Below are 44,446 nucleotides of genomic sequence, written 5' to 3'. Positions count from 1 at the left end.
CGCCGCGCCGTCCGGTGCCCCCGGTGCCGCCCGGCCAGCGCAACGGCCGGCAGTCGCCGAACTATCAGCGGTAGCTATCCTCTGGGCATGTCCCGCCCTGTCGCCCTGATCACCGGGCCGACCTCCGGAATCGGCGAGGGTTTTGCGCATCGCTACGCCGCCGACGGCTACGACCTGGTGCTGGTGGCCCGCGACACCGCCCGACTGGACCGGTTGGCCGCCGATCTGCAGCAGCGCCACGGCACCGCGGTCGAGACCATCACCGCCGACCTGTCGTCGGCCGCCGACCGGGACGCGGTCGCCGAGCGGCTGCGCGCCGGGGTGCGCGTCCTGGTCAACAACGCCGGATTCGGCACCGCCGGGGAGTTCTGGTCCGCGCCCTATGAACAGCTGCAGGCGCAGCTCGACGTCAACGTCACCGCGGTCATGGCCCTCACGCACGCGGCGTTGCCGTCGATGGTCGCAGCCGGTACGGGCACCGTGCTGAACGTCGCCAGCGTCGCGGGGCTGCTGCCCGGCCGCGGCTCGACGTACTCGGCGTCCAAGGCGTGGGTGGTGTCGTTCTCCGAGGGGCTGGCCAACGGGCTGGGCGGCACGGGTGTCGGTGTGCACGCACTCTGCCCGGGGTTCGTGCGCACCGAGTTCCATGCCCGCGCCGGCATCGACATGGCCGGCACGTCCTCGTTCCTGTGGCTCGAGGTCGACGACGTGGTCGCCGAGACGATGTCCGACATGGCCAAGGGGAAGGTCGTGATCATCCCCGGCCTGCAGTACAAGGCGCTGACCACCGGCGGACGCATGGTGCCGCGCACCCTGGTGCGTGCGCTGACCCGAACCGTGGGCAAGGGCCGTGGCCGGACCTGAGACGCCGTGCGACTGATCGCGCTCCTGGTGGTCCTGGTGCTGACCGCCACCTCCTGCTCGAGTGACGACGACCGTCCTGACGTGTATTCGGCGCTGACCGCGACGATAGGCGAATCGCTGGCCGTCCTCGGCTGGAACATCTCGGTGACCGACCTGCGTTTCGACGCCGACTACGTGCTCGTCGACATCGATGCCGCGCCGGCGCAGCAGGGCGCACCCCACACCGCGCCGAAAGACATCCGCTTCGGCCTGTACGGGGCGCTCGACCATCCCGTCGAGGCCAACGTGATCGGCGGCTGTGACGACGTGACAACCCTTGCGCTGCAACCGGTCTCGCCGCAGGACCAGGATCGGATGTCGGGCACCGTGTGCATCGGGCCGTTCCGCGACCAGAGCCAGGTGCGCGGGGTGTACGCCTACTCGCCACGCGACCGCATCGCCGGGTCGACGGTCGCCTACCCCGTCGCGTTCCCCGTCGGGCTTCCGGAGATCAACGCCAACGACACCGGGCTGGACCTGACGACCACCAGCCTGGACGCGTTCCGCGCCGACGGCGCCGCGCTGAACCCGACCGCCCTCGGCGATCCCGAGGCGTTCAGCGGCAAGGGCTACATGCTGATCGGGCTCGACGTCAGTGGCCTGGCCGCGCGATACCGCGACGACGCCGCCGCCCGCGGCGGCCCGCTGATGGTGGTGGCCGCGCCGACGGTGCAGGGCCGGGGCCTCAGCCACGCCTGCGACGTCTACGGCGCGTCGGTGCTGGTGCTGCCCGAGGCGTCGCGCGACGGGGTGCACGTGCGGGCGTCGTTGTGCACCCAGGGTGAGATCAACCAGGCGCTGCTGTACGCGACGGTGTCGGTGGTGGGCACCCACGCCGCGCTGTGGACGCGCTGATGAGCGAACCGCCCGGCCCCACCGAATGGGGCGAGGGGCCCGGCGTCGGTCCGTGGCCGGGTCCGCTGCCCGACGACCCCCGTTACGACGCGAACCTGTTGCGCGACGGCGACACCCGCAACGTCGTCGACGCGTACCGGTACTGGACGCGGGAGGCGATCGTCGCCGACATCGACGCCCGCAGGCATCCGCTGCACATCGCGATCGAGAACTTCGGCAACGACGCCAACATCGGTGCCGTGGTCCGCACGGCGAACGCGTTCGCCGTGCACACCGTGCACATCGTCGGCCGGCGGCGCTGGAACCGGCGCGGCGCCATGGTGACCGATCGCTATCAGCGTCTGCGCCACCACGACAGCACCGCCGCGCTGCTCGACGCCGCCGCGCAGGACGGGTTGACGCCGGTGGCCGTCGACAACGTCCCCGGTGCGGTGCGCATCGAAGAGGTCACGCTGCCGCGGGCGGCCCTGCTGATCTTCGGCCAGGAGGGGCCTGGGATCACCGATGACGCGAAAAGCGGTGCGGCGCTGACAGTCTCAATCGCGCAGTTCGGCTCCACACGCAGCATCAACGCGGCGGTCGCCGCGGGGATCGCGATGCACACCTGGGTCCGGCAGCATGCCGACCTCGGCCGGGCCTGGTGACTTCAACAGAATCCACACGCCCACCGCCGAGGTGAGCAACAGCAGTGCCCCGACGCCGGAGGCGATCGAGAGCCCGTGGGTGAACGCGGTGCGCGCCGCGTCGATCAGGCCGTCGGCTTGCGCCGGCGGTAGGTCCCGAGCCGCCTCGAGCGCGTGCGGCAGCGAGTCGCGGGCTTGCGCGGCGGCGGCGGCCGGGATGGCGGGAGACAGGGTCACGGTGCGGTAGACCGCGGTCACGATGGAGCCCAGTACCGCGATGCCCAACGCCATGCCGAGTTCGTACGCCGTCTCCGAGACCGCCGCTGCCGCACCGGCGCGCTCCTTCGGAACGCTGGCCAGGATCACGTCGCTGGCGACGGTGAACGCCAGGCCCAACCCGATGCCGACGACGAACAGTGCGATGCCCAGCGGCAGATACGGCGCGATCGGGGTGAACACCAGCAGCGACACCATCATCCCCGCCATCGCGACGCCGACCAGCGCGAGTCCGGCGGTCAGGACCGCCCGGTGCGAGACGTAGCGCACGAGCACACCGGCGAGCACGCCGAACACCGTCGCCGTCAGCGCGGCGGGCAATTCGGCCAGCCCGGCCTTCAGCGGACCGTAACCGTGCACGAGCTGGAAGTACTGCGACAGGAAGAACACCAGCCCGGACAGGCCGAGCACCGACAGGAGGTTGCCCGCGACGACGCCGGAGAATCTCGGGTTCGCGAACAGCCGGACGTCGATCAGCGGGTGCGGCAACCGCAGCTGCCGGCGCACGAAGGCCACCAGCGCGGCAGCGCCCAGCACGCCCGCCGCCACCACGTCGCCGCCGAGCCCCTCGGAGAGACTGGTGAAGCCCTCCTTGATCGCGTAGACAACGCCGATCATGCCGACCATCGACAGCGCCACACTCGGCAGATCCCACGGGCCCGGCTCCGGATCGCGGTGCTCCGGCAGCAGCAGCACGCCGCCGACCACCAGGACCACCATCACCGGGATGTTGATCAGGAACACCGAACCCCACCAGAAGTGTTCGAGCAGCACGCCGCCGACGAGCGGTCCCAGCGCAGCGCCCGCGGAGAACGTCGCGGCCCAGATGCCCACTGCGATACTGCGTTCGCGCTGATCGGCGAACAGCCCGCGGATTAGCGCCAGCGTCGCAGGCGCCAGCGTCGCGCCGGCCATGCCGAGCAGGACTCGGGTGCCGATCAGCATCGGCGCGGTGGCCGAATAGGCCGAGAGCGCGGAGAACGCGGCGAATGCTGTTGCGCCGCAGAGCAGTAGCCTCTTATGGCCGATGCGGTCGCCGAGGCTGCCCATGCTGATCAGCAGTGCGGCCAGGACGAAGGAGTAGATGTCGCCGATCCAGAGGATCTGCGTTCCCGTCGCGTCGAGGTCGGCGCTGATGAATGGTGTGGCGAGGGCGAGCACGGTGCCGTCGATGCCGATCAGCAGCACGGCGAGAGTGAGGACGCCGAGAGCGAGCCAGCGGCGAATCATGAGGTACGTACTCCGTTCAACAGAAGGTCGATGATCAGTCGGGTGCCGTCGCGGGCGGCGACGCGGCCGGCGCGGATGGACCAGTCGGTGGCGGCGACGAGGCTGTAGAAGGACTCGGTGAGCCAGGCGGCGGGAAGATCGGGTCGGAACAGTCCGTCACGCTGCCCGCGCAGGAAGAGCTGGCTGATCGCGCCGTCGACCTCATCCCACACCTCGATGCAGGCGGTCACGTCGTCCTGGCTCTGGCTGTACAACAGTGCGAGGTAGGGGGCGATCGGTTCGCACGCCGTCACGAGCCGGCGCAACGCGTCGTCGGCAGGGCCGTCGTCCAGACGGACGGCGGCCAGCACCTCGGTCATCTCGGTGATGGCGAGCTCTTCGAGCGCGGTCATCAACGCGGCGCGACCGGAGAACTGCCGGTGCAAGGTCGCGCGGCTGACGCCGACCGCCGAGGCGATCTCGTCCTGCGTCGCGTTCGGCCGCCGGCCGAGATAGTCGGCGGCGGCGCGCAGCAGATCTTCGCGCGTTGACATGAGACGACTATAGCTCACGTGAGACAAATTTGTCTCATGGCTTTTGGGGGAGCCCGTGAGGCAGGATCGACCCATGGATCAGATGTGGGCCAACCGCGCCGCCAGCGCCGAGGCCGCGATCACCCGCCGTCATCTCCGCAAGGTCTGGGGGTTGCCGGGCACACAGCTCGGCGTCGTGGCATGGCCGGCGACAGGCGGCCAGCGGCGCTTCGGTAAGTGGCACTACTGGTGGCAGGCCCATCTGATCGACAACCTCGTCGACGCGCAGGTGCGCGACCCGCAGCCGGACCGGCTGACCCGCATCGCCCGCCAGATTCGCGGCCAGCGGCTGCGCAACATCGGCCGCTGGACCAACGACTACTACGACGACATGGCGTGGCTGGCGCTGGCGCTGGAGCGCGCCGCCCGGCTCGCCGACGTGGCGCGACCGAAAGCGCTCGACACCCTCGCCGACCAGTTCCTCACCGCGTGGGTGCCCGAGGACGGCGGCGGCATCCCGTGGCGCAAACAGGACCAGTTCTTCAACGCCCCCGCCAACGGTCCGGCAGGCATCTTCCTGGCCCGAATCGAGGGGAGACTGCGACGCGCCCAGCAGATGGCCGACTGGATCGACGAGACCCTGATCGATCCCGAGACGCACCTGGTCTTCGACGGCATCCAGGGCGGCTCGATGGTGCGCGCCCAGTACACCTACTGCCAGGGCGTGGTGCTGGGGCTGGAGACCGAACTGGCCGCCCGCACCCAGGATCCGCGGCACGCCGAACGCGTGCATCGGCTGGTGGCTGCGGTGGCCGACCACATGGCCCCCGACGGTGTGCTCAAGGGCGCGGGCGGCGGCGACGGCGGGTTGTTCCACGGCATCCTCGCGCGCTACCTGGCGCTGGTGGCGACCGACCTGCCCGGCGACTCGCCGGAAGACGAGGCGGCTCGTTCGACCGCCGGATCGCTGGTGCTCTCCTCTGCGGAGGCGGCCTGGGAGAACCGGGCGACGGTCGAGGACCTGCCTCTGTTCAGCGCGTTCGTGGAGCGCGAGGCGCAGCTGCCGACGGCCACCTCGGGTGACGCCCAGTTCGTCGCCGGCGCGGTGAACTCCTCGGAGATCCCGGAGCGCGATCTGTCGGTCCAGCTGGCAGGGTGGATGCTGATGGAAGCAGCCCACACCGTCGCCGGAGCGCCGTGACCGAACCCGCCACCCAGTCGCGCGGTTTCCCGCTGCGGCCCTCGCGGCTCAGCCGCGGCTCCACCACCAACAAGACCACCGACAACACCGCCGCGGCGCTGCTGCTGTTCGCGACCGTCATCGCGATCCTGTGGGCGAATTCGCCCTGGGCCGAGGCGTATTCGGCGCTGCTGCACACCGAGGTCGGCTTCACGGTCGGCTCCTTCCACGCCGAGATGTCGGTGCAGCACCTGGTCAACGACGCGCTGATGACGTTCTTCTTCTTCATCGTCGGACTCGAGGTGACCCGCGAATTCACCATCGGCGAACTCACCGACCGGTCGCGCGCCGCGGTGCCCGTCGTCGCCGCGATCGCCGGGCTCGTGCTGCCCGCGGTCGTGTTCCTCGCGCTCAATCCGTCGGGGGAGAACGCCGCGGCCTGGGGTGTGGTGATCTCGACCGACACCGCGTTCCTCGTCGGCGCGCTGGCGATCATCAAGCCGGTGTTCCCCGCCCGGGTGCGGTTGTTCCTGCTGACCCTGGCCGTCGTCGACGACGTCGGCGCGCTCGGCGTGATCGCGCTGTTCTACTCCGACGAGATCCAGTGGGTCCCGCTGCTGGTGGCCGCGGCGCTGCTGGCCGCGCTGGCCGCCGTCCGCTACCTGCCGAAGGGGCATGGGCCGGCGTACGCGGTGCTGGGCGTCGCACTCTGGATCGCGCTCTACCTGGGTGGCGTGCACCCGACCCTGGCCGGCGTGGCCGTCGCGCTGCTGATCCCGGTGTTCACCCCGGAGCGCCAGCCGGTGGAACGGGCGGTCGAACAGATTCGCGCGTTCCGGCAGTCGCCGAACTCGCTGTACGCCCGTGCCGCCAGCCGCTCGCTGCAGGAATCGATCTCGATCAACGAGCGGCTGCAGACCGCGGTCGGACCCGTCGTGTCGTTCGGCATCCTGCCGCTGTTCGCGCTGGTGAACGCCGGAGTGAAGCTGGACGCGGCGAGCGTGGGTGCGGCGCTGAGGTCACCGTTGACGTGGGGCATCGTCGCCGGCCTGGTCATCGGCAAGTTCATCGGCATCACGGGCGCGACGTGGTTCATGCGCCGCACCGGGCTGGGTGTGCTGGCGCCGGGCCTGACGCTGCGACGGATCATGGGCGGGGCGGCCCTGTCCGGCATCGGCTTCACGATCTCGCTGTTCATCGTCGACATCGCGATCGAAGACCCGGGCCGCCAGGACCAGGCGCGCATCGGCGTGCTGACCGCGTCGGTGCTGGCCTTCGTGTTCGGCTGGGCGATCTTCCGGATCACCGATTGGCTCAGCCCGCCCGAACCCGTCGGCCTGCACCTGCTGCGTCCCGTGGACCCGGAGCGGGATCACCTGCGTGGCCGGCCCGACGCGCCGCTGACGCTGGTCGAGTACGGCGACTTCGAGTGTCCGTTCTGCAGCCGCGCCACCGGCGCGATCGACGAGGTGCGCGAGCACTTCGGCGACGAGTTGCGCTACGTGTGGCGGCATTTCCCGCTCGAGCGCGCGCACCCGAGGGCGTTCGACGCGGCCCGGGCGAGCGAGGCGGCGGCGCAGCAGGGCCTGTTCTGGGAGATGTCGCGGCATCTCTTCGCGCATCAGGACCATCTCGACTGGTCTGACATCTACCGCTACGCGGTGGCGGCGGGCTGCGACATCGAGCAGTTCGACAACGACGTGCGACTGCATTCGTCGAAGGTGCTGCACCGGGTGACCGACGACGCCGAGGACGCCGAGGCGATGGACCTGAACGCAACGCCGACGCTGTTCGTCAACGGTGTCCGGCACAAGGGACCGTGGGATGCTGCGAGCTTGATCCGCGCGCTGGAAGGCGGTCGCACCTCACGGCTTTGAATGACGGTATTAGCACCGTCGAGTACTCGGTAGTGCAGCTCGCGCCAGAGTCGCTTGCCGCGCAGGTCTTGCGGGTCGGATATTTCGGGGCAGGGCGCGCGTACTCGTCCGCGTTTCTGGACCGAATGCGGGCAAAGTCGACGTTTACCCCCGGGGTTATCCGGGTTTGTCGACGCTCACAGCGTCGGAAAAACCGGGCCATCTGACGCACGTGTCCCGCACCCGAACTACCGGTCCTGGAGGGTCGGGAGGGGGGCCCCGGATGTTTTGCTAGTAGTTGCTGCCGCAACATTCATAGCAAGCTGAACGGGTTTGCTAAAAATACTCCAGCTGTCTGACGCTGTGCGTATGCTGTCATTCGTATGTCAGTGCGTGGGGGGATGAAATGAAGCATCTGGTGCATGGCCTGAGCGTGTTGCTATTTGGCACCGGGCTAAGCCTGGCGCCGGTAGCGTCGGCTGGTCCGTATTGCGATTTCTTCGACATAGCCGGGCTCTGTGATGTGCGCGACGCGGTGAAGGCGTGTTCGGATTACCCGGATGCATGCCAGCAGTACTTCACGCCGAAGCCAACACCGGCGCCGACGTGGCCGTACGAAGGCCAGTAGTAATGTCGCGAATCCTGTTGAGTGCGCTGGCTTTCTGCGCCGCTGTAATAGTGGCGCCGCCTGCGGATGCGCAGCCGGGCTGTTTCACTGACACGGTGCGTCGGGGGATCTTTGGTCTGCAGTCGCTGACACGCACGATGTGCGATGGGCCGGTGCTGCCGGACGGTTCCTGGACGCGGCACCGGGTGATCGGCATCCCGGCGCATTACCAGAACGCACACTCCAGCTGCTCGCACAGCACGTACTCGAGCAACTGCACGTATTACGAGGCCGGGTGGGTCGCCGAGGATGTGTTCGAAGAGGACGTGTACCCGGTTCGGCCAGAGACGGTTTTGCCAGATGAGCCCGGGCACATTCTTTGAAGTTTACCGGCGAGGCCATAGTCGGTCATCGGCGGTCGAGAACCGGTGGTGGGGATACCTGCCTGGGGTCTTCGGGCCGACTTTTCACATCACGACGCGCCGAGCCAACACGGCTTTGCTACCTGTTCGCCTAACGTCTCGTATGCAGCGCGCGACTCCGCTGCTGCGAAGCCAAGATCACTAGGGAAAAATGACGACGCCACCGCCACCATCTACGCCAGCAGGGTGGTATCCAGATCCCTCGGACACTTCGGGGCTGCGTTACTGGGACGGCGCACAGTGGACCGAACACCGGTCCACAAAGCCGGCGGCGGCAACAACCTCACCGCTGACGCCACCTCTGCTGCCGTCGTCCAACACGGCCCAGACGAAAACCTCTTCGTTCTCCCTAACTCAAAATCAAAAGATCGGATGGGGGCTGGTAGCAGCATTCATCGCGCTAGTGGTCATAACGAATATTGTTGACAGCGGAGACGATTCAGACAAGGGGTCGACACGACCCAGTGCGACGGCAACGACGGAGCGAGCACCTTCGGCTGCAGCAGTACCGACTATCCCTGCTGCTACGGCCCCAAGTCCGACCCCGACCGGCCCGGTGGCCCCCGAAGGGGTCGTTTTCCGCACCGAACCTGGAACGACCGGCGAAGTGGTGTTCGCTGACTTCGACATCCCTGACGCGGTGTTCATGTATCTCACCAAGTTCGGTGCACGATCGACGACTAAGGAAATACTGCAGTACGCCCGCACTGAGTACCCGCAGGCCAGCAGGGTCGTCGTTGAGGGTCGTTTTCCCACAAAGGATGTCTATGGGAACACCGAGAACAGCGTCGTGCTGAATGTGTTTTACACCCGGGACACACTCGACAAAATCAACTTCGCCGGCATCGACAACGATCAAATCTGGACCGTTCGCGACGGCGGCACAATCCACCCGGAGCTCCAGTAACTACGGGGGTGGCCGAACGGCCGCAATCAATTCGGCGCCGGAGCTATTCTGCGTCGCGACGAGGGGGGTTTGGTCGTGTCCAGTGCTCGACCAGGAGGCTCGAACGGCGAGGTGTCGCGGAACGACGCGGTCGATCCGTCCGCGCCGCAGCACTATTCCACAGTTCCAATGGCTCCGGCGTGGGCTGCAGAACCCTCATCCTTACCGCCACCTGTAATACCGCCCAACTGGTATCCCGATCCGACATCGCCGGGGATCCTGCGTTACTGGGACGGTGTGCAGTGGACTGAACATCGGCACGCGGCTACCCCTCAGGCCACCGCGACGGTAGTCAACAATGTTTCGGTGAGAGGTGGCGGCGACTCACTTGTCGGTCTTCACCTGGTCCTCACCCTCCTCACGTGCGGGTTATGGCTGCCCGTTTGGCTCCTAATCGAGGTCATCAGGGCCATCAGCAAGTGACGCTCGTGCGGCGGGCCCCGGTTTGATAAGTCAGGCGGCGTCGTAGCCGCGGATCACTGCAACCGGTTAGAGGAACCCGTTGCCGACGCGGGCGACGGCCAGCGCGTCGTTGTAGGACCCGGAGTGCTCCGACCGGGTCTCCTCGGCGTCCCTGCCGAGGACGGTCACGACGGGGCCCTCTGGGGATATCCAAGAACAGCGTCGACCGCCGGCTTCGCTTTTCCGCCACGATGCGGCGTGTCGAGTCACGAGTGGCCGGTCGCGGTCATCAAGCTGCAGACGCTGCGGTATGCCAACCCGGCACCGAGGAGGCCGGCCAAGTGAGCGAGAGTGCCGTTCAATTCTGCTAGCTCGGCCGAACTGCCGGAGGCAGCGTGCCAAACGCGGTGGAGCCGCTCGGAGTCGCTCAGAGTCCGACTGAACCCCGACCGTCTCGCCTGCATGTTTCGAAGCGATTCCACCTGTTGCCGCGAGACTCCCAGGGCGGACAGTTCTGAGCAGGCTCTTAGCCCCGTTCCGGGGACGTCGTAGCGTCAGTGACGCGGGACAGTAAGTCAACGATCAAGGCTCGCACCTAAGCGTCCTCTCACACGGGGTAGAACAAGCCGTCGGTTTAGGACGTCGGCGTCATCGCGCTCGAGCAGCGCTGATCCCGAACACGACGAGTGCCCCGGCGATCGCGGTCAGCGCGAGCCCGGCCACGGTGACCGCCTCCCGGAACTCCGTCGTCTGACTCGCCGTCCAATGCGCGGCGGTGATCGTGCCCGTGAACATCGCGGCCAGGATCGTCCCGCTGACGGCGATACCGACGCCGGACGTCACCTCGCTGGACGTGTCGACCAGGGCCGTGCCGATCGTCGTCCGGTTCTCGGGCAGCCCGCGCAACACGTTCACCGCGGCGACGACCCCGACCACCCGCAGGCCCGCCGCGACGAGCACCAGTGCGGCCGCGACGAACGGATAGCCGAAGCGGCCCAGCACGGCATAGACCGCGAGCCCGAGCACGACCGCCGATGCGCTGAGCCACGCGGCACGTTCCGGCCCGACCCGCTTCACGAACGGGTTGACGCCGAAGCTGCCCGCGATCAGCACCGCGACCTGCGGCAGCATCCCGATCGCGGCGAGCGCCGGCGGCCAGCCCCAGTCGAGCTGGAGCTGCAGCGTGACCAGGTAGCCGAGCCCCGCGATCGCCAGCCCGGCTGCGGCCTTGAACGCCAGCCCGCTCGCCACCAGCGGGTGCGCCACGAGCTGTAACGAGATCAGCGGGAAGCGTGCGGTCCGCTCTCGCACGACGAACGCCACGAACCCGGCCAGCGCCAGGCCTGCCGTCGTCCACGGCAGCCACGCGCGGGCGCCGTCCTCGACGAACAGCGACGGCGCCACCAGCGCGCACGCGATCGCGACCGTGCCGAGAACGCCTCCCGCGACGTCCAGCGGGTCGCGATGCAGCTCCTCGGGTCGGTCGGCAGTGATACCGACGCGCACGCCCACGATCGCGAGCAGCGCGATCGGCACGTTGACCAGCAGCAGCACCTGCCACGGCGCGACCTCGATGACGAACCCGCCGACCGTCGGGCCGATCGCGAGACCGACCAGCCCCACGGTCGAGATCAGCGTGATCGCCCGCATGCGGAGGGTGTCCTCGTCAAACAGCCGAAAGGCCAGCGCCATCGCGCCCGGTGTCGTCATCGCCGCCGCGACGCCGGTCAGCACGCGCACGGCGATGAGCTGTTCGGCCGTCGTCACGAACGCGGTCGCCAGGCTCGCGGCGGCGAGCAGGGCGAGGCCGAGCAGCATCACGCGACGCCGTCCGACACGGTCGGCGACCGCGCCGAGCGCCAGCATCAGCGCGCCGAACACGACGGCGTAGGCGCCCGTCACCCATTGCAATGCGGTGGTGGAGGCGTGCAGGTCGCGGCCGATCGTGGGCAGCGCGACGGTCAGGATCGAGTTGTCGAGCATCTCGAAGAGGAACACGGCCGACAGGCCCAGAAGGGCGGGCCAGGCCTGGGTGAGCGAGCGAGGAGAGACAATGCTCGGAGTCGTCATGTCACGAAGCTAAGTGACTAAACTAAGTGAGTCAACACAGTGAGGTGCAATGCCCAGGACCTCGGAGCGCGGCGGGCCGATGACGCGCCGCAAGATCTCGGATGTCGCGACCCGGATGTTCCTCGATCGCGGGTTCGACGAGGTGACGGTCGCGCAGGTCGCCAAGGAGGCTGGCGTCTCGAGCGTGACGGTGTTCAAGCACTTCCCGCGCAAGGAGGACCTTCTCTTCGACCGAGTCGACGACGCCGTCGAGATCCTTCGTGCGGCAGTGCGGGACCGCGTGGCGGGCAGCGATGTGCTGACGTCGCTGCGCGACGCGGCGGTCCGTCTCGTCGACGAGCGGCATGCGCTCTCCGGCGTCAAAGACGGATCGATCCCGTTCTATCGGACCGTCGCCGGATCACCGGTGTTGATCGCGCGCCTGCGGGAGATCGCGGCTGAACTCGTGCGGGCGCTGCGGGACGCGCTCGACGCGGACCCCGCCTTCGCGGGAGACCCGGACCTGTTCGCCGCGCTCGTCATCGCCGGATACTCCACGGTCCTGACCGAAACCGCACGGCGCGTCATCGACGCAGGTTCACCGGATCCCCTCGTCGAGGATCATCGCCAACGCCTAAGCGGGCTCTTCGATGCGCTGCAGAACGGGCTCGGCCAGTTCTGAACGGCAGGTGCGGGCCAGCTCGTCGAGCCGGATGTCCAGCACCGCGGCGAGCGCCGCGACGGTGGTGAACGCCGGGGTCGCGAGCCGACCGGTCTCGATCTTGCGCAGCGTCTCCGGGGAGATCGCCGCCGCGCGCGCGACGTCGGCGGCCTTGCGGGCCCCGCGGGCGGCGCGCAGGTAGGCGCCGAGGCGAGCGCCGGCTGCCCGCTGCTGCGGGGTCAGGGGGGAACGCACCATGGGCCAAGGATAAGCCCGGTCTAGAGTGGTATTTCTATACCGGTTTGAGGAAGGGTTGTCGATGGTCGAGTTGAAGACGGCAGCAGAGGTCGACGCCATGGCCGTCACGGGAGCGTTCATCGCGGAACTCCTCGACGACCTGGCCCGTCGCGCACAGGCCGGCGTCAACTTGCTCGACCTCGAGCAGCGGGCGCGTGAGCTGATCGGCGAGCGCGGTGCGCAATCCTGCTATTGGGATTACGACCCGTCCTTCGGCCGCGGGCCCTTCCGTAACGTGATCTGCCTGTCCGTCAATGACGCTGTGCTGCACGGACTTCCGCACGACTACGTGCTGCGCGACGGCGATCTGCTCAGCATGGACATCGCGGTGTCGATCGACGGGTGGGTCGCCGACTCGGCGCGCAGCATCATCGTCGGCACCCCACGCCCGGAAGACCAGCGGATCATCGAGGCCACCGAGCACGCGCTGGCCGCGGGCATCGGCGCGGCGCGTCCGGGCAACCGCCTGGGCGACATCTCGGCGGCCATCGGCGCGGTGTGCGCCGAGTACGGCTACCGGGTGAACACCGACTTCGGCGGCCACGGCCTGGGCCGCACGATGCACGAGGACCCGCACGTGTCGAACGTCGGACGCGCGGGCCGCGGGATGGTGCTGCGGCCGGGTCTGACACTGGCATTGGAGCCCTGGCTGGCCCTGGGCACGAACAGGATCGTCTACGACCCGGACGGGTGGACCATCCGCTCAGCCGACCGCTCCCGCGCGGCCCACAGCGAGCACACGATCGCGATCACGGATGGTGCGGCTCGGGTGCTGACGGCCCTGCCTGCTCGTCGGCGTCCATCGGCGGAGTCGGAATGCCGGCCGCCTTCGCAGCCTTCCGTCGCTTGTACCACTCCCAGATCATCGGGGTGATCGACGCGACCGCGATCAGGATGAAGATCGGCTCGAGGAGCTTCTGCACCACCTCGAACTGGCCGAGTCCGTAGCCCATCAGCGTCAGGCCCACGCCCCAGACCACGGCACCGAGCACGTTGAACGCGGTGAACAGGCCGTAGCTCATCTTCGCCGCACCCGCGGTGATGGGCGCCAGCGTGCGCACGATCGGCACGAACCGGGCGATCACGATCGCAAACGGTCCGCGCTGCTCGAAGAACAGGTGCGCCTCGTCGAGGTAGCGCTGCTTGAGCACCCGCGCGTTCGGCTTGAACATCGCGGTGCCCAGGCTGCGGCCGATCCAATACCCGACCTGGCCGCCGAGTACGGCGGCGATCGGGATGAACAGCAGCAGCTGCCACAGATGGAAGTTGGCGTCGACCGCTTCGCCGCGCGCGGCCGTACCCGCCGCCAGCATGCCGGCCACGAACAGCAGCGTGTCGCCCGGCAGGACCGGGAACAGCACACCGGACTCGACGAAGACGACGACGAGAATGCCGACGAGCGCCCAGGTGCCGAAGTAACCGATGAGGTTGATCGGGTCCAGGAAATCGGGCATCAGCGCGAGATTGTCGACGACCACGGCCACAAGGGTACCGGCGGCATAGGGTGAGGCATGCCCATGCACAAGGCTGTCCAGGTTCCCGAAGCCAACGCTGCGCTGACCGTCGTCGACGTCGACACCCCGTCGCCGTCGGCGGGTCACGTCCGGATCGACGTGGCCGCATGCGGCGTCTGCGGTACCGATCGTGAGTTCCATGCCGGGCACTTCCCGGGTTTGCAGTGGCCGCTGACGCTGGGCCACGAGATCGCCGGCTCCATCGCCGAGGTCGGCGACGGCGTCGAGGACTTCGCCGCCGGTGACCGCGTCGCGGTCGGCTGGTTCGGCGGCAACTGCAACCGCTGCATCCCGTGTCGGCAGGGGCACTTCATGCAGTGCGTGCGCATGGAGGTGCCGAGCTGGCACTACCCCGGCGGCTACGCGGAGTCGGTGACCGTGCCGGCCACCGCGCTGGCCCGCATCCCCGACGGGTTGTCGTTCGTCGAGGCGGCGCCGATGGGCTGCGCCGGGGTGACGACGTTCAATGGGTTACGCCAGACGCGCGCGAAAGCCGGCGACGTCGTCGCGATCCTCGGGGTGGGCGGCCTGGGCCACCTCGGCGTGCAGTTCGCGCGGGCGATGGGCTTCGAGACCGTCGCGATCGCGCGGGGTACCGGCAAGGCCGAGGAAGCCACGAAGCTCGGCGCGCATCACTACATCGATTCCACCGCCCAGGACGTCGCGGCCGAACTGCAGAAGCTCGGCGGGGCCGCGGTCGTTCTGGCGACGGCCAACAACGCCGAGGCGATGGCGGCCACCGTCGGCGGCCTGCGCCCCGCGGGCGAGCTGGTGGCAGTCGGCGTCACGCCGGAGAACCTGCCGATCAGCCCGCTGGACCTGATCAACTCCGGGCTCTCGGTGAGCGGCCACCCGTCGGGCACCTCCCGCGACGTCGAGGAGACCCTGCATTTCGCGGTGCTCAGCGGCGTGCGGGCGATGGTCGAGGAGCGGCCGTTGGCCGAGGCCGCCGAGGCGTTCCAGGCGATGGATTCGGGCAAGGCCCGCTATCGCATGGTTCTGACCGTGTGAGCGTCCACCGCACCTGAGATACTCCAACCACCCCAGCTGAGAGGAACAGTCATGCCCATCGCCACGCCCGAGGTCTACGCCGAAATGCTGAGCCGGGCCAAGGAGCACTCGTTCGCGTTCCCGGCGATCAACTGCGTCGGCTCGGAGAGCATCAACGCCGCGATCAAGGGCTTCGCCGACGCCGGCTCCGATGGCATCATCCAGTTCTCCACCGGCGGAACGGAATTCGCGTCGGGACTCGGTGTGAAGGACATGGTCACGGGTGCGGTGGCGCTGGCCGAGTTCGCGCACGTGATCGCCGACAAGTACGACATCACCGTCGCGCTGCACACCGACCACTGCCCCAAGGACAAGCTCGACGGGCTGGTCCGTCCGCTGCTCGCGATCTCTGCCGAGCGCGTCGCCAAGGGCCAGAATCCGCTGTTCCAGTCGCACATGTGGGACGGCTCCGCGGTGCCGATCGACGAGAACCTTGAGATCGCGCAGGAGCTGCTCAAGCAGGCCGCCGCCGCCAAGATCATCCTGGAGATCGAGATCGGCGTGGTCGGCGGCGAAGAGGACGGCGTCGAGGCCGAGATCAACGAGAAGCTCTACACCTCGCCCGAGGATTTCGAGAAGACCATCTCTGCGCTGGGCGCAGGCGAGCACGGCAAGTACCTGCTGGCCGCCACGTTCGGCAACGTGCACGGCGTCTACAAGCCGGGCAACGTCGTGCTCAAGCCTGAGGTGCTGGCCGAGGGGCAGAAGGTCGCGGCAGCCAAGCTCGGCCTGCCCGAGGGCTCCAAGCCGTTCGACTTCGTCTTCCACGGCGGCTCGGGCTCGCTGAAGTCGGAGATCGAGGATTCCCTGAAGTACGGCGTGGTGAAGATGAACGTCGACACCGACACCCAGTACGCGTTCACCCGGCCCATCGTCGGGCACATGTTCAGCAACTACGACGGTGTGCTCAAGGTGGACGGCGAGGTCGGCAACAAGAAGGTCTACGACCCGCGCAGCTACTTCAAGAAGGCCGAGGCGTCGATGGCCGAGCGCGTGGTCGAGGCGTGCAATGACCTGCACAGCGCAGGCCGGAGTGTGACCGCGGGCTGAACGAAGAGAAGCCCGCAATCAGATACCGCGGGCTAGCTGGTGGGGGCCTGGCAGATCTTCCACTGCTCGTCGGTGAACTCCAGGTCGAAGCTGCGCGTGGAGCGGGTCTGCGGCGCGTAGGCCATGAACGTGGTCACGTTCGCCTCGGCGTGCTCGCCGTTGACGACGACCTGATCGATGCTGGCGACGACGGGGTACTGCTTGGCCGCGGCGACGCGGGCGTGGGTCTGCTCCCACGCCTTGTCGTTGTAGGCGACGTAGCTGTCGCGGGTGCTGCCGCAGGTGATGCTGCGCAGCGCCGCCAGGTCGCCGTTCTGCACCGCGACGTCGAAGTCGGAGATGGTGGCGCGGACCTTGTCCTCCTGGGAGGCGGCCGGCGACGACCCGCGGGTGAGCAGGATGGTGCCGAGGATCGCGACGGCCGCGAGCGCGGCGATCACCAGCACGATCGCGATCACCCAGCCCCAGCTGCGCTTCTTGCCCGGCGGCTTGGGGGCGTCGTCGCGGGCCGGAATCTTTTGCGGCGCAACGTTTTGCGTGGCGAAGGCCTCGGTCTCGGCGGTGCCGCCGGTGCCGAAGACCTCGGTGGCCGGCTCGTGCGGCCGGTTGATGATCTGGGTGGACCCGGCGTCGAAGCCTGACGGTGCGGTGAACCGCCGCTCGCCTTCCGGCGGATCGGTGGGTTGTGTCGACGGGTCGGCCGGCGCGAACACCTCGGTGGCGGGCTCGTCCTGCGGGTGGGCTGCTTCGTCCGGTTGATCCGGGCCAGTGGGGTTCGACATCGGTGCTGCGGTCCTCCTGACGGCTACGGGCGAAGCTTATCCATCCGCGGTGACGATCGGATAACCCTGCACGGCACAATGGGGCCATGACTCGGATGGGCGATCTTCTCGGACCGGAACCTGTACTGCTGCCTGGCGATCCCGACGCCGAAGCCGAGCTCGACGCCGGGGAGAGCCCGGCGATCGTCGCCGCCGCGCATCCGTCGGCGTCGGTTGCGTGGGCCCAGCTGGCCGAGGATGCGCTCGACGCCGATCAGGCGATCACCGCGTACGCCTACGCGCGCACCGGTTATCACCGCGGCCTGGATCAGTTGCGCCGCAACGGCTGGAAGGGCTTCGGGCCGGTGCCCTTCGCCCACGAGCCCAACCGCGGCTTCCTGCGCTGCGTGGCGGCGCTGGCCCGCGCGGCCGATGCGATCGGTGAGGAGCCGGAGTTCCAGCGCTGCCTGGACCTGCTCGACGACTGCGATCCGGCAGCACGCGCCGAACTCGGCCTGGCTTAGATCCACAGCGCGGCGATCGTCTGAGACGACGCCCGTTCGACGGCCAGTACGTCCGGACGCAGGCGCTCCGCCGCCTCCCGCTGCTTTCGCGGTCCCGCCTCGGCGGCCTCGAGCACGTCGAGCATGTCCAGCGTGGCCCGCTGAAGGTCCCGCCGCGCGGTACGCGCGGAGAGGCTCTCCGCGTCGCCCGCTGCGGCGAACGGTTCGGCGAGAGCCAGCGCAGATTGGGTGGCCGTCAGCGCATCCGCGAGCCGCTGGGTCTCTTGTCGGCGCGCGAGCGCGAGGTACACCGCCAGCCCGATGGCGCAGCCGATCATCGTGTCGACGCCGCGGGTCAGCAGCAGGTGCCCGACCTGCCCGGGGGCCAGCGGGTGGCTGGCGGTGCCGATGGTCAGCGCGGTCGAGGTGATGAACACCGAGGCGAGCAGGTAGTTGCGGACCACCAGCATCTCGATCGCGAAGTTCAGCAGCGCGAGCACCGCGGCCAGCAGCCAGCCCTGCGGATGGATCACGATGATCGCCGCGGCCAGCGCCAGTCCGATCCAGGTGCCGACCAGCCGCTCGGCGCCGCGGCGCATTGCGTGCCAGAGCGGTGCGCCCTGGTGCAGGATCAGCACCGCGGCGGCCATCGCCCAGTACGCCCGGTCGATACCGAGCCCGACGGCGGCGAACCCCGCCAGCGGCACCCCGATCGCGACCCGGACCATCACCCGGCGTGTCTGCGAGCCGGTGCGCAGCGCGTCGCGCAGGAGACGCCACGCGGGCACGGGCGCGGGAGCACGTTGACCGGGGTCGCGGTGTGCGACCGCATCGGGGTCGGCGTCGAGTCGTCCGAGAGCGCGTGCCACATCGGCGGTGTCGGCGTCGGCGCGGGCGAACAGCACGTGCACGGCATGGGTGGCGGCGCGCAGTCGCTGCAGTTCGTGGCTCGCCGACGCGGCCGGCTGCTGGTCGATCAGGGCTGTCCACGCCTGATGGAGCGCGTGTGCCGCCTGACGCCGGGAGCTCTCCTCGGCCGGCCCGCCGATCGCGTCGAGGTAGCCCGCGACCCGTTCGGCGGCCGCCTGTACCGCCGCGCGTTCGGGGCGTCGGAATCCGGTGACCGCGCCGACCATCTGGACCGCCCAGGCGATGGCGCCGCCGGCGAGCACGAGTCCGCCGATCTGCCAGGGCTCCAGCCGGGACGCCGAGACGCCGATCCCGGCGGCGCAGGCGACGACGAACACGTACGCCCCCGGCGGCCCCACCCGCAGCGCACTGCACAGCCACACCGCGATCACCGCGACGGCGGAGACGGTCAGCACGCCGGCCCACGCCACGTCGGCCGCCCAGGAGCCGGCCGCGACGGCCAGTGCCAGCGCGAGTGCGACGACGGCGAGTTGGACAGCGCGACTGAGGTAGGGCCGGCCCACCCCGAACCGGGACGTGAAGGCCCCGAGGGTGGCGATCAGGCCGGCGCCGAGGTCGCCCGCGGCCACGCCGACGAGGACGGGGATGGCGGTGCTGACCGCAGCGCGCAGCGCGACGGGCAGCCGGGCGGGGCTACCGGTTCTGGCTTTCGCACTCGCAGTCGGCGGCCGAATCCGGCGGCTCGACCTGCACGGTCGCGTGGTCGAGCCCGCGCGCGGTGAGCACGGCGCGCGCGTCGTCGAGGACCAGCGCCGAGTTGCGCCGGCTGGTCAGGTGGGCGGTCACCATGTCCTTGCCGGGCACCAGCGTCCAGACGTGCAGATCGTGGACCTCGGTCACGCCCTCCACCGCGCACAGTGCGGAGCGGAGTTCGTCGACGTCGATGTGGCTGGGCGAGCTCTCCGAGAGGATGCGCAGCGCGGCGCGGGCCAATGCGATCGCCCGGGGCAGTACCCACAGTGCGACGAGCACCGCGACGACGACGTCGGCGTAGGGCCACCGGGTGGTGACGGTGACGATGCCCGCGATCAGGACGCCGATGCTGCCGACGGTGTCGGCGACGACCTCCATGTAGGCGCCCTTGACCGCGAGGCTGCTCTCCGACTGCGACCGCAGCAGGAGCACGACCAGCGCGTTGGCGAGCAGTCCGGCGAGCGCGACGACGATCATCGGCACACCGGGCACGTCCGGCGCACCCCCGAGCCGCTCGAACGCCTCGTACAGGATGAACCCGGCGACGCCGATCAGCAGCACCGCGTTGGCGACCGCGGTGAACACTTCGGCACGGTGCCATCCGTAGGTCCGCGACGGGGAGGTGCTGCCGCGCTTGGCCAGCAGCACCGCGGTCAGCCCCATGAACATCGCGACGAGGTCGGTGAGCATGTGGCCGGCGTCGGCCAGCAGCGCGATCGAGTTGATGGCGAGCGCGGTGCCCAGTTCCACGGCGAAGAACACCGTCAGGATCGCCGCGGCGATCACCATCCGCGAGACGCGCGCATCGCCCCCGTGGCTGTGGTCGTGTCCCGCACCCATGCCGGCGAATATATGCGTACTAACGCATATATGGCAAGACGCTACTGCCAGGCCGACCAGAACCGCGTCAGCTCGCCGCCCACGGCCGACAAGTACGCCGGCACTCCGGACAGCTCGAACAGCGCGTAGACCCCGGAGAAGAACCACTGGTTCACGCCCGGGGCGAAGAGCAGCAGGATCAGCAGCAGGAAGCCCCACTGCTTGGCCGGCGCCACCGCCCGCTGCGTCTGGGGGCTCAGGTGCGGCTCGAGCGCTCCGTAGCCGTCGAGCCCGGGGATCGGCAGGATGTTCAACAGGAACGCGGTGATCTGCAGGAACCCGAGGAACGCGACCCCGGCCCAGAACACCGAGTGCCCGGGGTCGTAGAACAGCCGGGTCGCCGTCAGCAGCACGATCGCGCACACGACGTTCGCCGCCGGCCCGGCCAGGCTGATCACCGTGCGCTGCCACGCGCCCATCCAGCCGGTCCGCAGGTACACCGCGCCGCCGGGTAGCCCGATCCCGCCGAGCGCGATGAACAGCACCGGCAGGCCCAGCGACAGCAGCGGATGCGAGTACTTCAGCGGGTTGAGCTTCAGATAGCCGCGCGCCTCGACGTCGCGGTCACCGAACCGCCACGCCGAGTAGGCATGCCCGAATTCGTGCAGGCACAGCGAGATCAGCCAGCCGAAGATCACGAACACGAACACCCCGAGATAGGCCATCGGCCCGACTTCGGCGGCCGACAGCCACGCCGCCACCCCGCCGGCGGCCGTCACGGCGATCAGGACGAGGAACAGGGGGCTCGGCCGTACCGACTGGCGCAGCGGGCCCCCGCCTCTGATCACGCTCACGCACCCACGCTACCTGCGGCCGACGCGCAACCAGCCCTGCGTGTGGCGGTAGAACGTGGAGCGTCGCACCGGCCGCGGCCCGGGAGCGCCGTCGCGCACCACCTGCGCGCCGGTGGTGCCCAGTTGCGCGGCCCGGCCGGCCACCCACCGCCGCGGCCGCCACCGCCCGGTCTCCACCGCCGCGCGCAACCCCGGCAGCTGCCGGGTCGGCTCCACACGCACCCCGGTCACCTCACCGTCGAACAGCACGGTGTCGTCGACGACGGCCTCGCCGTGCAGGGTGCGCTCGCCCTCGGGCGGCCGCCACAGCGCGGCGCCGACGACGACGGAGCCGGTCTCGTCCCTGATCAGGGGGACCCGGGTGGCCGGGGCGTGCACCGCCCGGCGGGCGCCGAACGCGCGGCGGACGTGAGCCACCTCGACGTCGAGACGATCGGCACGCAGCAGCGCCTTCAGCACGGCCGCCAGGTCGGCCTCGGCGCCGACCACGACGACGCGGCGCCACGTCCCGACCTGGTCCAGATCGGTGCCCGGAAGCTCGCGCAGCGGGCGCGGCACCCGGGCGCCGCCGGGGTTGCACACCGCGACAGACGGGGGTACAGCGCGCGATCGGATAAGGTAGCTCACCGGCTGCACACACTATGCACAGCATTCGAGCGGGAGAGGCGCGGCATGCCGGCAATCGTCCTCATCGGCGCCCAGTGGGGCGACGAGGGCAAAGGTAAGGCCACCGACCTGCTCGGTGGACGGGTTCAATGGGTGGTGCGCTACCAGGGCGGCAACAACGCCGGCCACACGGTGGTGCTTCCGACGGGGGAGAACTTCGCCCTGCACCTCATTCCGTCGGGCATTCTGACGCCCGGCGTGACCAACGTGATCGGCAACGGCGTCGTCGTCGACCCGGGCGTGCTGCTGACCGAGCTGCGCGGACTCGAAGACCGCGGCGTGGACACCGATCGGCTGCTCCTGTCGGCCGACGCGCACCTGCTGATGCCCTATCACGTGGCCATCGACAAGGTCGTGGAGCGCTACGCAGGAAGCAAGAAGATCGGCACCACCGGCCGCGGTATCGGCCCGTGCTACCAGGACAAGATCGCCCGGCAGGGCATCCGCGTCGCCGACGTGCTGGACCCGAATCTGCTGGCCGAAAAGATCGAGGGCGCACTGGAATTCAAGAACCAGGTGCTGGTCAAGATCTACAACCGCAAGGCGCTCGACGCCGGCGAGGTGGTCGACAACCTGCTGGCCCAGGCCGAGGGTTTCCGGCATCGCATCGCCGACACCCGCCTCCTGCTCAACACCGCACTCGAGCAGGGTGAGACCGTGCTGCTCGAGGGATCGCAGGGCACGCTGCTCGACGTCGACCACGGCACGTATCCCTTTGTCACGTCGTCGAATCCGACGTCCGGGGGAGCGGCCGTCGGTTCGGGAATCGGGCCCACCCGCATCACGACGGTGCTCGGCATCCTGAAGGCCTACACGACGCGCGTCGGGTCGGGGCCGTTCCCGACCGAGCTGTTCGACGAACACGGCGAATACCTGGCCAAGACCGGCGGCGAGATCGGGGTCACCACCGGCCGGCGGCGCCGCTGCGGCTGGTTCGACGCCGTCATCGCCCGGTACGCGACCAGGGTCAACGGCATCACCGACTACTTCCTGACCAAGCTGGACGTGCTGTCGAGCCTGGAGACGGTGCCGATCTGCGTCGGCTACACCGTGGACGGCAAGCGGACCGACGAGATGCCGATGACGCAGACCGACATCGCCCACGCCGAGCCGATCTACGAGGAACTGCCCGGCTGGTGGGAGGACATCTCCGGGGCGCGGGAGTTCGACGACCTGCCCGCCAAGGCACGCGACTACGTGCTGCGCTTGGAAGAGCTCGCCGGTGCACATGTCTCGTGCATCGGCGTCGGTCCCGGCCGCGACCAGACCATCGTGCGCCGCGACGTGCTGGCGTGACGGATGCGGCCCGGGGCGGCTTCCCTGACCTCCAGCCGGTCACCCCGCCGCCCGGGTTCGCTCGATTCCTGACGGCGATGCGCCGCGCCCAGGACCTCGCGGTGTCTGCCGCCCCGGACGCGGCGACGTGGGACGACGCTGCCGATCAGGTGGAACGGCTGGTCGAACTCCTCACCCCGTTCGAGGCCGACGAAGGGGTGGGCCCGGCGAACCGCGCACCGTCGCTGCCGGGCACCGGAAGCTTGCTGATGCCGCCGTATCGCATCATTTCTTTCACTGACGCAGGCGTCGAACTGCAGGTAGAGTTCAGTCGGTTCTCGGTGGGCGGGAACCGTGCCGTCCACGGCGGAGTGTTGCCGTTGTTGTTCGACAGCGTGTTCGGAATGGTCATCCATGCCACCGGGCGCCCGATCAGCCGGACCGCGTTCCTGCACGTGGACTATCGCAACGTGACACCGATCGACACGGTGCTCACCGCGAAGGGCTGGCTGCGCGAGGCGCAGGGGCGCAAGGCGTTCGTCAACGCCGAGCTGCTCGGCCCGGACGGCACAGTGCTCGCCGAGGCGAACGGACTGATGATCAGGCTGCTCCCCGGACAGCCCTAGCGCTGCTTCTCAGGGGGGCGATGGACAAGGGCTTACGCGAGTACCTGCTGATCTGGTGGCGGCAGCCGTTCGACTACGAATGGACCAGGCGTCATCTGCAGTCTCGCGGGCTGATGCGCATCCATCAGCTGTTCATCGGATCGTTCACGTTGCTCTACGGGGTGACCGCGCTGCTGACCGTGGTGTGGGCGGCCCGCGACGGCGGCGGGGTGAACGGCCGTCCGCTGGTGATCGCAGTGGCGGTCAGTTCCGCGATCGTGGGCGTGATCTGGATCGTCGGGCCTGCAGTGACCGAGCGGCAGTCCCAGGCCTTCGCGATCTATGCCGACCTCGGCACCATCGCCGTGATCGCCTGCTATCAGGACGCGTTCACCGCGATGCCGGGCTTGGCGCTGCTCGCCGCCAACGGCATCTACATCGTGGTGCTGCACGGCCCGCGCGCACTGGCGGCGCATCTCGTGTTCACCGTGGTGGCGTTCGCGGTGCTGTACGGCATCGCCCTCGCCCAGGGCACCAACGCGACGAGTGTCGTCACCATCCGCCTGCTGGTCCTGTTGCCGACCGTGATCGGGGTGCAGGTGATCGTGCAGTCCTACCTGCTGGCGTTGCGGATGGGCGCAGTGGATTCGCTGTACGACCCGCTGACCGGGCTGCTCAACCGGCGCGGCCTGGAGGACGAGGTGGCCGGACTGGTGTCCGAGGACGGCGCCCACCTCGGCGTGCTGGCCGTCGACATCGACAAGTTCAAGACGATCAACGACGGCCACGGCCACGACGTCGGCGACGCGGTGCTGGTGGCCGTGGCCGACGCCATCCGGAGTGCGGTGGCAGCCGCGGACGTGCGGTCGCTGATTGCGCGCACCGGCGGAGAGGAATTCGCGGTGGTGGTCCTCGGGCCGCCGACGGCCGTGCGCTCGGTCGGCGGGCAGCTGCACGACGCGGTGGCCCGGTGTGGCGCCGCGGTGGTGCCGACGGTCAGCGTCGGCGTCGCGACGGCGTGGAGCACCGACCGGGAAGCCTCGTCGACGGTGCGTTCGCTGCTCGAGCTGGCCGACGGCGCGATGTACCGGGCGAAGAGCGTCGGCGGCAACCAGACCGTGGTCGTCGGCGACGGACTCGCCGCCGAACACTGAGCGTGCGTGTCACGATGACGCGCATGACGGAGCCTTCGGGTCGGCAACTGCACAGCCTCACCACCCCGCGTGCCGCGGCGTTGGCCGGAGTGGTGTTCGCGCTGCTGTTCGCGGCGGTGCTCGTGGCGCTGCGTCTGCCAGAGCCGGCGACGAGCACCCGGCTGCGCATCTCGATCGTGCTGACGCCGTTCGCGGGCATCGCGTTCCTGTGGTTCATCGGCGTCGTGCGGGACAGCCTGGGCCGGCTCGAGGACCGGTTCTTCACCACCGTGTTCATCGGCAGCGGGCTGCTGTTCCTGGCGATGGTGTTCGCCGGGACGGCGGTCGAAGCGGGTCTGCTGGCCGGCAGGAAGGCCGGTATCGAGGCGGACCCGGAAGTGGTGGCGTTCGCCCACGGATTGCTGGTGGCGCTCACCAACACCTATGCGCTGCGGATGGCGGCGGTGTTCATGATGTCGCTGGCCACCATCTGGCTGCGGACTGGATTGATGGCGCGCTGGCTGGTGGTGACGACGTATCTGGTCGCCGTCAGCGTGCTCATCGCCGGTGATGTCACCCCGTGGATGACGTTGACGTTCCCGGCGTGGGTGCTGGTGGTCAGCCTGCTGATGCTGCGTCGTCCCCCGAGCGGTCCTGCAGTGCCAATGCCGCTGCCGGACAGAGGTTGACGGCCTGCTGTGCCCGGTCCTCGGCGTCGCCGCTCACCTCGTCGGTGAGCACGACGACCACGCCGTCGTCGTCCTGGTCGAAGACGTCACCGGCGACCATCACGCAGTTGCCGGACTGGATGCAGATCTCCCGATCGGCGCTGACCCTGCTCACCAGCGCACCCCCAGCGATGCCACGCCGTAGATGAAGTGGAAGGACCGGAACGCGATCTCGTCCGTGTCCTCGGTCAGCGTCAACGTCGGGAATCGGCGCAGCAGTGCCGGGAAGGCGATCTGCATCTCCATGCGCGCCAGCGGCGCACCCAGACAGTGGTGCACGCCGTGGCCGAAGGCCAGATGCCCCGGTGCGCCCCGGCGGATGTCCAATTGTTCTGGCGCAGGAATGAATTCGGGGTCTCGATTGGCGGCGGGCAGTGAGGCGAACACCAGCCGGCCCGCCGGGATCTCCACCCCGGCGATCTCGACGTCGGTGGTGGTGATGCGCGGAATCGAGGTGTGCACGATCGACAGGTAGCGCAGCAGCTCCTCGACGGCGGGACCCACCGCGGCGGGATCGTCGCGCACGGCGGCCATCTGGTCGGGATGGCTCAGCAGCGCCACCGTGCCGAGCGCGAGCATGTTCGACGTGGTCTCGTGGCCGGCGAGCAGGAGGAGTCCGGCGATGCCGATCAGTTCGTCGTCGGTGAGGTCGTCGCCATGTTCGCGCACCAGCATGCCGAGGATGTCCTCGCCCGGAGCGGCCCGGGCTCGGTCGACCAGCGAGCCCATGTAGGCGCGGCCCTCCTGCTGCAGCTGCAGCCGTTCGGGGATCGGGGCGGACAGGTCGAGCTGACGCGCGCTGCGGCGTTGGAAGTCGTCGCGATCGGCGTAGGGCACGCCGAGCAGTTCGCAGATCACCAGCGAGGGGATCGGCAGCGTGACGTGTTCGACGAGGTCGGCAGGGGAGCCGGCGGCTTCGAGCGCGTCGAGTTGCGCGTCGACGATCTCGACGATGCGGGGCTGCAGCCGCTGGATCCGCCGGATCGTGAACTCCGGGGTCAGCATGCGCCGAAGCCGTTGGTGCTCGGGCGGATCGAGGCCCAGCAGGTTGCCGGCGCGGTTCCGCGCGGCCTCCTCCTCGTCGATGAGGGGTGCCCCGGGGACGACGAAGCCGGGCGGCCTCCCGTTGGAGAACCGCGCGTGGTCGCTGAGCACTGTCTTGACGTCCTCGTGGCGGGTGACGAGGAAGACCTGCATGCCGAAGGCGTTGGTGACGCTCGCGACGCCGACGCTGTCGCGGATCTGGGCGAGCGCGGGTGTCGGGTCGAGGGCGTCGCGGCGCATGTGCAGCGGCGGCAGCCCGGCCTCCGGTTCGGTGCGGGTATCGGCCTGACTCATCTCTCGACGCTACCTGACCGTTAGCCCAGCTACCTTTCCGCTCGCAGCGCCGGCCACCAGATCTTCGGACCGATGAGCGTGAACAGCGCCGGGATGACGACGGTGCGCACCACGAACGTGTCCAGCAAAATGCCGAGCCCGACGATGATGCCGACCTGCGTCAGCGCGATCAGTGGCAGCACGCCGAGGACGCAGAACACCGCGGCGAGTACGATCCCGGCGCTGGTGATCACCGCTCCGGTCGCCGAGACGGCCCGCACGATGCCGTCTCGGGTGCCGTGCGCGGGCGTCTCTTCCCGGGCGCGGGTCACCAGGAAGATCGTGTAGTCGACGCCGAGCGCGACCAGGAACAGCAGCGCGAACAGCGGCACCGTGTTGTCCAGCGCGGGGAAGCCGAACAGGTGCACGCTGGCCCAGCCGCCCAGACCGAGCGCAGCCAGCGCACTGAGCACGGTGATCGCGACCAGGATCACCGGCGCCAACGCCGAGCGCAGCAGCACGAACAGCACCAGCAGCACGACGGCGAGGATCGCGGGCACGACCAGCGCGCGGTCGTGGCCGGCGGCGCCGGCAGCGTCGCGGGCCTTGGCGTCCGAGCCGCCGACCAGACCGTTGGGGTCGGCGCCGTGCACGGCGGCACGCAGCGCGTCGACGGTGTCGAAGGCCTGGTCGGAGGCCGGTTCGGCGGCCAGCACGACAGACCACTGGGTCAGGCCCTGCGGCGAGGTGCCGGTCGGGTTGGCGGAGACGACGCCGGGGGTGCCGGTGATCGCCTGCTGGACGGCGTCGGTGCGCTCGGTGGAGGCGATGACGACCGTGGGATCGGTGACGCCGCTCGGGAAGTGGTCGGCGAGGGTCTCGAAACCGCTGACCGATTCGGCCTGCACGCGGAACTGTTCGGTCTGCGACAGCCCGATGGGCGTTTTCAGCAGCCCCGTGCACAGCAGTGCGAGCACCCCGATCGCGACGACGGCGACGACGACGGGCTTGCGCGCCACCCCGGCGGCGACGCGATGCCATGCGCCGCCTTCGGTCAGTGCGGTCGCACCGAGGCGCGGGATGAACGGCCAGAACAGTTTTCGCCCGAACAGGTCGAGGAACGGCGGTAGTACCAGCAGTACGAACACGGCGGCGACGACCAGGCCGGACGCGGCCTGGACTCCGAGGCTGCGGGTGCTGGGGGAGGACGCGAGCAGCAGGGTCAGCAGCGCGAGGACCACGGTCGCGTTGCTCGCGATGATCGCCGGCCCGGCTCTGCGCACCGCTGTGGTGAGCGCATCGTGGTGAGACTGGTGGCGGCCCAGTTCTTCCCGGTATCGGGAGATGAGCAGCAGCGCGTAGTTGGTGCCGGCACCGAACACCAGCACGCTGGTGATGCCGGCCGTCGACCCGTCCGGGGACATGCCCAGCGCCTCGGCGACGGCCGTGCCCACCACGCCGCCGACGCGGTCGGCGAACGCGATCACCAGCAGCGGCACCAGCCACAGCACGGGCGAGCGGTAGGTGACGATCAGCAGCAGGGCCACCACCGCGGCGGTGACGGCGAGCAGCGTGATGTTTGCGCCGGAGAAGGAGTCGGCGATGTCGGCGCCGAACGCGGGACCACCGGTGACCTGCGCGCGCAGGTCTGTGGGCAGGCCGTCGCCGGCTGCGGTGCGCAGCTTCGTGACCTCGTCGCCGAGCGCGAAGCCGGACAGATCGGCCGGCAGCGGGACCACGGCGATCGCGGCCTGGCCGTCCTCGGAGACCTGGACGGGAGGGCCGCCGGGTCCGGTGTCGCCGGCGGCGGCCAGCATGCGCTCGCGCGCCGCGTCGGCGGCGGCCCGGTCGGCGGGGCTCAACGCTGCGCCGTCAGTGCGGGTCAGCACCAGCAGCGCCGGTGCCTTGTCACCGCCGGGGAAGTCGGCACGTAGCGCGTCGGCGCGCGTCGACTCGGCGCCGGCGGGTACCGGCACCGGCGACTGCTCACCGGAGGAACCGCCGCTCAGCAGCCCGAGGGCGGCTCCGGACGCGATGAGGATCACCAGCGCGATCAACCACGACAGTCGTCTGCTCATGCCGACCAATATTTCAGATACTTAAACGTTAATCAAATGAACAAGCTGTAAGGTGTGGGTGTGCCAGAGCAAGACCGAGCCGCGTTGGAAGCGCTCATCGCCGCGGACGTGCGGGCGCTGACCGCCCAGTCCGACCAGATCGGTCACGCCTTCGCCGCCCACCACGGCCTGTCGGACAACGACTTTCGCGCCCTGCTGCACGTGATGGTCGCCGAAGCCGGCGGTGATCCGCTCGCGGCCGGAGGATTGCGCGAGCGCATGGGCATGTCCGGCGCGGCGATCACCTACCTGGTCGAGCGGATGATCGCCTCCGGCCACGTCCTGCGCGAACCCGATCCCGCCGATCGGCGCAAGGTCAAGCTGCGGGTCGCCGACCACGGTCTCGAGGTCGGCCGCGAGTTCTTCACCCCGCTGGCCGGCCATCTCAGCAGCGCGCTGGCCGACGTGCCGGACGCTGATCTGCAGGCCGCTCACCGGGTGTTCGGCGCCATCGTCGAGTCGATGCGTGCCTTCGGTGCCGATCTGCACGTCACCCCCGAGTGAAGGTTCTGGCAGGCTGGATGCTCGATGAGTGAGACGACTGCGGCCGAGACGACATCGGTGCTGCTGCTAGGGGGCGGTGAGCACACGAGTGACCTGGCGCTGGCCTTCGAGCGGCTGGGTGCCCGGGTGACGGTGTCCGACGACATGGCCGCGATGACCGATGCGGATGCGCTGACGGCGCTGATCGACCAGACCCAGCCCCGATTCGTCGTCGCCGACGCCGGTGGGGTCGCCACCGATGCGCTGCTCGCGGCCGCCGACCGCGACGACGTCGAGGTACTGCCGACCCCGCGTGCGCTGCGGCTGTCGGTGGACGGGGAAGGGCTGCGCCGGCTGGCTGCCGACGAGCTCGGACTGCCCACGGCACCGTTCTGGTTCGCCGGCTCGGTGGCCGAACTCACGGCGGTCGCCCAGCACGCCGGTTATCCGCTGCTGGTCAAGCCGGTGACCGCGGCACCCGGCGAGGGCGAGTCGATCGTGCTGCGCGCCGACGACATCGAGCCGGCCTGGCGCAGCGCGGTAGCCGGTGGCCGGCTCAGCCTGCAGAGAGTGCTGGCCGAGACCGTGGTGGAGGTCGACGTGGCGGTGACGCTGCTGACCGTGCGCACCACCGGGCCGTCGGGACCGACCGTCAGCTTCTGCGAACCCATCGGTCATCACCGGGAGTCGGCCGACACGCTGGAATCCTGGCAGCCGCAGCATCTTCCATCTGCGGCCTTGGACGCGGCGAAGTCGATCGCCGCGCGGATCGTCAACTCCCTCGGCGGTCGTGGCGTCTTCGCGGTCGAGCTGTTGATCCGCGGCGACGAGGTGTACTTCAGCGATGTGGCGCCCCGGCCGCAGGACAGTGCGCTGGTGACGCTGCGTTCGCAACGGCTGTCGGCGTACGAACTGCATGCTCGGGCCGTCCTCGGGCTGCCCGTCGACACGATCATGGTGTCGCCGGCGGCGATGGAGGTCTCCTCAGACGACCACGAGCTCGCCGATGACTCGTGGCGCGCCGCGCTCGGCGAGGCGCTCGCGGTCGCCGAGAGCGATGTGCGGTTGTTCCCCTCGCAGCGTTGGCTGGCCACCGCGACCGCGCCCGATCCGATCGTGGCCCGCGACCGCGTCCGCCGCGTCGCGTCGGCACTGCGCAGGCTCGCGTGACCGAGCCCGACGAGTCCACCGGCACGTCGGCGGCGCCGTTCCTCGGTGCGCTGGCCATCTTTGTCGCCATCGTGATCGCAATCTGGTTGTTCAACGTGTTCTCCGGCGGGGAGCTCACCGACGAGCAACTGATCGGGCGCGCCGCGGCCGGTCAGAACGACGCCCTGCAGCGCGACGACTACGCGGACTTCCGTAGCTACACGTGCGCCGCGCAGATCGGAACCGAAGCGGGAATCCTTGACAGACAGCGGGATTCGAAGGCCAAGCAGGGGGAGCGATTCCTCGACGGGGTGACCAGTGTCCGGGTCGACGGGGACCGGGCCACCGCGTCGGTCACCTATCACTTCTCGAACGCACCGGATGCCAAGCAGACGGTCGACATCCCGTTCGCGCGGGAGGACGGGGCCTGGAAGGTCTGTTCGACCGGCCCCAGCTAGCTGTGCGACACTCACGACCGTGAGTTATGCCGGAGACATCTCGCCGGAGGAGGCCTGGAAGCTCCTGAGCGAGAACCCCGATGCCGTGTTGGTCGATTGCCGCACCGATGCCGAATGGCGCTTCGTGGGGGTCCCGGATCTGACGCCGCTGCAGCGCGAGACGGTGTTCATCGAGTGGAACCGCACCGACGGCTCCCGCAACGACGGCTTCGTCGACGATCTCGTGGCCGCCGGCATCACCCCGGGGGAGAGGCCCGTGGCCTTCCTTTGTCGGTCCGGCAACCGGTCGATCGGGGCCGCCGAAGCCGCCACCGAGGCGGGTATCGGGCCGTCGTACAACATTCTCGACGGGTTCGAGGGCAACCTGGACGAGCACGGTCACCGCGGTGCCACCGGCTGGAAGGCCGTGGGCCTGCCGTGGAGGCAGTCGTGACCGAATCACCTGGCAAGTCGGTGCGTACCCCCGCTGAGCTGCCCGAGGGCGTCAGCCAGGCCACCGTCGGCGTGCGGGGTGGCTTGCTGCGATCCGGTTTCGAGGAGACCGCCGAGGCGCTGTACCTGACGTCGGGCTACGTCTACGAGAGCGCGGCTGACGCGGAGAAAGCGTTCACCGGCGAGATCGACCGCTACGTCTACTCCCGGTACGGCAACCCGACGATCTCGATGTTCGAGGAACGGCTGCGGCTGCTCGAGGGCGCGCCGGCCTGCTTCGCGACGGCCACGGGCATGTCGGCGGTGTTCACCGCGCTGGGCGCGCTGCTGGGCGCCGGCGATCGACTTGTGGCCGCGCGCAGCCTGTTCGGCTCGTGCTTCGTGGTCTGCAGCGAGATCCTGCCGCGCTGGGGTGTGGAGACGGTCTTCGTCGACGGCGACGATCTGTCGCAGTGGGAGGAAGCGCTGTCGGTGCCCACGCAGGCGGTGTTCTTCGAGACGCCGTCGAACCCGATGCAGTCGCTGGTCGACATCGCCGCGGTGAGCGAGCTCGCCCACGCCGCGGGCGCACAGGTGGTGTTGGACAACGTCTTTGCCACCCCGATCCTGCAGCAGGGTTTCCCGCTGGGGGTCGACGTGGTGATCTACTCGGGCACCAAGCACATCGACGGGCAGGGCCGGGTGCTCGGCGGCGCGATCCTCGGCAGCAAGGACTACATCGACGGCCCGGTGCAGAAGCTGATGCGGCACACTGGTCCGGCGCTGAGCCCGTTCAATGCGTGGACCCTGCTGAAGGGCCTCGAGACGCTCGCACTGCGTGTGCAGCACCAGAATTCGTCGGCGCACCGCATCGCCGAGTTCCTGGAATCCCACTCGTCGGTGAGCTGGGTGAAGTACCCCCTGCTCGAATCGCACCCCCAGTTCGACCTGGCCAAGCGGCAGATGACCGGCGGCGGAACCGTCGTCACCTTCGAGCTCGCCGGTGGCACGAAGGACCGGGCGTTCGAGGTGCTCGACAAGCTGCGCATCGTCGACATCTCCAACAACCTCGGCGATTCCAAGTCGCTGATCACGCATCCGGCGACCACGACCCATCGGGCGATGGGGCCGGAGGGGCGCGCGGCGATCGGCCTGGGTGACGGCGTGGTTCGCATCTCGGTGGGCCTGGAGGGCACGGAGGATCTGATCGCCGACCTCGATCAGGCGCTGGGTTAGGTGTCGCGCCGCTCCGAGCAGAAGAAGGCCCGCCGCAAGAAGCGGCAGGCAGGGCGCGAGGAGGGCTGGATTCCGGCGCGCATGCTCGAGCAGCTCGAAATCGCCTCTGATCTGGAGGCTTTCGACGAGCAGTTGACCGAGCGCGGGTGGGAGTTCTCCGAGGACGTCGACGACGAGACCGGTGCGGCGTGGTATTGGGTGCCGTCGGAGGCCGACGTTCCCGACGAGGACGACGTCGTCAACGTGACGGTCGCGTTGCTGACTCCCGAGGACGACGGCGAGATCGTGCACGTCGTGTTCGTCGGGACGGCCGACGACTACCAGTTCGGTGTCGAGGAGTTCTTCGCCAACCTCGACGCCATCGAGGCCTACCGACTCGGTGATCCGATACCGGATTTCGCCTGACGCACGATCGCGGCGGTGACCGCCTCCGGCGCGTCCAGCGGCACGAACGTGCTGGCGCCGGGGACGTCGATCACGGTCGAGTTCGGGAACAACGCCGCCAGTCGGCGACCCAAAGCCGTTGTGAAGCAACGGTCCTCGGTTCCCCACACGATGGTGACGGGCTTGGTGAAGCGGTGCAGGCGCGGCGCGGTCTCTGTCAGATCGGTGCGGCCGATCCCGCGGGCCAGCGCGGCGAAGTCGCCGGCGATGCGTCGATCGGTACGGGCCGGGGTGAGCCACGATGCGGTCAGGGCCGGATCCAGCGTGCGGGCGAGCAGGCCGAAGCCCAGTGGGGAGTGCCGCAGCGCGGTGACGCCCATGGGTGCCATCAGCGCGCTGGTCGTGATCCGGGTTCGCATCGCCGCGAACACCGCATTGAACGGAAACGGCGGAAACTTGTCGAACGCATCGCAATTCGTCAGGACGAGCCGCCCGATCCGTTCGGGGTGCGCATCGATCAGGAACTGGCAGACGCCGCCTCCGGTGTCGTTGCCGACCAGGATCACGTCATCGAGATCCAGCTCGACGAGGAACTGGTGCACCAGGTACGCGACGCCCTGGGGCGTCAGGACGGTGCGGTCGCCGACGGGGATGCGGTGGGCACCCAATGGGAGATCCGGCTGCAGGCAACGGAATCCGCGTGCTGCGAGGTCGGTGGCCACGGCATCCCACAGCCGGGAGTCGACCAGGGCGCCGTGCACGAAGACGACCGGCGGGAAGGCCGAGTCCGCCGGACCCGATTCGCGGAACTCGATGGTGGCGGTTGGCAGTTCTACGGTGGGCATACCGGATATCCTTTGCGTCGACATTTACGAACACTGAGTATGAAAGTTACGTACTGACTGTATGGAAGTCAACCCTCGGCCTCGCCGTACCCAAGCAGAGCGCACTGCCGCGACCCGCGCGAAACTACTCGGCGCATCGCGGAAGCTGTTCGCCGTCAAAGGTTTTGCGGATGTGTCGACACAGGAGATCGTCGCTGCCGCCGGTGTGACGCGCGGTGCGCTCTACCACCAGTTCGCGGACAAGGCCGAGCTGTTCGCGGCGGTGTACGAGGAAGTCGAAGCCGAGTTGGTCACCCAGATCGCCACGCGGATCGCCGAGGCTGAGCCGGCTGACCACCTGGCGGCGATGCGGACGGGCGCCCGGCTCTTCCTGGATCTGTGCTCGGCGCCTGATGTCCAGCGGATCGTGCTGATCGATGCGCCCGCCGTGCTCGGCTGGCAGCGCTGGCGCGAGGTGGGGATGCAGTACGGGCTCGGCGTGGTGGAGGCGATGGTGGCGCAGGCGGTTGCCGACGGTGTGATTCCCGAGCAGCCGCTACGGCCGACGGCGCACGTGCTCCTGGGCGCGCTGGACGAGGCGGCGCTGTTCATCGCGCGGGCACCGGATCAGGCCGCAGCGAAATCCGACATGTACGCGGTCTGCGACCGTCTCATCGACGGGATCGCAGCGAACTCGACGTGACCTGTTCTCATGACTTTCACGCGAAGCCGGTCAGGAGAGTCGCGTCAGACCGGGGAGATTCGTTGCCGTGACGGCCGCGGTCACCTGCCAGAGTCGTTCAGCATTCCCCTCGTCGAGTGCGTAGGGCTTCACGCCCCCTTCGTCCATCGACCCTGTGGGGCTTGATGTTCGGGCAATGTCGCAGTCTTCGAGGTAGAGACCGCCACGTGAGGCGAGCAGTGGTGATGTCGCCGCCCAGAGGCCGGTGGCAGCGCCCTGGGCTGGTGTCTTGAAGTCGTCTGCGATGACGGTTCCGGATGCGTCGATCCAGCCGAGTTCGACCTGTTCGGCATGGGTCAGATTTCGCTGCAGCCCGGTGATGATCTTTCCCGGGTGCAGGGCGAAGGCGCGAACCCCACGGTCTCGGCCGAGTCGGTCAAGACGAACCGCGAAGAGAACGTTCGCGGTCTTGGACTGACCGTATGCGGCCCATTTGTCGTAGCCGGTGAGGAAGTGGAGGTCATCCCAGCGGATGTCTGACGAGTGATGCCCGGCGGACGAGTAGACCACCACCCGACCGGCGGCACGCTCCAGTAGCGGGAAGAGCCGGGATACGAGGGCGAAGTGGCCCAGGTGGTTGACACTGAGTTGGTAGTCCCACCCCGGCCCGACTGGTTGTTGCGGGGTGGCCATGACCCCGGCGGTGGTGATCATGAAGTCGATCCGATTGACGAGGCAGGCGATGGTCTCGGCGACTCGCTCGACACTTCTGAGGTCGGCAAGGTCCAGGCCGCCGATGACCGTCACGCCGTCTACGCCCCGCAACACCGTCTGCGCCTTCGAGGTGACACGGGCTGGTACGACAACGCGAGCGCCCGCTGCCGCAAGAGCTTTCGTCGTCTCCAGCCCGAGGCCGGAGTGGCCTCCGCTGACGACAGCGGTTCGACCATCGAGGTCGATCCCCGTCAGGACCTCGGCCGCTGTCGTCGCTGCTGAGAAGCCGGAGTCGACGGGCTGCTGTTCTGTGCTCGACACACCTGCGACGCTATGACCTAGAGTGCGCTCTAGGTCAAGAGTGAGGTGTTGTGATCGATACAGCCGAGTCGGCGTCGTTCTCGATCGGTGAGGTCGCCGCCGCTGTCGGGATGAGCGTCCACGCGTTGCGCTTCTACGAGCGGCAAGATCTTCTCGTCGGCCCGATCCGCCGAACCTCGGGTGGTCGTCGTCGCTACACCGACATCGACATCGACTGGCTCCGAATCTGTGTCCGACTCCGCGAATCTGGGATGCCGCTGTCGGAATTGCAACGGTTCGCGGCTTTGGTGCGGCAAGGGCCCGGCAACGAGAACGAACGCCTCGCGCTGCTCGATGCACAACGTGACCGCGTCGAACAACAGATCCACGCCCTGGAGCAGGCCAGAGAGATCATCGCGTGGAAGACCGACGTCTACCGCAGTCATCTCCAGAATGGTGACGCCGGACTCTGGGACCCGACGCGCTAGTTGTTGTCGACGCCCTCGACCACGCCCAGCGCCGACTGGGCGCGCTGCTCGTAGCCGGCGCGCTTCGTCTGGTCGAATTCGAGGAAGACGTTGTCCAGACCGAGCTTTCCGTTCAGCCACCGCCGTCCACGGGGTCCCAGCATCTGCGCAGCCTGAGCGGTGAACCGCAGGGCCGGCGGCACCGACACGTGCGTCTTGGGCTTGTTCAGCGTCTTGACGATGGCCGCCGCGATGTCCTCCGGCTCAGCGGGTTTGATGGACATCTCTTTGGTTCCGGAGATCAGCTCGGTGTTGGTGAACGGCGGCATCACGACGGACACGTGCACACCGTGCGGTGCGACTTCGTCGGCGAGTGCAGCAGAGAGCCCGACGACGCCGAACTTCGCGCCGACGTAGACGACCTGACCGGGCACGGGGATGACGCCGGAGAGCGACGCGATGTTGATGATGTGGCCGCGGCGGCGGGCGATCATGTCGGGCAGGGCCAGCTGGCAGCCGGCGATCACGCCGTAGAGGTTCACCTCGATCGACGAGCGGATGGATTGCTCGGACTGGTCGAGGAACGGACCGATCGGCATGACGCCGGCGTTGTTGATCAGCACGTCGATGTGGCCGCCACCGTCGGTGCGGGCCTTGTCCAGGAATGTCGCGAAGGATTCGCGATCGGTGACGTCGAGGGGATAGCCCGACGCGGGGCCGAGGTTGGAGAGCTTGGCGACCGACGACTCCTGGAGGGCGACGTCTCGGTCGCCGATGACGACCCGTGCGCCGCGCTTGAGCAGCGCTTCGGCGGTGGCGTAGCCGATGCCCCGCGCGGCCCCGGTGATGGCGATTGTCTTCCCGCGGATGTTGTCCATGCGGGGGAACTTTACACATGTCAAGTTTTACAGGGAAGTGGCTTGTCCCCAGGCTTCGAGTTGTCCACAGGCTGGGATTTTTGTGCTCCCGCCTGCGCCGATTATCGGTAATTTCGTATATGTGTTCGATATAGCGGGGGTGGCAGACGCGGATCTGGTCGAGGTGATGACCAGCTCCGCGGCCGCGGCTGCGCGCACCGAGGCGATCAAGCTGGCCGCGATCGCGGAGCTGTGGCGGCGGCGCCGCTGCCCGGAGCGCGAGCGCTGGGTGTGCGCGGACTGGGACGCCACCGCCGCCGAGATCGGCTGCGCCTTGGGGATCGGCCCGGGGCGGGCGTCGACGCTGATGGACCTGGCGCTGGCCGTGCGTGACCGCCTCCCCCGCGTGGGGGCCTTGTTGGCCGACGGGCAGGTGACCCTGGACATGGTGAGGACGATCGTGTCCCGCACCGCGCTGGTCCTCGATCCCGCTACTTTGCGGCTGCTCGACGCCCATTTCGTCGACGCTGTGGCGGGGTGGGGAGTGTTGTCTCAGAAGAAGCTCGAGGCCGCGATCGATGTGTGGATCGAGACCTACGACCCAGATGCGGTGCGCCGGGTGCGTGACCGGTCGCGGGATCGGTCGTTCACCATCGGCGACCGCAGCGATGCTGATGGCGTCACCAGCGTGTACGGGCAGTTGGCCGCCTCGGACGCGGCGCTGCTGGCAGCGCGGCTGGCGATGATGATCGCCTCAGTGTGCGAACACGATCCGCGCACGCTGAATCAGAAACGCGCCGACTCGATCGGTGCGATCGCCGCCGGCGCCACCGCACTGACGTGCCGCTGCGGGCGCCCCGACTGCGCCGCCGCCCGGGTGGATGACGGGCGCGCCTCGGCCATCACGATCACCGTGATCGCCGACCACGCCACCCTCGACGCGCAACCCGATCCGCAGCTGCACGGCGAAACACCCCCACCGAACTACACGCCACGAAACACCACGCGCGCCGAGGAGCCGGCCGGGCCCGTCGCCGAGGCCGTCGGCGGCGATGTCGACAACGCGGCCGACGAATTCGATTCGGCGACAGCGCCCGTCGCGTCGACGCCACCCGCCACCGGACAGCGCCGTCGCGCGGCGCTGATCGTGGGCCCCGGCGGGGGCATCGTTCCCGCACCGCTGCTGGCCGAACTCATCGCCCACGGTGCGACAGTCCGCTTCGTCGGCGCCACCGAGGGCCTGGCCACCGACGGCTACCGACCCTCCGCCGCCCTGGACCGGTTCGTCCGCTCCCGGGATCTGACATGCCGCTTCCCCGGCTGCGACCGCCCCGCCACCCACGCCGACATCGACCACACCGTGCCCTACCCGGCCGGTGCGACCCATCCGGCGAACACCAAATGCTATTGCCGCCAGCATCATTTATTGAAAACCTTTTGGGAGGGCTGGACCGAAAGTCAAACCCCCGACGGGCGCCTGCATCTGATCAGTCCGACCGGCCACGCCTACACCACCGCGCCGCTGTCAGGGCTGCTGTTCCCCTCCTGGAACACCCGCACCGGACCACCACCGGCGACCACCACCACCGCGCAGCGACCCACCCCGGGCCGCCACCTCATGATGCCCACCCGCGGCCGCAGCCGCACCCAGAACCACCTTGCCTACATCCGCAGGGAACGCGAACTCAACCACCGCGAACGCGCTCAAGAAAGCACCAAATCCGCAGCGAAGCAACACAACTGGAACAACTACCTCACGCCGCCCGCTGACGCGGTCGATGGTGAGCCGCCACCGTTCTGACAAGCGTGGTCATACAGGTCGTGATGCCGCCACCACTGATACGGCGGCGACTGCGGGTAGCCCGTCGGGGAGTCCTCCCACGTCTCCTGCCGCCCCAGCGCTGTGATGTCGAGGAGGTTCCACGTGCCGACGAACGCTTCGTCCCCGCGGCTGTTGACGAAGTAGGTGCGGTACACCTCGTTGGTGTCCGGGTGTCGGATGAACGCGTTCGTGCCGTGCCATTCGTCGACGTCGAAATCGGCATCGAAGAAGCCATCCTCGCTGTCGCGCATGGTGAACCACGGAATCGTCCATCCCATGCGGTCTTTGATGCGCGCGATGTCGGCCTGCGAGCCTCGGGAGACATACGCGAACGTGGTGTCGCGGGCATGTAGGTGCGACAGATCCGGAACGTGATCGGCCATCAACGAGCACCCCACGCAGCCGTGCTTCGGCCATCCGCTGACGCCGGAATCCATGAACGCCCGATACACGATCAACTGGCGCCGGCCCGCGAAAAGATCGCGCAGCGTGGCCGGTCCATCGGGGCCCTCGAACCGATACTCCTTGCGCACCGCAGTCCACGGCATCCGCCGACGCATCGCCGCGAGTGCGTCACGCGCCCGGGTCAACTCCTTCTCGCGAACCAGCATCTCCGCCAACGACTTCTGCCACTCCGTGGCCGACACGATCAGAGGCTCCATCGTCACACCGCCCTCCCCAACGTTCAACATTTCAGTTGAACGTCAGCGAACCATCAGCCGCCGCTATAGTCAACAGAATGGTTGAAGATCTTCTCGATCGCGCCTATGCCGCCCTCGCCGATCCGACGCGACGGCGGCTCCTCGAAACCCTGCGTACCGGCGACGCCCGCATCACCGACCTGGCTGCGCCGCTACCGATGAGCTTCGCCGGCGTCTCCCGGCACGTCGCGGTCCTCGAGGCCGCCGGCCTCGTCCGTCGTGAGATCCGCGGTCGCGAACACTGGCTTTCGCTGGACCCCGGCGGGCTCTCTCCGGCCCAGCAGTGGATCGACGAGCAGACCGAGTTCTGGTCCGACCGCGCTGACGCCCTCGCCCGACGACTCCGCTCGAAGAGTCGATGACCCGACCCGTCGTGCGCATCCGCCGCGTGATGCCTGCACCTCCCGACGCCGTCTTCGCCGAATGGCTGGACCCCGACGCCCTGATGGACTGGATGTGTCCGCGCCCGACGCGCTGTGTCGCCGTCACCGTCGAACCCCATGTCGGCGGCCGCGTGCGCTTCGACATCGACGACTGCGGCCGCTCCGTCCTGATCTCCGGCCAGTTCCTCGTCGTCGACCGGCCCGGCCACCTGCGATTCACCTGGAGCCACTCGGGCTGGGCCGACCCGAGCGCCGCCAGCGTCGTCGACGTCACTTTCGAACCCCACGGCGACCAGGAGACCCTGATGTCGATCGAGCACACGCTGCTGCCTGCCGAGGCGGTCGACGACCACGACCACGGCTGGTCCGTGAGCGCCGACCAACTCCAGCAGCTCCTGACGCAGCGCCTCCGCTTCGTCGCCGTCGGTCAGGACGATCCGCTAGCCGTCCCGCTCATCGATGAGCTGGCCGTCGAGTACGCCGATCGCTACGGCGGGCAACGCGATCGAGTGCACGCGTGGCTGCGCGGCTACCCGGCCGCCGAGTTCGATCCGCCCTCCGGCGGTCTGCTGATCGGACTGCTCGACGGACGGCCGGTGACCGGCGGAGCGTTCCGGCGCTTCGACGACACCACCGCCGAACTCAAACGCATCTGGACCGACAGCCGCCATCGCCGTCGCGGCCACGCCAAAACGTTGGTGAAACAGCTCGAATCTGCCATCGCGGCACGCGGTTACACCCGCGTCTACCTCACCACCGGCGACCGCCAGCCCGAGGCAGAAGCGCTCTATGAGTCGATGGGGTACACACGGCTCGACGAGCCGCTGCCGTATGACGGTGAGACGTATTCGGTGGCCTTTCTCAAAGCCCTCACCTAGCGCGGGCCTATAGGCTTGCCGCTGTGTCGCAGGCGACCGTGGGCTGGCTGATGCTGGCCGCTGCTGCGCTGACGTTCGTTTTCGGCGGGCTCTCCCGGGTCTTCGTCGGGCGCCGTCGGCACTCCGTGGGTGTCCAGCGGATGGTGCGCGTGTTCCGGCGCACCGGCATCGCGCGGGTCCTGTTCGGCCGCTTCGACGACGACGTGCTCAACGACGACGAACTCGACACCATGATCCTGATGCCTGCGATCGTCCTCGCCTGCGGCCTGGCCCTGACCGCGATCTTCCTGCTGGGCTACGACACGCTGGTTTGATTCACGGCTTCGCCGTGGCGGCATAAGCCGCCTCCGCCACCGGACCCCGCCACACCGGCCCGTGGCCCGGCAGCATCACCTCGGCCTCCACCTCGGCGAGGACATCGAGGCTGCGCCGGCAGGCCGCCTCATCGTGGTTGAACAGCGACGGCAGCAGCTGCGGGCCGGAGCGCGGCGCCACCGGGTGATCGGTGATCAACGCGTCGCCACTGACCAGTACGCCGTCGACCAGATACGAGCAGTGCCCGCCCGTGTGCCCTGGCGTCGCGATGATCTGCGGCGCCCCCGGCAGTCCGGCCGCCACCTCGTCGGTCAGCGGTTGCGCCGTCGGGATGCCCTCGTGAGTGAGGCCCCCGTTGCGCACCAGCGCCAACGACCACAGCAGGTACGACGGCCGCCAGGCGCGGGCGATGACGTCGCGCGGCGACGCCTGCTCGAGGTAGTCGCGCCGAACGTGCCCCACCTCGGCGCTGTGGCAGTACACCGGCGTGCCGTGCTCGCGAGCGAACCAGATCGCCGAGCCGAGGTGATCGACATGGGCATGCGTCAGCAGGATCGCGCGCACATCGGACGGGCCGAAACCCAGGCCGGACAGGGACGCGAGAACCTCGTCGCGGTCACCGGGATACCCCGCGTCGATCAGGATCACCCCGCCGTCCGCTGCGACCAGCGCCCAGTTCACGAGATCCGTGTGTGCGAAGTGCACGCGGTCGGTGATGGCCGCGACAGCCAAGCTCATGACGCGAGTGTAGAAACATAGTCATGGCTGAACTGAAACTGGGCTACAAGGCGTCGGCGGAGCAGTTCGCGCCCCGTGAACTCGTCGAACTCGCGGTGCTCGCCGAGGAGCACGGCATGGACAGCGCCACCGTCAGCGACCACTTCCAGCCCTGGCGCCACGAAGGGGGGCACGCCCCCTTCTCGCTGGCCTGGATGACCGCCGTCGGTGAGCGCACCAAGCGGCTCGTGCTCGGCACCTCCGTGCTCACCCCGACGTTCCGCTACAACCCGGCCGTCATCGCCCAGGCGTTCGCGACAATGGGCTGCCTGTACCCCGACAGGATCTTCCTCGGCGTCGGCACCGGCGAGGCGCTCAACGAGATCGCCACCGGCTACGAGGGGGAGTGGCCGGAGTTCAAGGAGCGCTACGCCCGGCTGCGTGAGTCGGTCCGGCTGATGCGTGAGCTGTGGCTGGGCGATCGCGTGGACTTCGACGGCGAGTACTACAAGACCAAGGGCGCCTCGATCTACGACGTGCCTGAGGGCGGCATCCCGATCTACATCGCCGCGGGCGGACCTCAGGTGGCCAAGTACGCGGGCCGCGCCGGCGACGGCTTCATCTGCACGTCCGGCAAGGGCGAGGAGCTGTACAAGGACAAGCTGATCCCGGCCATGCGGGAAGGTGCGGAGGCCGCGGGCAAGAATCCCGACGACGTCGACCGGATGATCGAGATCAAGATCTCCTACGACACGGATCCCGAACTGGCGCTGGAGAACACCCGGTTCTGGGCGCCGCTGTCGCTGACTGCCGAGCAGAAGCACTCCATCGACGATCCGATGGAGATGGAGAAGGCCGCCGACGCGCTGCCGATCGAGCAGGTCGCCAAGCGCTGGATCGTCGCCTCCGATCCCGACGAGGCCGTGGAGAAGGTCAAGGACTACGTGGGCTGGGGTCTCAACCATCTGGTGTTCCACGCTCCGGGTCACGATCAGAAGCGCTTCCTGGAACTGTTCCAGCGCGATCTCGAACCGCGGTTGCGCCGCCTGGGATGATCCGTGTCCTCGCGACGGTGCTGGGCGTGCTCGGCCTCGTCGTCGCCGCGGCCGGCATGGCCGCCCGGTATCTACCGCTGTCCAATCAGCCGCTGCTGATCGCTGCTGCGGCCGCGCCGTACCTACTGCTCGCCGCACCCGTCGCCGCGGTGCTGCTCCTCGTCGGCCGACGCTGGCTGCTCGTCATTCTGGCTGCCGCGCTGACCGCGGCCGCCGTGGTGGTGTACCTGCCCCGGTACCAGGCACCGGGGACACCCGAGCGTCAGGACGTCGACGTCCGCGTTCTCACCACCAATCTGGCCATGGGAGAAGCGGATCCGCGGGCATTCGCGGCGCTCGCGAGTGAACGGGCCGACATCGTCGCCGTGCAGGAGATGACGCCGCAGGCGGCCGCGGGGCTGTCCAGCGCGGGCATGGACGTCGCGTTCCCCTACCGGGTGATCGCGCCCGCTCAGTTGGCGTCCGGCATCGGTGTCTGGAGCCGCTACCCGATCGTGAACTCCGGTCGTATCGACGGGTATTCGTTGCCGATGATCGGTACCCGCGTGCGCATTCCCGGCGTGGCCGTCGACGCGACCGTGCTGTCGGTGCATCTGGCCGCGCCCTGGCCGCAGGACATCAGCCACTGGCGCGGTGACATCGCTCGGCTGCCCGACACGCTGTCCGAAATCGGTCGCACGGCCGGGGCCGGCGCCGTGATCGTCGCCGGTGACTACAACGCGACCGCGGACATGGCGCCGTTCCGGGCGTTGCTCACCGGTGGGTACGCGAACGCCGTTGCCGGAGGTGGGCTGCTGCGTACCTACCCCCAGAACCGCGTCGTACCAGCTCTTCTCGGCATAGACCACATCCTGACCAAGAACGCCGATGCGGTGTCGGTGGCGACGGTGGACGTGGCCGGCACCGATCACCTGGGCCTGGTGGCCACCGTGAGCGTGCCGGTCGACATGACCTCGAGCTGATTCTGCGAGACCGGCCGTCCCGTGGTTCGGTACACCCGGAACATCTCGTCGGATGTCGGTCCGTCGGTGGTGTACCCGAGTGCGGCGACACCGGCGCCGTCGTCCCAGAGCGACGGGTAGCGGCGGTTCAGCGCATCCGGCACGTTCCGCCCCGGATTGGTGGCGACGATGTAGCGAATCCCGAAGTCCCACGGCCGGTTCAGGGCAGCGACGAAGTCGTAGTCACTGGTGATCACGAACTGTTCGGGATGTTCGGAGGACAGCCAGATCCCCCAGGTGAGGAACGTGTCCATCAACACCGACCCGTCCGGAAGGTCCTTGCTGTCGAACCACTGGGCGAGGCGTCTCTCGCTGAGCAGCCGGCGCCGAGCCGGATCTTCACCCGGGGGATGGGCTTGCGGGTCGAGAAGCGATGCGAAGCCCGCCTCGAGTTGGCCGTAGGCGATGTCCTGGTCCACGATCAACGGCGTGGTCACGGGAATCGCCACCACCACCGAGGCGCTCACCAGCGCGGCAGCCGTCACCCGGACAGCGGTTTGCTTCTGCCAGCACGACAGCCCGACACAGATCACCATCGGGATCGCCAACAGATAGAACCGGAACCAGCCGAACGTCAGTGAATCATGTTGTGCGACTGCGGCGAAGGCCAGTGTGGCGCCGAACACGACGACCGGTACCAGCGGTGCGGCACGCTTGCGCGCCACGGCGACCACCACGGCCACCGCGACGGCGACGCCGACCAGCGGTTGCATCCCGAACAGCCGGGATGCGACCACCGACCACTGCGCCCCGGCGTCGGCCGTGCCGCGGGCGA

The 44,446-nt window shown here is 68.8% G+C and carries 50 protein-coding genes and 3 pseudogenes (1 of these 53 running past the window's edge); 34 read left to right on the top strand and 19 right to left on the bottom strand.

Going from position 1 to position 44,446, the window contains the following annotated elements; genetic code table 11:
* Positions 1-87: 87 nt before the first annotated feature.
* From DMB80_RS14055 to DMB80_RS14045, 3 genes are read left to right on the top strand one after another with little or no spacing between them, the layout of a single operon-like run.
* Entirely contained in the window at positions 88-864 is a 777-nt protein-coding gene (locus DMB80_RS14055) for an SDR family NAD(P)-dependent oxidoreductase (RefSeq protein WP_111510396.1), read from the top strand.
* A 6-nt stretch (positions 865-870) separates the two neighbouring features.
* Positions 871-1,758: a hypothetical protein gene (locus DMB80_RS14050; RefSeq protein ID WP_111510395.1), complete on the top strand. Its 888-nt coding sequence runs from the start codon at positions 871-873 to the stop codon at positions 1,756-1,758.
* Positions 1,758-2,402 carry a TrmH family RNA methyltransferase gene (locus DMB80_RS14045; protein WP_111510414.1) on the top strand — a complete coding sequence of 215 codons (645 nt, stop codon included), beginning with the start codon at positions 1,758-1,760 and terminating at the stop codon, positions 2,400-2,402. Before DMB80_RS14050 ends, DMB80_RS14045 begins: the two co-directional genes overlap by 1 nt.
* On the opposite strand, the gene DMB80_RS14040 is transcribed toward DMB80_RS14045, so the two are convergent.
* Positions 2,295-3,887 (bottom strand): MFS transporter, encoded by a 1,593-nt coding sequence (locus DMB80_RS14040; protein ID WP_111510394.1) that lies wholly within the window; start codon positions 3,885-3,887, stop codon positions 2,295-2,297. The genes DMB80_RS14045 and DMB80_RS14040 overlap by 108 nt on opposite strands.
* Positions 3,884-4,420 carry a TetR/AcrR family transcriptional regulator gene (locus DMB80_RS14035; protein ID WP_205538675.1) on the bottom strand — a complete coding sequence of 179 codons (537 nt, stop codon included), beginning with the start codon at positions 4,418-4,420 and terminating at the stop codon, positions 3,884-3,886. The genes DMB80_RS14040 and DMB80_RS14035 overlap by 4 nt, the downstream gene beginning before the upstream one ends.
* Positions 4,421-4,493: 73 nt before the next feature.
* Here DMB80_RS14035 and DMB80_RS14030 point away from each other — a divergent pair, with 73 nt between their 5' ends.
* The 7 genes and pseudogenes from DMB80_RS14030 to DMB80_RS14010 all read left to right on the top strand — a co-directional run bounded on the left by DMB80_RS14030 (position 4,494) and on the right by DMB80_RS14010 (position 9,833).
* On the top strand, positions 4,494-5,600 hold the full coding sequence (locus tag DMB80_RS14030) for a glycoside hydrolase family 76 protein (RefSeq protein WP_111510392.1): 1,107 nt from the start codon (positions 4,494-4,496) through the stop codon (positions 5,598-5,600).
* Complete coding sequence (gene nhaA / locus DMB80_RS14025) at positions 5,597-7,456, top strand: Na+/H+ antiporter NhaA (RefSeq protein WP_111510391.1); 1,860 nt, start codon at positions 5,597-5,599, stop codon at positions 7,454-7,456. The genes DMB80_RS14030 and nhaA overlap by 4 nt, the downstream gene beginning before the upstream one ends.
* A 385-nt stretch (positions 7,457-7,841) precedes the next feature.
* Complete coding sequence (locus DMB80_RS28125) at positions 7,842-8,063, top strand: hypothetical protein (protein ID WP_162938525.1); 222 nt, start codon at positions 7,842-7,844, stop codon at positions 8,061-8,063.
* A gap of 2 nt (positions 8,064-8,065) precedes the next feature.
* Complete coding sequence (locus DMB80_RS14020; RefSeq protein WP_111510390.1) at positions 8,066-8,425, top strand: CDGP domain-containing protein; 360 nt, start codon at positions 8,066-8,068, stop codon at positions 8,423-8,425.
* A 190-nt stretch (positions 8,426-8,615) separates the two neighbouring features.
* Positions 8,616-8,729: pseudogene (locus DMB80_RS28610) on the top strand (DUF2510 domain-containing protein); the annotation flags it as partial.
* Positions 8,730-9,020: 291 nt separating this feature from the next.
* Positions 9,021-9,371 (top strand): hypothetical protein, encoded by a 351-nt coding sequence (locus DMB80_RS28605; RefSeq protein ID WP_240431189.1) that lies wholly within the window; start codon positions 9,021-9,023, stop codon positions 9,369-9,371.
* A 168-nt stretch (positions 9,372-9,539) separates the two neighbouring features.
* On the top strand, positions 9,540-9,833 hold the full coding sequence (locus DMB80_RS14010) for a DUF2510 domain-containing protein (protein WP_111510388.1): 294 nt from the start codon (positions 9,540-9,542) through the stop codon (positions 9,831-9,833).
* A 627-nt stretch (positions 9,834-10,460) separates the two neighbouring features.
* Here DMB80_RS14010 and DMB80_RS14000 read toward each other — a convergent pair.
* Positions 10,461-11,882 (bottom strand): MFS transporter, encoded by a 1,422-nt coding sequence (locus tag DMB80_RS14000; protein WP_111510386.1) that lies wholly within the window; start codon positions 11,880-11,882, stop codon positions 10,461-10,463.
* A 49-nt stretch (positions 11,883-11,931) separates the two neighbouring features.
* Between DMB80_RS14000 and DMB80_RS13995 the strand changes: the two genes are divergently transcribed.
* Positions 11,932-12,543 carry a TetR/AcrR family transcriptional regulator gene (locus DMB80_RS13995; RefSeq protein ID WP_111510385.1) on the top strand — a complete coding sequence of 204 codons (612 nt, stop codon included), beginning with the start codon at positions 11,932-11,934 and terminating at the stop codon, positions 12,541-12,543.
* Here DMB80_RS13995 and DMB80_RS13990 read toward each other — a convergent pair.
* Positions 12,496-12,780 carry a helix-turn-helix domain-containing protein gene (locus DMB80_RS13990; RefSeq protein WP_111510384.1) on the bottom strand — a complete coding sequence of 95 codons (285 nt, stop codon included), beginning with the start codon at positions 12,778-12,780 and terminating at the stop codon, positions 12,496-12,498. The two genes, DMB80_RS13995 and DMB80_RS13990, sit on opposite strands and share 48 nt — an antisense overlap.
* Before the next feature lie 61 nt (positions 12,781-12,841).
* Here DMB80_RS13990 and map point away from each other — a divergent pair.
* Positions 12,842-13,597: pseudogene (map, locus tag DMB80_RS13985) on the top strand (type I methionyl aminopeptidase); the annotation flags it as partial.
* On the opposite strand, the gene DMB80_RS13980 reads toward map, so the two are convergent.
* On the bottom strand, positions 13,569-14,273 hold the full coding sequence (locus DMB80_RS13980) for a DedA family protein (RefSeq protein ID WP_240431188.1): 705 nt from the start codon (positions 14,271-14,273) through the stop codon (positions 13,569-13,571). The pseudogene map and the gene DMB80_RS13980 sit on opposite strands and share 29 nt — an antisense overlap.
* A gap of 57 nt (positions 14,274-14,330) precedes the next feature.
* Here DMB80_RS13980 and DMB80_RS13975 point away from each other — a divergent pair, with 57 nt between their 5' ends.
* Both DMB80_RS13975 and fbaA read left to right on the top strand, forming a co-directional pair.
* The gene (locus DMB80_RS13975) at positions 14,331-15,344 is read left to right on the top strand and encodes an alcohol dehydrogenase catalytic domain-containing protein (RefSeq protein ID WP_111510382.1); all 1,014 of its coding nucleotides are present in this window, start codon (positions 14,331-14,333) and stop codon (positions 15,342-15,344) included.
* Positions 15,345-15,395: 51 nt separating this feature from the next.
* Positions 15,396-16,433, top strand: coding sequence for a class II fructose-bisphosphate aldolase (fbaA, locus tag DMB80_RS13970; protein ID WP_046364742.1), 1,038 nt, complete (start codon positions 15,396-15,398; stop codon positions 16,431-16,433).
* 32 nt (positions 16,434-16,465) lie between these two features.
* On the opposite strand, the gene DMB80_RS13965 is transcribed toward fbaA, so the two are convergent.
* Complete coding sequence (locus DMB80_RS13965) at positions 16,466-17,215, bottom strand: Rv0361 family membrane protein (RefSeq protein WP_111510381.1); 750 nt, start codon at positions 17,213-17,215, stop codon at positions 16,466-16,468.
* A gap of 86 nt (positions 17,216-17,301) precedes the next feature.
* Here DMB80_RS13965 and DMB80_RS13960 point away from each other — a divergent pair, with 86 nt between their 5' ends.
* Positions 17,302-17,718 (top strand): DUF3151 domain-containing protein, encoded by a 417-nt coding sequence (locus tag DMB80_RS13960; protein ID WP_111510380.1) that lies wholly within the window; start codon positions 17,302-17,304, stop codon positions 17,716-17,718.
* On the opposite strand, the gene DMB80_RS13955 is transcribed toward DMB80_RS13960, so the two are convergent.
* The 4 genes from DMB80_RS13955 to DMB80_RS13940 form a co-directional block, all read right to left on the bottom strand.
* Complete coding sequence (locus DMB80_RS13955; protein WP_111510379.1) at positions 17,715-19,196, bottom strand: FUSC family protein; 1,482 nt, start codon at positions 19,194-19,196, stop codon at positions 17,715-17,717. The genes DMB80_RS13960 and DMB80_RS13955 overlap by 4 nt on opposite strands.
* Before the next feature lie 64 nt (positions 19,197-19,260).
* The gene (locus tag DMB80_RS13950; RefSeq protein WP_111510378.1) at positions 19,261-20,160 is read right to left on the bottom strand and encodes a cation diffusion facilitator family transporter; all 900 of its coding nucleotides are present in this window, start codon (positions 20,158-20,160) and stop codon (positions 19,261-19,263) included.
* Between the two features lie 41 nt (positions 20,161-20,201).
* Positions 20,202-20,993, bottom strand: coding sequence for a site-2 protease family protein (locus DMB80_RS13945; protein ID WP_240431182.1), 792 nt, complete (start codon positions 20,991-20,993; stop codon positions 20,202-20,204).
* A gap of 9 nt (positions 20,994-21,002) precedes the next feature.
* Positions 21,003-21,575, bottom strand: coding sequence for a peptidase M50 (locus DMB80_RS13940; RefSeq protein WP_111510377.1), 573 nt, complete (start codon positions 21,573-21,575; stop codon positions 21,003-21,005).
* Between the two features lie 90 nt (positions 21,576-21,665).
* On the opposite strand from DMB80_RS13940, the gene DMB80_RS13935 reads away from it, so the two are divergent.
* Genes DMB80_RS13935 through DMB80_RS13920 form a run of 4 tightly spaced genes read left to right on the top strand, consistent with a single transcriptional unit; the run spans position 21,666 to position 25,361 of the window.
* Positions 21,666-22,955, top strand: coding sequence for an adenylosuccinate synthase (locus tag DMB80_RS13935; RefSeq protein WP_111510376.1), 1,290 nt, complete (start codon positions 21,666-21,668; stop codon positions 22,953-22,955).
* A complete protein-coding gene (locus DMB80_RS13930) occupies positions 22,952-23,560 on the top strand; it encodes a PaaI family thioesterase (protein WP_240431181.1) in 609 nt (202 codons plus the stop codon). Before DMB80_RS13935 ends, DMB80_RS13930 begins: the two co-directional genes overlap by 4 nt.
* 20 nt (positions 23,561-23,580) lie before the next feature.
* Positions 23,581-24,693: a GGDEF domain-containing protein gene (locus DMB80_RS13925; RefSeq protein ID WP_111510375.1), complete on the top strand. Its 1,113-nt coding sequence runs from the start codon at positions 23,581-23,583 to the stop codon at positions 24,691-24,693.
* Positions 24,694-24,716: 23 nt separating this feature from the next.
* The gene (locus tag DMB80_RS13920) at positions 24,717-25,361 is read left to right on the top strand and encodes a hypothetical protein (RefSeq protein WP_111510411.1); all 645 of its coding nucleotides are present in this window, start codon (positions 24,717-24,719) and stop codon (positions 25,359-25,361) included.
* Here DMB80_RS13920 and DMB80_RS13915 read toward each other — a convergent pair.
* The 3 genes from DMB80_RS13915 to DMB80_RS13905 are packed head-to-tail and all read right to left on the bottom strand — an operon-like array spanning position 25,291 to position 28,795.
* On the bottom strand, positions 25,291-25,461 hold the full coding sequence (locus tag DMB80_RS13915) for a 4Fe-4S domain-containing protein (RefSeq protein WP_240431187.1): 171 nt from the start codon (positions 25,459-25,461) through the stop codon (positions 25,291-25,293). The two genes, DMB80_RS13920 and DMB80_RS13915, sit on opposite strands and share 71 nt — an antisense overlap.
* A 50-nt stretch (positions 25,462-25,511) precedes the next feature.
* Positions 25,512-26,738, bottom strand: a complete 1,227-nt coding sequence (locus tag DMB80_RS13910) for a cytochrome P450 (protein ID WP_111510373.1) — start codon at positions 26,736-26,738, stop codon at positions 25,512-25,514.
* 29 nt (positions 26,739-26,767) lie between these two features.
* Positions 26,768-28,795, bottom strand: coding sequence for an MMPL family transporter (locus DMB80_RS13905; RefSeq protein WP_111510372.1), 2,028 nt, complete (start codon positions 28,793-28,795; stop codon positions 26,768-26,770).
* Between the two features lie 60 nt (positions 28,796-28,855).
* Here DMB80_RS13905 and DMB80_RS13900 point away from each other — a divergent pair, with 60 nt between their 5' ends.
* The 6 genes from DMB80_RS13900 to DMB80_RS13875 are packed head-to-tail and all read left to right on the top strand — an operon-like array spanning position 28,856 to position 32,976.
* Positions 28,856-29,338: a MarR family winged helix-turn-helix transcriptional regulator gene (locus DMB80_RS13900; protein WP_111510410.1), complete on the top strand. Its 483-nt coding sequence runs from the start codon at positions 28,856-28,858 to the stop codon at positions 29,336-29,338.
* A 24-nt stretch (positions 29,339-29,362) separates the two neighbouring features.
* A complete protein-coding gene (purT, locus tag DMB80_RS13895) occupies positions 29,363-30,487 on the top strand; it encodes a formate-dependent phosphoribosylglycinamide formyltransferase (protein WP_111510371.1) in 1,125 nt (374 codons plus the stop codon).
* Positions 30,484-30,924, top strand: a complete 441-nt coding sequence (locus DMB80_RS13890) for an Rv0361 family membrane protein (protein ID WP_111510370.1) — start codon at positions 30,484-30,486, stop codon at positions 30,922-30,924. The genes purT and DMB80_RS13890 overlap by 4 nt, the downstream gene beginning before the upstream one ends.
* 19 nt (positions 30,925-30,943) lie before the next feature.
* Complete coding sequence (locus DMB80_RS13885; protein WP_046365642.1) at positions 30,944-31,357, top strand: rhodanese-like domain-containing protein; 414 nt, start codon at positions 30,944-30,946, stop codon at positions 31,355-31,357.
* Positions 31,354-32,571, top strand: a complete 1,218-nt coding sequence (locus tag DMB80_RS13880) for an O-succinylhomoserine sulfhydrylase (protein WP_111510409.1) — start codon at positions 31,354-31,356, stop codon at positions 32,569-32,571. The genes DMB80_RS13885 and DMB80_RS13880 overlap by 4 nt, the downstream gene beginning before the upstream one ends.
* Positions 32,572-32,976: a hypothetical protein gene (locus DMB80_RS13875; protein ID WP_111510369.1), complete on the top strand. Its 405-nt coding sequence runs from the start codon at positions 32,572-32,574 to the stop codon at positions 32,974-32,976.
* On the opposite strand, the gene DMB80_RS13870 is transcribed toward DMB80_RS13875, so the two are convergent.
* A complete protein-coding gene (locus tag DMB80_RS13870) occupies positions 32,940-33,800 on the bottom strand; it encodes an alpha/beta fold hydrolase (protein WP_111510368.1) in 861 nt (286 codons plus the stop codon). The two genes, DMB80_RS13875 and DMB80_RS13870, sit on opposite strands and share 37 nt — an antisense overlap.
* A gap of 61 nt (positions 33,801-33,861) precedes the next feature.
* Here DMB80_RS13870 and DMB80_RS13865 point away from each other — a divergent pair, with 61 nt between their 5' ends.
* Positions 33,862-34,482: a TetR/AcrR family transcriptional regulator gene (locus DMB80_RS13865; protein WP_111510367.1), complete on the top strand. Its 621-nt coding sequence runs from the start codon at positions 33,862-33,864 to the stop codon at positions 34,480-34,482.
* Between the two features lie 30 nt (positions 34,483-34,512).
* Here the strand turns inward: DMB80_RS13865 and DMB80_RS13860 are convergent, their stop codons facing one another.
* Positions 34,513-35,496, bottom strand: coding sequence for an oxidoreductase (locus tag DMB80_RS13860; RefSeq protein WP_111510366.1), 984 nt, complete (start codon positions 35,494-35,496; stop codon positions 34,513-34,515).
* A gap of 50 nt (positions 35,497-35,546) precedes the next feature.
* On the opposite strand from DMB80_RS13860, the gene DMB80_RS13855 reads away from it, so the two are divergent.
* A complete protein-coding gene (locus DMB80_RS13855) occupies positions 35,547-35,963 on the top strand; it encodes a MerR family transcriptional regulator (protein ID WP_111510365.1) in 417 nt (138 codons plus the stop codon).
* On the opposite strand, the gene DMB80_RS13850 is transcribed toward DMB80_RS13855, so the two are convergent.
* Positions 35,960-36,820: an SDR family oxidoreductase gene (locus DMB80_RS13850; RefSeq protein WP_111510364.1), complete on the bottom strand. Its 861-nt coding sequence runs from the start codon at positions 36,818-36,820 to the stop codon at positions 35,960-35,962. The genes DMB80_RS13855 and DMB80_RS13850 overlap by 4 nt on opposite strands.
* A 121-nt stretch (positions 36,821-36,941) precedes the next feature.
* Between DMB80_RS13850 and DMB80_RS13845 the strand changes: the two genes are divergently transcribed.
* Positions 36,942-38,600, top strand: a complete 1,659-nt coding sequence (locus tag DMB80_RS13845) for an HNH endonuclease signature motif containing protein (RefSeq protein WP_162938524.1) — start codon at positions 36,942-36,944, stop codon at positions 38,598-38,600.
* Here DMB80_RS13845 and DMB80_RS13840 read toward each other — a convergent pair.
* Positions 38,549-39,283, bottom strand: coding sequence for a DUF899 domain-containing protein (locus DMB80_RS13840; RefSeq protein WP_111510407.1), 735 nt, complete (start codon positions 39,281-39,283; stop codon positions 38,549-38,551). The two genes, DMB80_RS13845 and DMB80_RS13840, sit on opposite strands and share 52 nt — an antisense overlap.
* Before the next feature lie 77 nt (positions 39,284-39,360).
* On the opposite strand from DMB80_RS13840, the gene DMB80_RS13835 reads away from it, so the two are divergent.
* The 4 genes and pseudogenes from DMB80_RS13835 to DMB80_RS13825 all read left to right on the top strand — a co-directional run bounded on the left by DMB80_RS13835 (position 39,361) and on the right by DMB80_RS13825 (position 40,897).
* On the top strand, positions 39,361-39,684 hold the full coding sequence (locus DMB80_RS13835; RefSeq protein ID WP_111510363.1) for an ArsR/SmtB family transcription factor: 324 nt from the start codon (positions 39,361-39,363) through the stop codon (positions 39,682-39,684).
* Positions 39,681-40,103, top strand: a pseudogene (locus tag DMB80_RS28600) (SRPBCC family protein); the annotation flags it as partial. The gene DMB80_RS13835 and the pseudogene DMB80_RS28600, both read left to right, overlap by 4 nt.
* Complete coding sequence (locus DMB80_RS28380) at positions 40,101-40,583, top strand: GNAT family N-acetyltransferase (RefSeq protein ID WP_240431186.1); 483 nt, start codon at positions 40,101-40,103, stop codon at positions 40,581-40,583. The pseudogene DMB80_RS28600 and the gene DMB80_RS28380, both read left to right, overlap by 3 nt.
* Before the next feature lie 50 nt (positions 40,584-40,633).
* On the top strand, positions 40,634-40,897 hold the full coding sequence (locus DMB80_RS13825) for a hypothetical protein (RefSeq protein ID WP_046365659.1): 264 nt from the start codon (positions 40,634-40,636) through the stop codon (positions 40,895-40,897).
* A gap of 1 nt (position 40,898) precedes the next feature.
* Here DMB80_RS13825 and DMB80_RS13820 read toward each other — a convergent pair whose 3' ends face one another.
* Positions 40,899-41,636 (bottom strand): MBL fold metallo-hydrolase, encoded by a 738-nt coding sequence (locus tag DMB80_RS13820; protein WP_111510361.1) that lies wholly within the window; start codon positions 41,634-41,636, stop codon positions 40,899-40,901.
* Between the two features lie 23 nt (positions 41,637-41,659).
* Here DMB80_RS13820 and fgd point away from each other — a divergent pair, with 23 nt between their 5' ends.
* Positions 41,660-42,670, top strand: a complete 1,011-nt coding sequence (gene fgd / locus DMB80_RS13815) for a glucose-6-phosphate dehydrogenase (coenzyme-F420) (protein WP_046365650.1) — start codon at positions 41,660-41,662, stop codon at positions 42,668-42,670.
* Positions 42,667-43,632 (top strand): endonuclease/exonuclease/phosphatase family protein, encoded by a 966-nt coding sequence (locus DMB80_RS13810; RefSeq protein ID WP_111510360.1) that lies wholly within the window; start codon positions 42,667-42,669, stop codon positions 43,630-43,632. The genes fgd and DMB80_RS13810 overlap by 4 nt, the downstream gene beginning before the upstream one ends.
* On the opposite strand, the gene DMB80_RS13805 is transcribed toward DMB80_RS13810, so the two are convergent.
* On the bottom strand, positions 43,578-44,446 hold the 3' portion of the coding sequence (locus tag DMB80_RS13805; protein ID WP_240431180.1) for a hypothetical protein. The gene runs 787 nt beyond the window's last position; 869 of the gene's 1,656 nt are visible here — the last part of the coding sequence; its start codon lies off the right edge, out of view; its stop codon occupies positions 43,578-43,580. The two genes, DMB80_RS13810 and DMB80_RS13805, sit on opposite strands and share 55 nt — an antisense overlap.

Origin of the sequence: Mycobacterium kyogaense (assembly GCF_003254575.1) — a bacterium.
GTDB classification, from domain to species: Bacteria; Actinomycetota; Actinomycetes; order Mycobacteriales; family Mycobacteriaceae; genus Mycobacterium; species Mycobacterium kyogaense.
The sequence above is the reverse complement of the archived record's forward strand: the minus strand, read 5'-3'. Positions and strand labels throughout refer to the sequence as shown.

What these genes read in the sequence shown, in the direction of transcription:
- DMB80_RS14055 (WP_111510396.1), top strand. Translation starts at nt 88, where the DNA reads ATGTCCCGCCCTGTCGCCCTGATCACCGGGCCGACCTCCGGAATCGGC.
- DMB80_RS14045 (WP_111510414.1), top strand. Translation starts at nt 1,758, where the DNA reads ATGAGCGAACCGCCCGGCCCCACCGAATGGGGCGAGGGGCCCGGCGTC.
- DMB80_RS14040 (WP_111510394.1), bottom strand. Translation starts at nt 3,887, where the DNA reads ATGATTCGCCGCTGGCTCGCTCTCGGCGTCCTCACTCTCGCCGTGCTG.
- DMB80_RS14035 (WP_205538675.1), bottom strand. Translation starts at nt 4,420, where the DNA reads ATGTCAACGCGCGAAGATCTGCTGCGCGCCGCCGCCGACTATCTCGGC.
- DMB80_RS14030 (WP_111510392.1), top strand. Translation starts at nt 4,494, where the DNA reads ATGGATCAGATGTGGGCCAACCGCGCCGCCAGCGCCGAGGCCGCGATC.
- DMB80_RS28125 (WP_162938525.1), top strand. Translation starts at nt 7,842, where the DNA reads ATGAAGCATCTGGTGCATGGCCTGAGCGTGTTGCTATTTGGCACCGGG.
- DMB80_RS14020 (WP_111510390.1), top strand. Translation starts at nt 8,066, where the DNA reads ATGTCGCGAATCCTGTTGAGTGCGCTGGCTTTCTGCGCCGCTGTAATA.
- DMB80_RS14010 (WP_111510388.1), top strand. Translation starts at nt 9,540, where the DNA reads ATGGCTCCGGCGTGGGCTGCAGAACCCTCATCCTTACCGCCACCTGTA.
- DMB80_RS14000 (WP_111510386.1), bottom strand. Translation starts at nt 11,882, where the DNA reads ATGACGACTCCGAGCATTGTCTCTCCTCGCTCGCTCACCCAGGCCTGG.
- DMB80_RS13995 (WP_111510385.1), top strand. Translation starts at nt 11,932, where the DNA reads ATGCCCAGGACCTCGGAGCGCGGCGGGCCGATGACGCGCCGCAAGATC.
- DMB80_RS13990 (WP_111510384.1), bottom strand. Translation starts at nt 12,780, where the DNA reads ATGGTGCGTTCCCCCCTGACCCCGCAGCAGCGGGCAGCCGGCGCTCGC.
- DMB80_RS13980 (WP_240431188.1), bottom strand. Translation starts at nt 14,273, where the DNA reads ATGCCCGATTTCCTGGACCCGATCAACCTCATCGGTTACTTCGGCACC.
- DMB80_RS13975 (WP_111510382.1), top strand. Translation starts at nt 14,331, where the DNA reads ATGCCCATGCACAAGGCTGTCCAGGTTCCCGAAGCCAACGCTGCGCTG.
- fbaA (WP_046364742.1), top strand. Translation starts at nt 15,396, where the DNA reads ATGCCCATCGCCACGCCCGAGGTCTACGCCGAAATGCTGAGCCGGGCC.
- DMB80_RS13965 (WP_111510381.1), bottom strand. Translation starts at nt 17,215, where the DNA reads ATGTCGAACCCCACTGGCCCGGATCAACCGGACGAAGCAGCCCACCCG.
- DMB80_RS13960 (WP_111510380.1), top strand. Translation starts at nt 17,302, where the DNA reads ATGACTCGGATGGGCGATCTTCTCGGACCGGAACCTGTACTGCTGCCT.
- DMB80_RS13950 (WP_111510378.1), bottom strand. Translation starts at nt 20,160, where the DNA reads ATGGGTGCGGGACACGACCACAGCCACGGGGGCGATGCGCGCGTCTCG.
- DMB80_RS13935 (WP_111510376.1), top strand. Translation starts at nt 21,666, where the DNA reads ATGCCGGCAATCGTCCTCATCGGCGCCCAGTGGGGCGACGAGGGCAAA.
- DMB80_RS13925 (WP_111510375.1), top strand. Translation starts at nt 23,581, where the DNA reads ATGGACAAGGGCTTACGCGAGTACCTGCTGATCTGGTGGCGGCAGCCG.
- DMB80_RS13920 (WP_111510411.1), top strand. Translation starts at nt 24,717, where the DNA reads ATGACGGAGCCTTCGGGTCGGCAACTGCACAGCCTCACCACCCCGCGT.
- DMB80_RS13915 (WP_240431187.1), bottom strand. Translation starts at nt 25,461, where the DNA reads ATGGTCGCCGGTGACGTCTTCGACCAGGACGACGACGGCGTGGTCGTC.
- DMB80_RS13910 (WP_111510373.1), bottom strand. Translation starts at nt 26,738, where the DNA reads ATGAGTCAGGCCGATACCCGCACCGAACCGGAGGCCGGGCTGCCGCCG.
- DMB80_RS13905 (WP_111510372.1), bottom strand. Translation starts at nt 28,795, where the DNA reads ATGAGCAGACGACTGTCGTGGTTGATCGCGCTGGTGATCCTCATCGCG.
- purT (WP_111510371.1), top strand. Translation starts at nt 29,363, where the DNA reads ATGAGTGAGACGACTGCGGCCGAGACGACATCGGTGCTGCTGCTAGGG.
- DMB80_RS13870 (WP_111510368.1), bottom strand. Translation starts at nt 33,800, where the DNA reads ATGCCCACCGTAGAACTGCCAACCGCCACCATCGAGTTCCGCGAATCG.
- DMB80_RS13865 (WP_111510367.1), top strand. Translation starts at nt 33,862, where the DNA reads ATGGAAGTCAACCCTCGGCCTCGCCGTACCCAAGCAGAGCGCACTGCC.
- DMB80_RS13850 (WP_111510364.1), bottom strand. Translation starts at nt 36,820, where the DNA reads ATGGACAACATCCGCGGGAAGACAATCGCCATCACCGGGGCCGCGCGG.
- DMB80_RS13840 (WP_111510407.1), bottom strand. Translation starts at nt 39,283, where the DNA reads ATGGAGCCTCTGATCGTGTCGGCCACGGAGTGGCAGAAGTCGTTGGCG.
- DMB80_RS13835 (WP_111510363.1), top strand. Translation starts at nt 39,361, where the DNA reads ATGGTTGAAGATCTTCTCGATCGCGCCTATGCCGCCCTCGCCGATCCG.
- DMB80_RS13825 (WP_046365659.1), top strand. Translation starts at nt 40,634, where the DNA reads ATGCTGGCCGCTGCTGCGCTGACGTTCGTTTTCGGCGGGCTCTCCCGG.
- DMB80_RS13820 (WP_111510361.1), bottom strand. Translation starts at nt 41,636, where the DNA reads ATGAGCTTGGCTGTCGCGGCCATCACCGACCGCGTGCACTTCGCACAC.
- fgd (WP_046365650.1), top strand. Translation starts at nt 41,660, where the DNA reads ATGGCTGAACTGAAACTGGGCTACAAGGCGTCGGCGGAGCAGTTCGCG.
- DMB80_RS13810 (WP_111510360.1), top strand. Translation starts at nt 42,667, where the DNA reads ATGATCCGTGTCCTCGCGACGGTGCTGGGCGTGCTCGGCCTCGTCGTC.